This is a genomic window from Paenibacillus bouchesdurhonensis, from assembly GCF_900155685.1.
GTDB lineage: Bacteria > Bacillota > Bacilli > Paenibacillales > Paenibacillaceae > Fontibacillus > Fontibacillus bouchesdurhonensis.
In genome coordinates, this window is sequence record NZ_LT732548.1 from 1,279,474 (window position 1) to 1,337,144 (window position 57,671).

The 57,671-nt window shown below is 45.8% G+C and carries 47 protein-coding genes and 3 pseudogenes (1 of these 50 running past the window's edge); 29 read left to right on the forward strand and 21 right to left on the reverse strand.

Going from position 1 to position 57,671, the window contains the following annotated elements; translation table 11 throughout:
* On the reverse strand, positions 1 to 1,636 hold a 1,636-nt coding region (locus CZ379_RS10340; protein ID WP_110931559.1), incomplete at its 3' end, for a cache domain-containing sensor histidine kinase.
* 124 nt (positions 1,637 to 1,760) lie between these two features.
* Between CZ379_RS10340 and CZ379_RS10345 the strand changes: the two genes are divergently transcribed.
* The 6 genes and pseudogenes from CZ379_RS10345 (at position 1,761) to CZ379_RS10370 (ending at position 9,411) form a co-directional block, all read left to right on the forward strand.
* Entirely contained in the window at positions 1,761 to 2,642 is an 882-nt protein-coding gene (locus CZ379_RS10345) for a carbohydrate ABC transporter permease (RefSeq protein WP_110931560.1), read from the forward strand.
* The gene (locus tag CZ379_RS10350; RefSeq protein ID WP_110931561.1) at positions 2,642 to 3,469 is read left to right on the forward strand and encodes a carbohydrate ABC transporter permease; all 828 of its coding nucleotides are present in this window, start codon (positions 2,642 to 2,644) and stop codon (positions 3,467 to 3,469) included. Before CZ379_RS10345 ends, CZ379_RS10350 begins: the two co-directional genes overlap by 1 nt.
* Before the next feature lie 71 nt (positions 3,470 to 3,540).
* Entirely contained in the window at positions 3,541 to 4,836 is a 1,296-nt protein-coding gene (locus tag CZ379_RS10355) for an ABC transporter substrate-binding protein (RefSeq protein WP_110931562.1), read from the forward strand.
* A 116-nt stretch (positions 4,837 to 4,952) separates the two neighbouring features.
* The gene (locus CZ379_RS10360; RefSeq protein ID WP_110931563.1) at positions 4,953 to 6,959 is read left to right on the forward strand and encodes a beta-galactosidase; all 2,007 of its coding nucleotides are present in this window, start codon (positions 4,953 to 4,955) and stop codon (positions 6,957 to 6,959) included.
* Between the two features lie 31 nt (positions 6,960 to 6,990).
* Positions 6,991 to 7,347: pseudogene (locus CZ379_RS10365) on the forward strand (family 1 glycosylhydrolase); the annotation flags it as partial.
* A 129-nt stretch (positions 7,348 to 7,476) separates the two neighbouring features.
* The gene (locus CZ379_RS10370) at positions 7,477 to 9,411 is read left to right on the forward strand and encodes a DUF2207 domain-containing protein (protein ID WP_110931564.1); all 1,935 of its coding nucleotides are present in this window, start codon (positions 7,477 to 7,479) and stop codon (positions 9,409 to 9,411) included.
* A gap of 78 nt (positions 9,412 to 9,489) precedes the next feature.
* On the opposite strand, the gene CZ379_RS10375 is transcribed toward CZ379_RS10370, so the two are convergent.
* The 3 genes from CZ379_RS10375 to CZ379_RS10385 all read right to left on the reverse strand — a co-directional run bounded on the left by CZ379_RS10375 (position 9,490) and on the right by CZ379_RS10385 (position 11,750).
* A complete protein-coding gene (locus tag CZ379_RS10375) occupies positions 9,490 to 10,209 on the reverse strand; it encodes an HAD family hydrolase (RefSeq protein ID WP_110931565.1) in 720 nt (239 codons plus the stop codon).
* Between the two features lie 75 nt (positions 10,210 to 10,284).
* Complete coding sequence (locus CZ379_RS10380; protein ID WP_110931566.1) at positions 10,285 to 11,094, reverse strand: TPM domain-containing protein; 810 nt, start codon at positions 11,092 to 11,094, stop codon at positions 10,285 to 10,287.
* A gap of 2 nt (positions 11,095 to 11,096) precedes the next feature.
* A complete protein-coding gene (locus tag CZ379_RS10385; protein WP_110931567.1) occupies positions 11,097 to 11,750 on the reverse strand; it encodes a LemA family protein in 654 nt (217 codons plus the stop codon).
* Between the two features lie 367 nt (positions 11,751 to 12,117).
* Here CZ379_RS10385 and CZ379_RS26125 point away from each other — a divergent pair, with 367 nt between their 5' ends.
* Positions 12,118 to 12,291 (forward strand): hypothetical protein, encoded by a 174-nt coding sequence (locus CZ379_RS26125; RefSeq protein WP_199925559.1) that lies wholly within the window; start codon positions 12,118 to 12,120, stop codon positions 12,289 to 12,291.
* Positions 12,292 to 12,459: 168 nt separating this feature from the next.
* Here the strand turns inward: CZ379_RS26125 and CZ379_RS10390 are convergent, their stop codons facing one another.
* The 3 genes from CZ379_RS10390 to CZ379_RS10400 form a co-directional block, all read right to left on the reverse strand.
* Positions 12,460 to 12,933, reverse strand: coding sequence for a threonine/serine exporter family protein (locus CZ379_RS10390; RefSeq protein WP_110931568.1), 474 nt, complete (start codon positions 12,931 to 12,933; stop codon positions 12,460 to 12,462).
* 25 nt (positions 12,934 to 12,958) lie between these two features.
* Positions 12,959 to 13,651 (reverse strand): threonine/serine exporter family protein, encoded by a 693-nt coding sequence (locus CZ379_RS10395; RefSeq protein ID WP_234405031.1) that lies wholly within the window; start codon positions 13,649 to 13,651, stop codon positions 12,959 to 12,961.
* Positions 13,652 to 14,073: 422 nt separating this feature from the next.
* Positions 14,074 to 14,412 carry a L,D-transpeptidase gene (locus tag CZ379_RS10400; RefSeq protein WP_110931569.1) on the reverse strand — a complete coding sequence of 113 codons (339 nt, stop codon included), beginning with the start codon at positions 14,410 to 14,412 and terminating at the stop codon, positions 14,074 to 14,076.
* Positions 14,413 to 14,647: 235 nt separating this feature from the next.
* Between CZ379_RS10400 and CZ379_RS10405 the strand changes: the two genes are divergently transcribed.
* From CZ379_RS10405 to CZ379_RS10425, 5 genes are all read left to right on the forward strand, one after another.
* Positions 14,648 to 14,899 (forward strand): hypothetical protein, encoded by a 252-nt coding sequence (locus tag CZ379_RS10405; RefSeq protein ID WP_324616410.1) that lies wholly within the window; start codon positions 14,648 to 14,650, stop codon positions 14,897 to 14,899.
* 161 nt (positions 14,900 to 15,060) lie between these two features.
* Positions 15,061 to 16,143, forward strand: a complete 1,083-nt coding sequence (locus CZ379_RS10410; RefSeq protein WP_110931570.1) for a diguanylate cyclase — start codon at positions 15,061 to 15,063, stop codon at positions 16,141 to 16,143.
* A 167-nt stretch (positions 16,144 to 16,310) separates the two neighbouring features.
* Positions 16,311 to 17,663 carry a spore germination protein gene (locus tag CZ379_RS10415; RefSeq protein ID WP_110931571.1) on the forward strand — a complete coding sequence of 451 codons (1,353 nt, stop codon included), beginning with the start codon at positions 16,311 to 16,313 and terminating at the stop codon, positions 17,661 to 17,663.
* Positions 17,656 to 18,756 (forward strand): GerAB/ArcD/ProY family transporter, encoded by a 1,101-nt coding sequence (locus CZ379_RS10420; protein WP_110931572.1) that lies wholly within the window; start codon positions 17,656 to 17,658, stop codon positions 18,754 to 18,756. Before CZ379_RS10415 ends, CZ379_RS10420 begins: the two co-directional genes overlap by 8 nt.
* Positions 18,753 to 19,925, forward strand: coding sequence for a Ger(x)C family spore germination protein (locus CZ379_RS10425; protein ID WP_110931573.1), 1,173 nt, complete (start codon positions 18,753 to 18,755; stop codon positions 19,923 to 19,925). The genes CZ379_RS10420 and CZ379_RS10425 overlap by 4 nt, the downstream gene beginning before the upstream one ends.
* Before the next feature lie 107 nt (positions 19,926 to 20,032).
* Here CZ379_RS10425 and CZ379_RS10430 read toward each other — a convergent pair whose 3' ends face one another.
* Positions 20,033 to 20,368 carry a hypothetical protein gene (locus tag CZ379_RS10430; RefSeq protein WP_110931574.1) on the reverse strand — a complete coding sequence of 112 codons (336 nt, stop codon included), beginning with the start codon at positions 20,366 to 20,368 and terminating at the stop codon, positions 20,033 to 20,035.
* 113 nt (positions 20,369 to 20,481) lie between these two features.
* A complete protein-coding gene (locus tag CZ379_RS26130; RefSeq protein WP_199925560.1) occupies positions 20,482 to 20,658 on the reverse strand; it encodes a hypothetical protein in 177 nt (58 codons plus the stop codon).
* Between the two features lie 199 nt (positions 20,659 to 20,857).
* Here CZ379_RS26130 and CZ379_RS10435 point away from each other — a divergent pair, with 199 nt between their 5' ends.
* The 9 genes from CZ379_RS10435 to CZ379_RS10475 all read left to right on the forward strand — a co-directional run bounded on the left by CZ379_RS10435 (position 20,858) and on the right by CZ379_RS10475 (position 37,703).
* Positions 20,858 to 21,862 (forward strand): LacI family DNA-binding transcriptional regulator, encoded by a 1,005-nt coding sequence (locus tag CZ379_RS10435; protein ID WP_110931575.1) that lies wholly within the window; start codon positions 20,858 to 20,860, stop codon positions 21,860 to 21,862.
* A 124-nt stretch (positions 21,863 to 21,986) separates the two neighbouring features.
* Complete coding sequence (locus CZ379_RS10440; protein WP_110931576.1) at positions 21,987 to 25,214, forward strand: cellobiose phosphorylase; 3,228 nt, start codon at positions 21,987 to 21,989, stop codon at positions 25,212 to 25,214.
* 504 nt (positions 25,215 to 25,718) lie between these two features.
* Positions 25,719 to 26,672, forward strand: coding sequence for a DUF1848 domain-containing protein (locus CZ379_RS10445; protein WP_110931577.1), 954 nt, complete (start codon positions 25,719 to 25,721; stop codon positions 26,670 to 26,672).
* A complete protein-coding gene (locus CZ379_RS10450; RefSeq protein WP_110931578.1) occupies positions 26,673 to 27,944 on the forward strand; it encodes an MFS transporter in 1,272 nt (423 codons plus the stop codon).
* A 205-nt stretch (positions 27,945 to 28,149) separates the two neighbouring features.
* The gene (locus CZ379_RS10455) at positions 28,150 to 29,040 is read left to right on the forward strand and encodes a PRD domain-containing protein (RefSeq protein WP_110931579.1); all 891 of its coding nucleotides are present in this window, start codon (positions 28,150 to 28,152) and stop codon (positions 29,038 to 29,040) included.
* Complete coding sequence (locus CZ379_RS10460) at positions 29,041 to 29,538, forward strand: PTS sugar transporter subunit IIA (protein ID WP_110931580.1); 498 nt, start codon at positions 29,041 to 29,043, stop codon at positions 29,536 to 29,538.
* A gap of 294 nt (positions 29,539 to 29,832) precedes the next feature.
* Complete coding sequence (locus CZ379_RS10465; RefSeq protein WP_110931581.1) at positions 29,833 to 31,317, forward strand: PTS transporter subunit EIIC; 1,485 nt, start codon at positions 29,833 to 29,835, stop codon at positions 31,315 to 31,317.
* A gap of 370 nt (positions 31,318 to 31,687) precedes the next feature.
* Entirely contained in the window at positions 31,688 to 35,386 is a 3,699-nt protein-coding gene (locus CZ379_RS27045) for a cellulase family glycosylhydrolase (RefSeq protein WP_199925561.1), read from the forward strand.
* A 427-nt stretch (positions 35,387 to 35,813) separates the two neighbouring features.
* Complete coding sequence (locus tag CZ379_RS10475; protein ID WP_110931582.1) at positions 35,814 to 37,703, forward strand: sensor histidine kinase; 1,890 nt, start codon at positions 35,814 to 35,816, stop codon at positions 37,701 to 37,703.
* A gap of 46 nt (positions 37,704 to 37,749) precedes the next feature.
* On the opposite strand, the gene CZ379_RS10480 is transcribed toward CZ379_RS10475, so the two are convergent.
* The 4 genes from CZ379_RS10480 to CZ379_RS10490 all read right to left on the reverse strand — a co-directional run bounded on the left by CZ379_RS10480 (position 37,750) and on the right by CZ379_RS10490 (position 40,291).
* A complete protein-coding gene (locus CZ379_RS10480) occupies positions 37,750 to 37,995 on the reverse strand; it encodes an NHLP leader peptide family RiPP precursor (RefSeq protein WP_110931583.1) in 246 nt (81 codons plus the stop codon).
* A gap of 69 nt (positions 37,996 to 38,064) precedes the next feature.
* Complete coding sequence (locus CZ379_RS10485) at positions 38,065 to 39,015, reverse strand: class 1 isoprenoid biosynthesis enzyme (protein WP_407668658.1); 951 nt, start codon at positions 39,013 to 39,015, stop codon at positions 38,065 to 38,067.
* A 272-nt stretch (positions 39,016 to 39,287) separates the two neighbouring features.
* The gene (locus tag CZ379_RS26140; protein ID WP_199925562.1) at positions 39,288 to 39,434 is read right to left on the reverse strand and encodes a class I SAM-dependent methyltransferase; all 147 of its coding nucleotides are present in this window, start codon (positions 39,432 to 39,434) and stop codon (positions 39,288 to 39,290) included.
* Between the two features lie 77 nt (positions 39,435 to 39,511).
* Complete coding sequence (locus tag CZ379_RS10490; RefSeq protein ID WP_199925563.1) at positions 39,512 to 40,291, reverse strand: class I SAM-dependent methyltransferase; 780 nt, start codon at positions 40,289 to 40,291, stop codon at positions 39,512 to 39,514.
* A gap of 523 nt (positions 40,292 to 40,814) precedes the next feature.
* On the opposite strand from CZ379_RS10490, the gene CZ379_RS26145 reads away from it, so the two are divergent.
* The 3 genes and pseudogenes from CZ379_RS26145 (at position 40,815) to CZ379_RS10505 (ending at position 42,052) form a co-directional block, all read left to right on the forward strand.
* Positions 40,815 to 40,982, forward strand: a complete 168-nt coding sequence (locus CZ379_RS26145) for a hypothetical protein (RefSeq protein ID WP_199925564.1) — start codon at positions 40,815 to 40,817, stop codon at positions 40,980 to 40,982.
* A 260-nt stretch (positions 40,983 to 41,242) separates the two neighbouring features.
* A pseudogene (locus tag CZ379_RS10500) lies at positions 41,243 to 41,541 on the forward strand (transposase); the annotation flags it as partial.
* Positions 41,542 to 41,668: 127 nt separating this feature from the next.
* Positions 41,669 to 42,052: a hypothetical protein gene (locus CZ379_RS10505; protein WP_110931586.1), complete on the forward strand. Its 384-nt coding sequence runs from the start codon at positions 41,669 to 41,671 to the stop codon at positions 42,050 to 42,052.
* A gap of 99 nt (positions 42,053 to 42,151) precedes the next feature.
* On the opposite strand, the gene CZ379_RS10510 is transcribed toward CZ379_RS10505, so the two are convergent.
* The 5 genes and pseudogenes from CZ379_RS10510 to ytaF all read right to left on the reverse strand — a co-directional run bounded on the left by CZ379_RS10510 (position 42,152) and on the right by ytaF (position 45,282).
* Positions 42,152 to 42,916, reverse strand: a complete 765-nt coding sequence (locus CZ379_RS10510) for a hypothetical protein (RefSeq protein WP_110931587.1) — start codon at positions 42,914 to 42,916, stop codon at positions 42,152 to 42,154.
* A gap of 418 nt (positions 42,917 to 43,334) precedes the next feature.
* Complete coding sequence (locus CZ379_RS10520) at positions 43,335 to 43,550, reverse strand: hypothetical protein (RefSeq protein WP_110931589.1); 216 nt, start codon at positions 43,548 to 43,550, stop codon at positions 43,335 to 43,337.
* 109 nt (positions 43,551 to 43,659) lie between these two features.
* Entirely contained in the window at positions 43,660 to 43,977 is a 318-nt protein-coding gene (locus CZ379_RS27160) for a hypothetical protein (RefSeq protein WP_407668659.1), read from the reverse strand.
* A gap of 104 nt (positions 43,978 to 44,081) precedes the next feature.
* A pseudogene (locus tag CZ379_RS27165) lies at positions 44,082 to 44,324 on the reverse strand (transposase); the annotation flags it as partial.
* 343 nt (positions 44,325 to 44,667) lie between these two features.
* Positions 44,668 to 45,282, reverse strand: a complete 615-nt coding sequence (gene ytaF, locus CZ379_RS10535; RefSeq protein WP_110931591.1) for a sporulation membrane protein YtaF — start codon at positions 45,280 to 45,282, stop codon at positions 44,668 to 44,670.
* 157 nt (positions 45,283 to 45,439) lie between these two features.
* Here ytaF and tatA point away from each other — a divergent pair, with 157 nt between their 5' ends.
* Positions 45,440 to 45,643 carry a twin-arginine translocase TatA/TatE family subunit gene (gene tatA, locus CZ379_RS10540; protein ID WP_199925565.1) on the forward strand — a complete coding sequence of 68 codons (204 nt, stop codon included), beginning with the start codon at positions 45,440 to 45,442 and terminating at the stop codon, positions 45,641 to 45,643.
* A 126-nt stretch (positions 45,644 to 45,769) separates the two neighbouring features.
* Here the strand turns inward: tatA and CZ379_RS10545 are convergent, their stop codons facing one another.
* The 3 genes from CZ379_RS10545 to CZ379_RS10555 form a co-directional block, all read right to left on the reverse strand.
* Positions 45,770 to 48,289, reverse strand: coding sequence for a methyl-accepting chemotaxis protein (locus CZ379_RS10545; RefSeq protein ID WP_110931592.1), 2,520 nt, complete (start codon positions 48,287 to 48,289; stop codon positions 45,770 to 45,772).
* A gap of 819 nt (positions 48,290 to 49,108) precedes the next feature.
* On the reverse strand, positions 49,109 to 50,278 hold the full coding sequence (norA, locus tag CZ379_RS10550) for a multidrug efflux MFS transporter NorA (RefSeq protein ID WP_110931593.1): 1,170 nt from the start codon (positions 50,276 to 50,278) through the stop codon (positions 49,109 to 49,111).
* A 130-nt stretch (positions 50,279 to 50,408) separates the two neighbouring features.
* Positions 50,409 to 52,409 carry a beta-galactosidase gene (locus tag CZ379_RS10555; RefSeq protein ID WP_199925811.1) on the reverse strand — a complete coding sequence of 667 codons (2,001 nt, stop codon included), beginning with the start codon at positions 52,407 to 52,409 and terminating at the stop codon, positions 50,409 to 50,411.
* A 267-nt stretch (positions 52,410 to 52,676) separates the two neighbouring features.
* Here CZ379_RS10555 and CZ379_RS10560 point away from each other — a divergent pair, with 267 nt between their 5' ends.
* The 4 genes from CZ379_RS10560 to CZ379_RS10575 form a co-directional block, all read left to right on the forward strand.
* Positions 52,677 to 53,609 (forward strand): ABC transporter permease, encoded by a 933-nt coding sequence (locus CZ379_RS10560; protein WP_110934316.1) that lies wholly within the window; start codon positions 52,677 to 52,679, stop codon positions 53,607 to 53,609.
* A 32-nt stretch (positions 53,610 to 53,641) separates the two neighbouring features.
* The gene (locus CZ379_RS10565; protein WP_199925566.1) at positions 53,642 to 54,523 is read left to right on the forward strand and encodes a carbohydrate ABC transporter permease; all 882 of its coding nucleotides are present in this window, start codon (positions 53,642 to 53,644) and stop codon (positions 54,521 to 54,523) included.
* A 91-nt stretch (positions 54,524 to 54,614) separates the two neighbouring features.
* Positions 54,615 to 56,213: an extracellular solute-binding protein gene (locus CZ379_RS10570; protein WP_110931594.1), complete on the forward strand. Its 1,599-nt coding sequence runs from the start codon at positions 54,615 to 54,617 to the stop codon at positions 56,211 to 56,213.
* A 203-nt stretch (positions 56,214 to 56,416) separates the two neighbouring features.
* Positions 56,417 to 57,671, forward strand: partial view of a helix-turn-helix domain-containing protein gene (locus CZ379_RS10575; RefSeq protein ID WP_110931595.1) — the 5' portion only. It continues 1,091 nt past the right edge of the window; the window shows 1,255 of its 2,346 coding nt (coding positions 1-1,255); the start codon lies at positions 56,417 to 56,419; its stop codon lies beyond the right edge, outside the window.

A 57,671-nucleotide genomic window follows, 5' to 3' on the forward strand; every position in this document is an offset into this window, starting at 1 on the left:
TTGTGGCGGGGGATAAATCGCTTAGTTCCTCCTGCAGCTGTTTCAATCTGATTTCAGGGATCTGTGCCCCATTGTTCTGTACGACGATCTCCACCTGTCCTTCCCGCCGCAGCCGCTTAGCAAACAGCATGACTTCGCCATTCCAAGCTGTACGATCCAATCCGTGTTTAAAATAGTTTTCGATGATCGGCTGCAAAATCATTTTAGGCATAGGCAGGTCAAGCAGCGAATCATCCACATCATAATGAAATTGGAAGCGATTTTCAAATCGTTCCTTCTGCAGCTCGATATATGCTTTCACATGTTCAAGCTCGTCCCGCAAGGTAACGTTCTTATCCTCGTTATGCATGCTGTAGTGCATCATTTTCGCCAGAGCCGACAGCAGCGCATAAATTCGCGGCATCTTCAATTCCAGCGCCAGCGTGCCTATAATTTGCAGCGTATTATTCAGAAAATGGGGATTGATCTGGGCCTGCATCGCCCGCAATTGATTCGTCTTGTTCGCCAGTTCCAGCTTGTATTCACGCAAAATCAGGTTATTGATCGTATCCATCATACTGCGGAAGCGCAGCATGACCGCACCAATCTCGTCATTGCTGGTCGGCTGGATGTCAACGTTCAAATTACCGGATTGAATTTGATTCATATACCGGTTTAATTGCTTAATAGGTGCAGTAATTCGCAGTGTTATAAATATAGTGGCACCGGCGATGACCATAAGAGAGATAGCGAGAAGCAGCAGATTTATAGTCACTGCCTTGTTGGCTTCTTCGTTTAAATACGATACGGGGATTTGTTTAACGAGCACCCAGTTTGCTCCCGCCTTTTCTAAACGCTGATATATGAAAACATTGTTATCTTGCTCGAAATGTCCGTGAAGCTTGCTCGAAGCCGCGATATGTTCATTATACCAGTCCGATTCCAGCGGCAGTCCAAGCTGACTTTCATCGTCGCTATAAACGATAGCACCGTTCTGGTCAAGAATATATACTTTTTCATGATTGATTTCGTATAAATGCTCCACGATTTCTGTAAGCGCCGACAGCTTTACATCGATTGCCAGATAGCCGATGACTTCGCTTGAAGGCACCTTTTCTATCTTGCGATGCAGCGTAAATACAGGCTCGGGCGGGTAGTTTGGCTGAATGGGAGCAAATCCGTAAATATGACTCATATGCGTCTTCTGCACGGCTAAACTACGATCATTATTAAGCAAAATATCCTCATATGGATCGGTGTCGTAATGTCGTTTAGGCGTGTTCAATGTGAGCAGGGTAGCTCTGCGATTTACATTCTCGTAGAGATACACCTGATAAATATCCGGGATTGATGTTGAAATATAGGACAGAGCGGCATATACCCGCGAACTGCTCTGTGGGTCATCATACCCACCTTCGAGAAGCCGGAATAATTCCGCATTGGAATAGATGGTGGACGAACTACGATTGAGATCACTTAAGAGTTCAGCAAGATTTCGCTGACCTTGGTATAGCAAATTGGCATTCTCCTGAACAGCCCTAGTTCTTAATGACTGAGTGGTGTACAGGTAAGTGACAAACATGGTGGCTACAATGGGAATGATCGTGGCGATCAGCATAAAGACGATTAACTTGGTGCGAATGCTATTCCATTTCACTAGGATATCTCTCCGATCAATAAATTACACCTGAGTGTTCACCTTAGTAGGTGTTCCGAAGGATGAAACACGTTCATAATTAACAATACAACAGTTACTCGGTAGAAAGAAAGGGGGCTGCGGCATGAGCAGCAAGCGACTGTCTTCATGGGGGCTGCAGTTATTTTTTATAGGGCCTGTTCTACTGTTCTTTGCAATCATCATGATCGTTCCATTCTTGCTTGGTATGTATTATTCGTTGACGGACTGGAACGGTGTATCTGGATCAGTGAACTGGGTAGGTTTAGAAAATTTTATCAAAGTATTCAGGAATGACCCGGATTTCTGGTCTTCGTTCTGGTTTACGGTAAGATTTACTCTTGTAGGTGTAATACTTACGAACGTTGTCGGATTTTTCCTGGCCTATTTCCTAACTAAGGCTTTGAAGCTCCGCAACGTTTTGCGAACGATCTTCTTTATGCCGAACGTCATCGGTGGACTGCTTCTCGGGTTTATCTGGCAGTTTATTTTCATTAAAGGATTCTCTACGATGGCGGATCTGACCGGATGGTCATTCTTTGGTCTACCATGGCTAGGGGATGCAGCAACAGGATTCTGGGGAATTACAATTGTGTTCGTATGGCAAACAGCAGGGTATTTGATGGTTGTTTATATATCCTCACTGACGAATGTTCCCTCTGAAGTGATGGAGGCAGCAGAAATCGATGGTGCAAGCCGTTGGCAAATGCTGCGCAGTATTATTATTCCGCTGATTATGCCAGCGATCACCATCTGCTTATTTCTTGCCATATCCTGGGCGTTTAAGATGTTTGACTTGAATCTGTCACTGACAAAGGGTGGGCCATTCAAGTCTACAGAATCCGTAGCTATGAACATTTATGTGGAGGCTTTCCAAAATAACAGATATGGTATGGGGACGGCTAAAGCGATGTTGTTCTTCATCATTGTTGCTGTGATCACTTTGTTCCAGGTTCGCCTGACGAAGAGCAAGGAGGTCGAAGCTTAATGAAGAAATATGGCGTTCGAATGATAGTTACAGAGCTTGTTATGGTATTGGTAGCGTTAGTCTTCTTGGCACCGTTCTACTTCCTGTTTGTTAACTCAGTCAAGCCGTTTGGTGAAATTATGTCTAATTCGGCAAGTTGGCCAGCGGTATTTCATTGGGAGAATTACAGTAAAGCGTGGGAGCTTACTAGATTTCCAGAGGCGTTTACCAACTCATTAATCATAACTGTCATTAGTGTGCTGCTCATGGCGCTGATCAGCTCCATGGGAGCATACCGTATGGTTCGCTCGGATACAATATTCAATAGATTGCTGTTCTTCTTATTCATAGCAGCGATGGTTATTCCGTTCCAATCGATTATGATTCCGCTTATGCGCGTCGTGAACGTGCTTGGCGTGAATAACAGCATGGCAGGCCTTATTCTAACCTATCTCGGTCTGGGCGCGCCGATGTCGTTATTCCTCTTCCATGGTTTCGTCAAATCGATTCCACTGGAAATTGAAGAAGCGGCTACGGTGGATGGATGCACGCCGATTACTGTCTTTTTCCGGATTGTACTGCCTATGCTTAGACCGATGTTGATGACGGTTATTGTACTAAATTGTCTTTGGGTATGGAATGATTATCTGCTTCCATCACTTATTTTGCAAAGACCCGAGATGCGCACGATTCCACTTGCAACCTTCGCATTCTTCGGACAGTACACGAAGCAGTGGGATATTGCTCTTCCAGCCTTAGTGCTCGGGATTGCTCCGATTATTATTTTCTTCCTTTTCCTGCAGCGTTATATTGTTGAGGGAATTGCAGCTGGCTCGGTCAAAGGCTGATAGAAAATGAATATGACCGAATAAGCTGTTCCATAAAAAAATGAAAATACAGCAAGGGGGAAACAAACGAAATGAAGCAAAAAAAATATTCTATTGTATTGTTGTCAGTCATGATGGTAATGTCTCTGCTTCTTGCAGCATGCGGCGGTAAAGACAATGCGTCGGGTAATGCAAACGGGGCAGATGATGCGAAGAAAGAACGAAAAACAGTAACCATTTTTCAGTTTAAAACGGAGATTGTAGAGGGACTTAACGAATTAAAAGTTGAATTTGAGAAGGAGTACCCGGATATCAAGCTTGATATCCAGACGGTCGGCGGCGGCGCGGACTATGCTGCTTCATTGAAGACGAAGTTTGCTTCCGGTGATGCGCCTGACATTTTCTCTAATGGCGGATACACTGAGATGGAAATGTGGCTTGATAAACTGGAGGATTTGTCTGATCAGCCTTGGGTAAAGGATTTGATTCCATTGGCAGCAGAGCCAATGACCAAGGATGGTAAAGTGTATGGTATGCCGATGAACCTGGAAGGCTTCGGATATATTTATAATAAGGAATTATTTGAAAAAGCGGGCATTACCACCCTGCCAAAGACATATTCCGAGTTGGAAGCCGCGGCTAAGCAACTGCAGGAGGCGGGTATTACACCTTTCGCAAACGCTTATCAGGAATGGTGGCTTATGGGGAACCAAGGGATTAGCGTAGCCTTTGCCCAGCAGGATGACGTTGATGGTTTTATTGCAGGACTGAATGACGGAACAGCATCATTCGTCGGCAATGAGAAGTTCGAAAACTGGGCTAAATTGATGCAGCTGACGGTAGACTATGGCAACAAAAATCCATTGACAACCGACTATAACACTCAAGTTACAATGTTCGCCAATGGGGAAGCGGCCATGATGCAAGAAGGCAACTGGGCACAAACGATGATCGATGGCATTAATCCAGATATGAGCATTGGCGTGCTGCCTATGCCGCTCGGCGATGATCCAGAGGAAAATGATAAATTGACGATCGGTATTCCAGCCAACCTAGTGATCAACAAAGAATCTGATGCTAAGGAAGAAGCAAAAATATTCTTGAATTGGCTCGTAACATCGGATCTAGGGAAAGAGTACATTGTAAAGAAATTTAAATTTATCCCTGCATTGTCAACGATTGAAGCAACACCGGAGGATATGGGTGACATCGGTACAGAGCTTTGGAATTACATTGAGGCAGATCAAATTTACGGATTGCAGTCCTCTAAATTTCCAGATGGGGTAGCTCAAGAGTTCGGCAGTGTCATTCAGCAATTTATTGCAGGTAAATCTGATGTGAATGGCTGGGCTGAGAACATGCAGGCAGCATGGGACAAGCTGAAATAACATAATAAATTAGTAACATCGGCTGCTTCTGAGACTTATCAAATTGTGATGAGTGAAAGGAGCAGCCTTTTCCATTCGAAATTTACTTAAATTAGAACGATCGGGAGGCACTGACTATGAACAAATTTGCGAATCAGGTACAAATCGGCGTCGTTTATTATCCGGAGCACTGGGATCCGTCCCTGTGGGAAGAGGATGTTCAACTGATGAAGGTGACGGGCGTACGGGTCGTTCGGTTGGCGGAGTTCGCCTGGAGCCGGATGGAAAGCACTTCAGGGGTGTATCATTTCGAATGGCTGGATCAGGCGATCGATTTGTTCCATAAATACGATATCCGCGTCGTCCTTTGTACGCCGACCAATACGCCTCCCCGCTGGCTGACCGAGCTTAGGCCCGATGTCCTGCCAAGGAATGCGGACGGCACCATCACTTATCCGGGCGTGCGGGGTCATCGGTGCTATAACAGCGAATCGCTGCGGGTCTACGGCTCGCGGATTATCGAAGAGATGACACAGCGCTATGCCCATCATCCTGCGGTCATCGGCTGGCAGACGGATAACGAATACTGGGTAATCGATTGCCATTGCGATGCTTGCGATAATAAATTCCAGGAATGGGTCAAGCGGAAATACGGTACGCTCGAAGTCGTTAACCGTGAATGGGGAACGGTCGTTTGGAGCGGGGAATACAGCGATTGGTCGCAGGTCAGCGTGCCATATGGAGGCTCGAGACATCAGAACCCGTCCTATTTGCTGGATTTTGCCCGGTTTCAGTGGGACTCCATAGAGGAATTCCAGCGGGGTCAGCTGGATATTATACGCAGGAATTGCCCAAGCCATTTCGTGACTCATAATTTTCATACGTATCCGCAGAGGCTGAATTTGTACCAGATCGGTGCTGATTTGGATTTTGCCTCCTTCGATTATTATCCGAACACCGCGCCGGACAAGCAGTCGACCGGTCCGTACAGCGGAGCGCTGGCCCTTGATGTCACCCGCGGAATCAAGCGGCAGAACTTCTGGATTATGGAGCAGCTCAGCGGCTCGCCGGGCTGTTGGTTCCCGACGTGGCGGGCGCCGTATCCGGGCTTCATCCGCGCGTTCTCCTGGCAGGCGATCGCCAAAGGGGCTGATACGGTGGTGCATTTCCGCTGGCGCACGGCGGCCACAGGGGCCGAGCAGTTCTGGCATGGCTTAATTGATCCCAGCAATGTTCCTGGACGCAGGTTCTCTGAATTTGCCGAGCTTTGCGGAGAGGTTAACGCCTTATCCGGTAAGCTTCAGGGAACGGCTCCAAAGCATGAGGCGGCAATACTGCTGTCGCATGAGCAGCTTGAGGCGCTTCGCATCCAGCCTCAGGTGGAAGGTATGGACTATTACGAGAATGTGAAGGACTATCATCGCGCGCTGACGAAGCTGGGGATCGGCTGCGATGTCATCGAATGGACGCAGCCTTTGGACGGCTATAAAATCGTGGTTGCTCCAAGCTTCTATCTGCTAAGCGAGGAGGCTGCAGCCTCGCTGGAGCGTTTTGCAGAGGCAGGGGGCACGGTAATTATCACGAGCCGCTCAGGGGTTAAGCATATGAACAATCAAGCGGTTATGCTGCCGCTGCCTGGACTGCTCGCGGAATGTACCGGAGTCAGGGTAGAGGAGTATGATCCGATCGGTCAGGACAAGCATCGGGTCGTTAATAGCGAAGGACGCTCCTTCACCTGCTCGCAGTGGTGCGATATCCTGAGCCTGCAAGGGGCGGAAGCGATCGCTTGGTATGATGAGGATTTCTACAGCGGTATGCCTGCTGTGACGGTGAATTCATTCGGCGGAGGGCGAGTGTATTATCTTGGTACGCATTTAGAGGAAGCTTATTTGCAGGAACTGTTCGAAAAAGAGGCAAAGGCGCATGGAATGCTGATGTTCCCTGATTTGCCGGAGGGCGTGCAAATTGTGGTGCGCAGCGGGAAATCCGCAGCTTATCTGTTCGTGTTGAACTTGAGTCGTCAGCCCCGTCAAATCATATTGCCGGCGTCTTATCACAGCGTCCTTTATGGCAAAAAGCGACAGGAGACGCTAAGCATGGAGCCTTATGGTGTCGATGTACTGGAGCTTACAGCATTACCTTAAAAGAATCATACCCTGATCTTGAATTATTCGCCTTTACGGCGGTCTAGCAAGGCTTCGGCGAAGTCAATCGCCGATCCCGATTTACATTATCGAGAATGGCACCTGCTACAATGACGAAGTGGTGGATGGAAAAGTAAACGATGTGCGCCGTATCAAGTTCCTGGAGAGCCATGTTGCCGAGCTCGGAAGAGCGATCGAATCCGGCGTGAATTTGAAAGGCTATCTCACTTGGTCGCTGATGGACAATTTCGAATGGGCGTTTGGATACTCCTGTCGCTTCGGTTTGATCCATGTGGATTATAGAACGCAGTTGCGGACACCGAAGGAAAGCTATTACTGGTATCAAAAGCTGATCCGCAAAAACTGGCTTGAGTTGGAGAGCCGTTAAATTGGACAAAAAATCTAACTTTACTGGAGCAAGCCCGCACTTCACACGAAGGAGCGGGCTTTTTGTCGGATTTAATTTAAATTTAAATGGTTTATAATAGTTTGAAGATTTGACAACAGAGGTGACGGGATGAGGAGATGGTTATGGATTGCGTTTGCATTCGTCTGCGTTATGCTGGCGGGCTGCGGAGAAAGCAAGAAGTTTACGATGGAGCAGGTGGATGTGTCGGCAAGGATCATGCCGGATGGCGATCTATTTATACAGGAGCTATTTACTTACCGTTTTGAAGGAAGCTGGAATGGAATGACGCGGTATATTGACCCGAAAGGGCATGAGGGAATCGAATTTTTTGAAGCGTATATTCCGCCGGAAGGAAAGCGTTTTGAAGACTATACATACGACGATTTGCAGCGTCTGACTGTTGATTTTAATGAGGAAAATGATACTTACTATATTCACACGCCGTCCTCTGATGAAACTAAGCGTGTATATTACCGTTACCGGGTGAAGGGCGCCGCAGTGCGATACGCGGATACGGGCGATATGTCATGGAGCTTTTTTAGGAATAATAATGATGATATCCATCATGTAACGATCGATCTGCAGCTTCAGGAAGGCTATAACGAGAAGCAAATTCATTATTTCTTGCATGATCGAACTGGCGGCGAGGTGTCGCTAAAAATGGGGGAAGACGGTAAACCCTCCATTCACTATTATAATGAGCTTCTTGACCAGGATGGGACGGCACGCTTAAGAATGCTGTTCCCCGGAGAATGGCTAAGCGAGCAAGCTGCCCGCTCGGAATCCCTGCCACTGGATAAAGCATTGGCTGAAGAGCAGCAACGAGAGCGGCGGCTTGTTCAGCGTCTAGATCATTTAGCGATGATCGATTCTGTGCTGAAGATACTATGCTATGGGGCCTTGCTGTTCCTGCTGCTCCAAATACTGCCGTTAAAAAGAAGTGCAGGGTGGTTCCTGCGTCGAAATCTGCCGCCGGAGAAGCTGGATCAGCTTGATCCGCTGCTTGCGGTATATATTTATCGGAAAGGGCAGCTTAAGAAGCGGGATATCTTTGCGGGGGTATTCTCCATGCGGCATAAAGGTCTCGTGACGATGGAAGAAAAGGCGGCCCCCAGACGCTTTTTGAACGATAGAAAGGCTCCCGACATTATGCCGGAGTTCTCGTTTAGGGGAAGACGATCTTCACTAAACGAAGCGGAGAATTTTTTCTTGAATAAGTTTTTTTACGGCAAGAAGCTGGAGACGGATCGGTTTGCAGGGCCTACGAAAAAGGAGAAGAAAGACCCTTCCGATCAGGGACGTTATCGTCGGCTTTCCGAACGAATTCATGCCGATTTCAAACAATGGCGTGAACATCTTGACCGTACGGAGGAATATCATGAATATGTTTACCCAAACCGCTTCCGCCAGATTTTAAAGCCCGCTTTGATGATCATGCATTTTGTAGTCATAGTTATGCTATTCTTGGCTGATGTTTCAACGCCTGCGGAAATGGGCTGGGGCTTTCTTATTGTTGGAGTAGCAGCTGGCTTTGCCCTTGCCTTACCGAGACGGAGATGGCTTGCAGTATTGTTTTATTTCTGCTGCTTTGCAGCAGCAGGTTTTCTTTATGGTAGCTCTGCTACAGAAACGTATGCATTGCTGGTCGTGGCGACTTTTGTGCTCGACATGATTCTTCGTCCTTACACGTTGACATTAGAGGGATGGAAGCATTATGCGGCACTTCGTCATTGGCGGAGACGGCTTAAACGTGGAAGAGCTCACTCCCGCTCTGGATTTTATGATCCTGAATCAAGTCTCAGACTGGCCGAGTTTGCCCTTGTATTAGATGCAGGCCCGCAGCTTCTCAGGGCGATGAAGCGTCGGTCGGATGACAAGGCATTGCAGTCAATTGTTTCACGTATAAGCCAATCGGCTATTGAAGGGCTTGTCTATTCCCAGAAATCGATTTCTTATATGCCGCCGGATCCATCGTCCAGCAGCGGCGGCGGCGGTTTCTCGGGTGGCGGCGGCGGCGGTGGCGGAGGCACCGGAGCATTTTAGCTGCATAGAGCAGCACAAAGAACCTGACACGCGAGTTGTCAGGTTCTTTGTTTTGAGTGGATTATAAGGACATTGTATTCACTGCAGGAGCAGCTTCGCAATATCTGGATAGGCGGTCACTAGGTGATGCGGCTGATGATCCGATTCCGGCTCGACGTTGCGGTGATTGAACCACAGCACCTTCCAGCCCGCATCCAATGCTCCAACGACATCGTTCCGCCAAGAGTCCCCGATATAGCTGCAGTTCTCGGGGGCTAAGCCGAGCTTGTCAGTTACGTGCCGAAAAAGACGCTCATCCGGCTTAGTGAAGCCAACGGCTCCTGAGATGAAGATGTGGTCTTCCGGGATAAGCTTGGTCAGTGCAAGAGCTCGGACTTTGTTCATTTGGTGATCGGGTGGCCCATTCGTAATTACACCGACTAGGAAGTTTCTGGATTTCAGCTCCGTAATCAGCTCAGCTACGCCATCGAACAGTCGGATAGAATACTGTAAGCTGAGATATTCATCCTGTAGAGCCTGTGCTTGCTCTGGGGCAAGCTGCAGGTCAAACTCGGCTAATGCCAGCTGAAAGCGGCTTCTGCGCATGTGATGCAATTCTTCCCCGTGCGTCGGCGTCCCTCCGAGCTCGGCGGACAGGGCGTCACTGTAGTAACGCATCCGATGGTAGGCCTGTTCATATGGGAAATCCTCTTCCGTTGCCATAATATTAGTCAGTGCAGTACGAAAAGGAACGAGATGATCATACAGCGTATCGTCGAGATCGAAGAACACAGCTCGTTGCTGCGATGAAGATGTCATAAATACAGTTCTCTCCCTTGCAGTTGATAGTTAGTATATGTTTCTATTATACCGCCTATCGGATGAGAACTGGGACTAAAATCGGCGGCTTGCCCCTCCGCCTCCGGATGAACCCCCGCCCCCTCCGCGAAAGCCTCCTCCGCCTCCGCCACCACCTCGAAATCCGCCACCTCGGCCGAGGATAGACAGAAGGAGCAGGGTAAACATTCCACGAAAGAAGACGATGTCGATCAGGAGGAATGCCCCAATAAGAATAAGCCAGAGTATGGAGAAGCCTCCACCTTCCCCGGAATTAGCCGAGTTCGGCAGGGTAATTTCTTGGGGGTTCAGTTCTTCTACGCCATATTCTTTGGCGACCTCGTTATAAAGCATTTTGTACGTCTCAACAATGCCTTGCCCTGGCTGCTGATTGACGATGTATGGGATAGTAACCTGGTCGATAATCCGCCCTGTTTTGCCATCAGGCAGCGCGCCCTCCAAACCGTACCCTACCTCTATCCGAACCTGGCGGTTGCCAGGCTGATTGTCACCTAGGGAGACGAGCAGAAGTACGCCGTTATTCAGCTTGGCATCGCCGAGCTCATAGGCTCGCAGAGCCTGGAGCGCATACTCTTCAATGGACTCATCGCCCAAGGAAGGCACGGTTAACACGGCAATCTGGGCTTTGGTTCGGTCTTCGAGCGCTCTGCCGAGAGAAAGGAGGTACCGAGCCTGCTCGGCAGACAGAAGATGCTCGAAGTCTTGAACGTAGATATCCCCTTGGCTCTGCGGGATTTTCGGTTCAGCAGAGCCAACTTGCTCACGGCTCGTAAATAATGCCAGGATTAAGATGAGGAGCCCGAGCAAGCTGCGGATCGTTCGCTTTCGGCAAGTTGTAGGAATCATGCTTATTCACCTTCCGGTGCAAGATAAGCTAACTGAAGACGGGCAGTCGGCAGCACCGGAAGCCATGAAGTATTCTCTGTGCCGAAATCAACCTCCGGATTCGTTCTCGATTCGGGCGTAGTTTCAAAATATTGCTTCTTATCGAACCCCATAATCCGGGCAATCAGCACCCCTGGAAAACGCTGAACGAGCTTGTTGTGATCTGCGACAGCATTGTTATAGTCGCTTCGCGCAACGGCGATACGGTTCTCCGTTCCAGCCAGTTCATCCATCAACTGGGTGAATTGAGCATCCGCCTTCAGCGTCGGATAGTTCTCTACGACAACCAGCAAGCGGCTAAGTGCGCCTTGAAGCTGTTGATCGGCCGCAGCGAGTTCATCCGGGGTACGCGCACCGCCAAGCGCGGCTCGCGCGTCGGATACCGCTTTGATTACTTCCTTTTCATGCTCGGCATATCCCTTTACGGTGTTGACCAGATTTGGAATAAGATCGTATCTCCGCTGTAACTGGACATCAATTTTACTCCATTCTTGGTTGACCGTTTCCTCAGAGGCCATGAATTTGTTGTAGTTTCCCGCAAATAGGGCGACGCCAATAAGAATAACCGCCGCGACGATCACGATGGGAATTAGACAGCCCTTTTTTTTGAAATTCATCTGTGATTCCTCCTATCTTGGTTCATGTTATATTCAGATAACCTGTCTTATCGTTATTACTTATCTTTATACCCTGTGCTTTATTTCTAAAAACTAAACAAATTTTTGCTTGGTGTCTAAATCATTGACAAGCTAAATTAAGAAAGACAGCCCTTAGTGAATCATACAATTTACACGAAATGGGAGAAATATGGATCATAAGTGAGCATTTGTACGAATGTTTACGAGTACTAGGTGCTGAGGTTATGAGCGCTAAGATGACACCTTCTCATGTATGATGAGGCAGTCTTGCTGCGTTTTCACTTTAAGTTGCAACACTCTATAATTAGAGATGTTTTTCAAATAAAACTGAGGAGTTGACTTTAACTTGGCTTATGATGAAGTGTTGGAGCGCCGTAATGAGCTATTGAGAAGACAGGTAGGTGAGATGCTCGCCAAGGAGAACCAATATGGATTGAAAGATCAAGAGAGTCATTTCCTCCGACGGATGATTAAAGAGCTGCATCAGACAGAATTTGAATTAAGCGGCAAATCATTGTAATCATTGACTACAGCATGAAAATGGGGAAGTATGACAACCGTAGAGGATATGCACTCGCTGCATATCCTCTATTGGTTTTTATATAGTTTATGCTTTGGTTGTTTGGTCGGTAGCGGTATTTGGGGAAGCGTTTTTTAATTGAAGGAAAGTTGTACGCTTAAGAAACCGTCATTTTCCGGATTTCGCAGGGCGTTGTATTCTGGAAAGCTTGATGATCATCTGGTTAATAACTTCGGACAGTACCAGTCCGATGGCGATAGAGCCGGAGATCAGGAATGCCTTAGCCGCGAGCTGGACGGCGTTGTTGTATTCGCTCTCTACAAATTGCCGCATGGCATCATAGGCAAGCCCCCCCGGAACGAGCGGGATGATCCCCGACACGCTAAAGAGAATTACCGGCTTCCTGTGCAATCTGGCGAGTAATTGGCTAATGACGCCAACGATGAATGTAGCTATGACTGTGGCGAAAACGACGTCGAGCCGGGGGGCGAGAAGAATATAGGTGATCCAGCCCATCATCCCAGCGAGCCCGCATTGCAAAAGGATTCTCCTCGGAGCATTAAACAGAATACCGAAGGCCGCGGAAGCGATAAAACTGGTAATGAGATGCAGGATAATCGACGCAAGCGACGGTGTTATCATCTTATGGGTTCAACCTCTTTTCCAGCTAAAAAATAGTGACGACCACAGCAATGCCCGCGCCTATGGCGAAGGCGGTCAGAAATGCTTCGGCGCCTCGGGACAAACCCGAGACCAAATGTCCAGCCATCAAATCTCTTACGGCGTTCGTAATAAGCAGGCCGGGAACGAGAGGCATGACAGAGCCGATAATAATTTTATCGAGCTCTTGTCCGATTCCTAGCGCCACGAAAATGACGGCCAACAGTCCAATTATAAATGAGGCGGAAAATTCCGCGAAAAATTTAACCTTAATCAATCGATGCAGAGCGAGAAACGTTGAGAAACCTGCTCCTCCGCATAGAATGGCGGGGAGGATGTCAGGCGCGCCTCCCCTGAACATATAAGTAAAGCAGCCGCTGGCAACCGCGGCAGTAATGACTTGCAGCAGCAAAGAGTATTCATGCCCGGCTCGATCAATATCTATCAGACGAAGATGTGCTTGATGAGGCGTAATCTCTTTGGTTCCCAGTTTGCGCGATACATCGTTTACTTCGGCCACCTTCTGTAAATCGGTCGTCCGTTCGACGATACGGATCAGCTTGGCTGATTGCGATCCACTGGATTGGAATATGATTCCGGTAGGGGTGACATAACTGTGGGAACTTTCAAGCCCCATAGCGTTGCCCATACGGGTCATGGTATCCTCGACACGGTAGGTTTCGGCCCCGCTTTGCAGCATGATTTTTCCAGCGAGAAGACAAAGCTCAGCAGGCTCAGTCGCTTGCTTAGCTGACCGCTCAGCCTGAGGCTCTGCGGTATGCCTGATCCCGAGCCCATCAGAATGCTCGGCCTCATGGTCGCCTGGCGGCATGGCTCCAGCAACCGCCGAGCCCGCGGCCTCATGTCCAGTAGATTCAGCATCTATACGAGCCTCGACTCCAGCCCCAGAACCAGTGCCAGCTCCAATTTCAGCTTGTGCAGCGTCATGAGCGAAATTTTTACTTTGTGAAAACATTGTTCTCCCGCCTGCTTTTGTCATTTCCGTTCACCCCTATCCCCTAGCTAATACTGCGTTCATTATATCACGATTACTCCCATGGATTGGGTGATTCGTATTACTCCTATGGCTGCCAACCAGGCGAAGGCTTGCCGCCCACGCTATTATGATCGGATCGTCACTCTCGTTCCTACAGGCACGAGCGAAGACAGGGTCAGCACATCTTGATTATACATACGTATGCAGCCATGGGACACCTCGTGGCCGATTGACGAAGGATTATTTGTTCCATGGATGCCATAGTGGGGTTTCGACAGTCCCATCCAGAATGCTCCGAACGGGCCGCCGGGATTAGGCTGCTTATTGATGATGGCATATTCCCCGGTTGGGGTCTGTGTAAGCATTTTGCCGATACCAACGGGGAAGGATCTGACGACAGTATCTCCATCCAGCAAATACAATTGCCGATCCGATAAATCAACGATGATTCGATAATTCGGCATAACGGATTCCTCCTGACTCGGTTATAGCATGTAATCAAAAGCCGGCTTTCTAACACACCATATATATATTCCAGTGGAGTTCCGAATGTCCGATGACCTGATCATTTTCTACCCTACAGCTTATGATTATCCCCTTACGGAATGAAAGCGTTGCCACTAAAATGGGATTATACAAATAAGGAGGTCATGGAATGAAGAGAGGTTTTAAGTTTGCGGCTATAGTTCTATCCTAGCGATGGTGCTGGCAGGCTGCGGTGCAAAAGAGACTGCCGATAACGGGCAAGCGGCGCCGGAGAAAGTGAAGCTGACGATCTGGCATAACTGGACAGGACAGGATGCCAAAGCCGCGACAATGAGACAATTGCTGGAGGATTTCAGAGCAGCGCACCCCGAGATTGAACTGGAGGACGAAGGGCTCCCGACGGACGGCCTGAAGACACGGCTAAGAACGGTAGCACAGCGAATGAAATGCCTGACCTGTTCGTAAAGGGCGATTTGCCATTTTTATTTTGTCGAATAATATCGAAAATTAGCGAATTTTAATCGTTCGTACCTTGATTTTATGTTATGCTTACATCAATCTGCGGTACCTCATCCTTTCGAGAAGATGACAACGACAATTATGTATAGTGCAGCGAGGGATCTTCGATGTTTGAAAGTTTGATCCATAATTTTACGACTCTTACGACGTTTCTATTCTTTGGAAATATGCTTCGAACCAAATATTTGATGAATAGCAGCTTGAAAGAAAGAGGCAGGCGTATTGTGCTGGGGCTCGCTTTAGGCTTTTTTGGCGTTGTGCATATGTACTTTACCTTCCCGCTCACAGACAATGTATTCGCTGACTTTCGCCAGCTTCCGATACTAATCTCGGTATATTTAGGCGGGTTTGCCTCGGGGGGAGTAGCGACCCTGATCATCTCGATTTATCGCATGTTTTTCCTCGATGGAGTTAATCAGGTCTCTATCTTCGGAGGAGGCTTAAATGCCGTATTCACGCTGATCATAGCCCTCCTCTTTATTCGTTTTCGCAGACTATCATTCAAAAGATGGCTAGCTGCGCTACTTCTATCTATCTTGGCTTCAGATATCGCTTTTTATTTCACGCTGGAGGGGGAGGCTTGCAGAGAAGCGGTCATGATCTTTAGTATTGTCGTTGCTCTCGGGGGGATATTTACTTATTCGATGCTGCAATATCTAGAGAGGTCGGGAGATTCTCTTCGTATATTGAGCGAGGCTGCTCACCGCGATTTTCTTACGGGATTGTATAATGCGAGGGCATTCGAAGTGCTGCTGCAGCAAAAAATAGATTCCTTTCACCGTTACCAAATTCCATTTACCTTGCTTATGGTCGATATCGATCATTTTAAAAAGGTGAACGATACCTACGGGCATGCAGAGGGCGATGCGGTATTAACGCAAATTGCCAATTTGCTTAGAGATACATTTCGACCCGGGGATGAAATTGCCCGTAAGGGCGGTGAAGAGTTCGTTATTATTGTGGATAGCTGCGATAGGGAGCAGATCGTTAATATAGCCGAGCGCTTGCGGCGAAATGTCGAAAGCGAGCCGTTCTTGCTGCCGCAGGGATTGGTGATTCATTTGACTATTTCGGCAGGAAGCGCAACATATCCTGACATCGACAAGGAGCAACTGCTCGATATGGCGGATCAAGCATTATATAAAGCGAAAGAATCGGGAAGGAACCAGGTCTGGCGTGCTGAACGCTAGGCCTTTTTTTAATTCCAAGACAAGGCTGCTCTTGCATATTTAAGGGGGCAGCTTTTTTGAAAAGTAGGTGAACCCAGGGATAAAACGAGTCAAATGAATAGAGTGTATGATTTTACCGTTGTATTGGCAAACTAACCGGACGTAGAACAGGTGAAAGGATATTTATTATGCCAACGAAAAGCACAGTACAGCGGGTGGAGGAATGGTTGTCTGAGCAATTGTCCGGCTTGATGGACTTTGAAGAACGATCTTTAGGGAATTCCCATAACATAAAAATTGCATTCTTGAGAAGTTTAAGCGATTCGGAAACGGTGAAACGCTTCATTGTCGTACCCAGCTATGAGATGGACTTGCCAGCATATGAAAACTATATATCTACATTCCCGGGCTGCGAAACCTCTCGGGATAAGCAGCAAATATTGGAGTTCATTCTGAAGGGCTATATTTATATCCGAATTGACGGCAGCATTTATCTGTTTGATGCGATGAAGATCGAGTTCAGCGGCATCTCTTCAAGCATTACCGAAGCAATTGTTCAGGGGCCGAATGATGCTTTGACAGAGAATATCGAAATTAATATGAATTTGATCCGCCGGCGCTACCAGTCGAAGGATTTGAAGATAGAGCCATTAACGATTGGCAATGTGTCCAAAACTACGGTGACCATCATGTATGATGATTCCCGCGTGGACAGCGAAGTGCTGGAGGAAATGCGGAAGAGACTGTCCGAAATTTCAGTTGATATTCTTCAATCCGCCGGCGAACTGGAGAAGTATGTCAGCGAGCATAAGTATCGTCTTTTTCCGACTACGATTGTAACGGAGAGGCCCGACCGGGTCGTATTTAATTTGGCTGAAGGCAAGGTGGCCGTGCTCATGAATACCGTGGGTTACGCTATTATAGCCCCCAGCGTGTTCAATGATTTCTTCACGGCTATGGATGATAAAATCCAGCTTCCTTTAGTTGGTTGGTTCATGAAAATGATTCGCTATATCGGTTTAATCATTACAGTTGCTCTTCCTGCCTTCTACGTGGCCTTTACCTCCTATAACCCGGAAATATTGAAAGTACAGATTACCCTTCTCATTGCGGGAAGCCGTGCTGCAGTCCCTTACCCATCTTTCGTGGAGGTTGTCTTGATGCTGCTGATGATGGAGTTCCTAATTGAGGCCAGTTTACGGCTTCCGAAAGCGATTGGGCCTACGGCAACAACAGTCGGGGGGCTCATTTTGGGTCAAGCGGCAACGCAAGCCGGGCTGGTCAGCAATATTATGATCATTATCGTATCTGCGGTTGCCATCTCCAATTTTGTGATCCCGCTGAATATGATGGCTTTTACCGTCAGGGTGCTTAAGTATTTCCTTATTTTTTTTGCGGCCACCTTCGGATTAATTGGCATCGTGGTGAGTACGGTCGGAATCGTCATGTATTTGTCCGGCATGCGCAGCTTTGGGAAGCCGTATCTGAAGATTTTTGCTCTAGAAGGTGGACGAGGCAAGGGAGATAAGGTTAATGGTTAAGGAAAAATATTTCTACTATTTGTATTTGATCAATGCGCTAATTAATATTATTAACTTTGTTCCGAGAGTCCTCATTGAGCATCGATTTGAGGGGGCCTTGATGTCCATACTGATTTCGGTCGCCATTGGAACAACATTGCTTGTCACCTTTACAAAACTAATCGGCCACTTCCCAGGGGAAGGCCTGCCCGAGCTTGTCCATGGCTGCTTCCCTAGGATGCTTGGCATACCTTTGCTTACTGTTTTTGCGCTCCTATGGTATGAATCCGGGGCTATTACTTTAGTATCCTTTGTGGATATTACACTGCGCTACATCAGTCCCGACGTTTCTCCGTTAATTGCCCTCATTGTCTTCTTGCTATTGGTCACCCTGTCCAGTCGTCTTAGAACAGAATCGATTTTGTATGCCCTTGAGACGACTATTATTCTCAACGTTCCACTCGTGGCATATATGCTGATCAAGTCTCTGGTAAATCCGCACTTTAGTTGGGATGCGGTCATGCAGGTCATTACTCATCTATGGACGGCGCCGAATTACAGTTCTATTGCAGGGGCAACGTTTATTTTTACGGGCTATGTTAATTTGGCGATTTTCAATCGTGCTTTTCAAAGCTTGAAGCCTAGACAATTGTGGATGATCCCGATATCGGGATTATTGATTCTGCTCATTACCCTGCTTGTACCGATCGGGTATCACGGAACGATCGGCGTGGAGGATCAAGTCTTTACATGGTTCTCGACAGCGGACTCTATTCGCAGCGAATTTTTCCTTGTTGAGCGAGTGTTGTTCATATTCTACTTCACCTATTTATCCTTATCGCTGGTCACTGCTGTCATTCATTGGCATATTGCATTGGAAATTGTGAAAACCTTCGCTCTCAAGAAGAAGACAAAGGGTTCAAAAGCTGCTTCCAATCAGGATTGGTGGATTCTCGCCCCGATGGTTATAGCTACGATCGGAATGGGATATTTTTTTGATCAAGAAAGATTGGGCATATTCGGACAGTGGTTTCTTAATGTTCGCCTGATCGGAGAGATGCTGCTTATAGCCACGATGCTTGTCGTGTACTTGAGGAGGAAGAAGAGGGCATGAGAACAAGAATGTGTATGCTGCTGTTGGTGCTGTGCACTTCGGGAATGCTGCTTGCAGGCTGCCAGTTAAAGGATGTGGATCGGCGGTCGTTCGTCCTGGCTTTCGGCATAGATTCTGCAGCGGATAAGGAGGGAGGCGGGCAGGAAGGGAAAGGAGGGGGGGAAGAGAATGGACAGAGCGATAGAAATCAGAAAAATTTAATTGAGGTGACGCTGAAGCTGGCTATCCCGGAGGGAGACCCGTCAAAGAGAAGCCAGGAAGCAGTAATCATCTCGCAAGTATCCAACAGCATACCGGAGGCTATCCGTTTGTTGAAATCAAAAGTAGACAAAGAAATAGATTTCAGCCATTGCAAAACGTTGTTATTCGGCGAAAGCTATGCTAAGAACAATATATCCGAAATCAGCGACTGGATGGTTAGACGGAGGGATATTCAGTTGATCGCCTATAATGGAGTGGCCAGGCCTAGTGCGAAGGAAGTGCTGTCTTTGCATCCCAAGAGCGAGCGTGTTCCTGCGTACTCCCTTATTTTAAGCTTGGGAAAGGAAGGGACGGAGTCCCCTTTTATCATAGGGATGTACTCTTATAACCTTAGACGCCATTTGTCGGAACGAGGATTAGATCCGATTTTACCTTTGGTTGAAAAGGCCGGGGAAGATATGCTCCTTATTGATAAATCAGTTCTGCTGGATAAAAAGAAGGTGCGCGCCGAATTGACATCCGACGAGACGCGATTGTATAACCTGCTTACCACTCGAAACTTGCGAACCAGCTTTTTTGTCGAAAAGGATGGCATTATTTACAGTTACAATATGGAGACGACACATTCAAAGTTTAAATTAATCACATCCAAAGAGAGCAAAACAATTTTGCAATATGATGTCGGAGGCCGGGCTCTGCTAGAGGATAACAGCAGTGATGTAGAAACGACAGCTTCGACTCTTGAAGAGGTTTCCAAAGCGGCTAGTGAAAAGTGGGAGAAGGATATCAAGCAGTTTCTCGTTAAAGTCCATCAAACCGGGTTGGATCCGCTGGGGTGGGGATTAAGATACACTGCTATGAATTGGAATAACGCTACGGAAATAGAGGACTGGGAGAGAATATACCCTCAACTTGAATTCAGGGTCAATGCTAACGTTAAAGTCGAATACTCCGGTATGATCCGATAACTAGCTGCTCATTGTAGTGTAGAAGTGAGAAAAGGCTAGTTATGCATAGCAAAACGCTCCCCATCATAGAACTCTGACGGAGAGGGTTTTGCGCCATTCGTTAGCAATCAGGAGTGGGAAGATTCCTCTTCTTCCCCACTGTAGCCGTTCAACACGTCAATGCCGGGCATCGCATTTGGGTCGGGAGCTGCGGGGTCGACTGGACTGTTTTTCGCAATTTCATCGGCATCAGGGACATCTGGAAAGCCGATGTTTTCCCTAGCTGCATCTAAATTGCCACGCCCGGAATCATCCTCACTAAGAGCTTGAGTAATACGGGTATCATGCGGCAGCAAATCGTCACCGGGAATGTCATTTTCAGGGCGATAATCTCTCAATATCTGATATCGTTCATACTCATGATCAGCGGCTTCTGTCTTCGGAAATTCTGATTTGTCGGCCAAGGGAGTCCCTCCTCATTTTAGGTTGTGCAGGCTTAAAGCCGAGGTCTTAATTTGAGTTTGCCCCAGATCGGAGTATTCAAACGGTATATAAAAAATAGCTATATTTGATTGAACTAAAATTTAGGAAACACATACTTTACGAGGAAATACAAAAATCCGAAGAACAGAATAATATATGCCGCATACTTAATGAAGGTCGAAGCGACCATACTGGGCTCGGATTTTTGCTGAATGTCTCTTCTTTCTACATCAACATTACTGACTTCGTTACGTTCACGAGGCTCATACATGAACATTACCTCCTCATTTTCTCAAAGTCGAATACAGGGATACTAATGCTGCTTGTGTAATTTTTAAACGGGATGGCTTTGGTTGAAACAATGGCATTCTCATAATTGTAGTTGACTTGATGCGGTAGGGACGACTACAATTTGCTTGACCCCGTATGAGAACTTGCTCGGATGAATGTATCAGGAGATGAGTGAACGATTGACTACGATTTATGATATTGCCAAGTTAACGGGCTTTTCGCCGACCACGGTGTCCAAGGTTTTTAACGGGTATTCGGACGTTAGCGAGAAGACGCGCCGCAAAATTCAGGAGGCCGCACAGCAACTGGGCTATGTTCCGAATGCACATGCCCGATCGCTGACGACCAAGCGTTCCTGGACGATCGGCGTATTGTTCAATGAATCGTCAGGGGCTGGAATTTTGCATCCTTATTTCGGCGGCGTCATTGAAGGGTTCAAGAAGGTGGCTACCTCCAAGGGCTATGATCTGATGTTCATAACGAAGGATATCGGAGGCAAGCCGAGCGGATATTTGGAGCATTGTAAAATCCGCGGTGTGGACGGAATTGTCGTAATTCTGCCGGATTATACAGATCCTTATTTTCATGAGCTGGTAGCGGCAGACATCCCTTGCGTTTTGCTGGACTCCGATTTGGAGCACGCCAGCACGATCTATTCCGACAACATTTTAGGGAGCGAGCTGGCCGTTGACCATTTATATTCTCTTGGGCACCGTTCCATCGCCCATATTGGCGGCGGACACTCCTTTGCCGGAGAACAGCGGATGCAAGGTTTCAATGAAGCAATGCAGCGTCGCGGATTATCGGCTCGGCCTGAATTCATCGTCCAAGGCAGCTATGATTTTACCGTGGAGAGCGGACGCAAGGCGATGGAACAGCTGCTGCAATTGTCGGAAAGACCGACAGCCGTATTTGCTGCAGGGGATAATCTGGCCGTCGGCGCGATGGTTGCGATGAGAGAGCATGGGTTAGCCGTTCCCGAAGACATCTCAGTGATCGGCTTTGACGACATTGAGATGGCAAAATACTTAACGCCCGCCCTGACGACGATCCGCCAGAACACATATGGACTTGGCAGCAGGGCTGCCGACATGTTAATCTATTCGATAGAAGGACATAAAGAGTTACAGCGAGATATGCTTCCAGTGGAACTGGTTATACGCGATTCATGCCGCCCATTGTAATAAGCCTGCTTGATGGGCCGGCTTGTTTTTTGAAGTAAATCGAAACCGGTTTCGGGCCTTGCTAGGCGTGGAAATATCTTGAACAGCGGATGGGGCGAAAACAAAAAATATTGGAGGTAACAGCATGTCTAACTATTCATTTGATCAGAATGCATTCGTCATCAGTCAGTTTGATAAGGCAAAGCCATTTTCAAGCTTCCTTCCCGGCTTGGCAGGTTTAAAGGGGATTCCGATGTGGACGTTCTACGTTAACCGGGGGCAAGCGGTTTGCAGCTTCGGTATTCGTGATAAGAACAGCCCGATTATGGAATTCTCTCCAGCGAGCATCACTTACCAATCGGTGTCATCCAAGGGCTTCAGGACTTTTATTAAACGGGAAGGCGCTACCGGAATCTATGAGCCGTTCCAAAGTGGGGCGCCAGATGCTGCAGCGAAGCGGAAGATGGTGATTCTGCAGAATGAGATCGGGATCGAGGAAGTGAACGAGGAGCAGGGGATTACAGTTAAGGTTACCTATTTTCAAATGCCGAATGATGATTATGCTGCTTTGGTGCGAAAAGTGGAGATTACGAATATTTCAGGGCAGCCTATGAAGTTGGAAATGCTGGACGGCTTGCCGGAAATTCTACCTTACGGCGTGGAGAACGCAGGATACAAGGAAGTCGGGAACCTGCTGCGCAGCTGGATGGAAGTATACAATTTGGACAATAACATCCCTTATTATCGCGTACGCTCCAGTACGAGCGACAGTGCCGAGGTCAGCGAGATTCAGAGCGGTCACTTCTATCTTTCATTTGATCAGGAAGGCAGAATCGCAAAGCCGATCGTCGACTTCCAGGTTATCTTTGGCGATAACACCTCCTTGGCCTATCCAGATCGTTTTGCGGAGCATTCCTTGGCTGAGTTAATGGCGGAGCCGGAATACTGCACGAATAAGGTGCCGTGCGGATTTACAGGGGTATCCGTGCAGTTAGCGCCCGATGAGACGACCACGCTGCATACGATCATCGGGCATATCGATAGCGTCGATCGCTTGAACGAGAAAGCTCCATCGATCGCTAACCTTGCTTACATTGCCGCAAAGCAGGCGGAAGCCGCGCAATTGACGGAGGAACTAACCGAAGATATCGCGACCCGTACGTCTTCTCCGCTATTTGATGCGTACTGCCGTCAAAGTTATATGGATAACTTCCTGCGCGGCGGCTATCCGTTCCTATTTGAGAACGGCCGGGAAGGGTTCGTCATTCACCTGTATTCCCGCAAGCATGGGGATTTGGAGCGCGATTACAATTTCTTCTCGATCGCGCCGGAATACTATTCCCAAGGGAACGGGAACTTCCGCGACGCCAACCAAAATCGCAGGAACGACATCTACTTCAATCCGCGCGTTGGCACGTTTAACATCGTGACATTCTTCAGCTTGATTCAAGCTGACGGCTACAACCCGCTTGGCGTGGAAGGAACGAGCTTTACCGTGCCGGCAGAGCAGGCTGCCAAGCTGCAGGAGCTGCTGGAGACTTCGGTAGCGAATCCGCGAATTGCAGAAAAGTTGCAAGCTCTTTGCCAAGGTAAATTTACGCCGGGTAAAGTCATTTCTCTATTGGCGGACAAGAGCGCAGGTTTAAAACGGGGCGAGGAAGAGATTCTGACGGGCATTCTGACCCTGTCGGAGCAGAATATCGAAGCAGCATTTGGAGAAGGTTACTGGTCAGACCACTGGACGTACAATATGGATCTCGTCGATGGTTATTTGAATATTTTCCCGGATCGTAAAGAGGAATTGCTGCTTGGGGAAGAGGTATATACGTTCTTCGACAGCCCGGCTCGGGTACTTCCTCGGAGCGAGAAATATGTGATCAACGGAGATAAAGTGCGCCAATACGGTGCGATGGAGCATGATGAGGAAAAAATGCAGAAATTCGGCCTGTCTCTTAATGATACGAACTGGCTGAAGACGAAGCATGGAGAGGGCGAGATATTCCGCACGAACTTGCTCGTTAAGCTAGTCTCGTTGTCATTGAACAAATTCGCGACCCTCGATCCTTATGGCATGGGCGTGGAAATGGAAGGCGACAAACCGGGCTGGAACGATGCGATGAACGGCTTGCCAGGATTGTTCGGCTCCGGCATGAGCGAGACATTCGAGCTGAAGCGCATCGTAAATTTGGTGATTGAGGCGAGCGAGGCTTACGGCGATAAGAAGATCGGACTTCCTGAAGAAATGCATCAGCTGCTCACGCAGGTAAGCCAGCTGCTGCAGCGTAATTTGGACGGTCAGCTTGAGCAGTTCGATTACTGGGATCTAGCAGCCTCCGCACGCGAACAGTATCGGGATGAAATCCGATTCGGGATTAGCGGCGAGCTGAAGCAAATTTCATTAGTAGAACTCGGACAAATTTACGAGCAAATGCTGAACAAGCTCGATCAGGGCATCGAACGGGCGATCCAACTGGGTGACGGACTGACCCCGACTTATTTCGTCTTTGATGCGGTAGAATATGAGCCGGTTTCCGATGCGCAGGGCAAGCCAGTCATTAGCGGCTATGGTCTGCCAAAGGTCATCGTGAAGAAGTTCGAGGCGAAGCCTTTGCCGCATTTCCTCGAAGGGCCGACACGGTGGCTGAAGACGATTGACGACAAAGCGCAAGCCCAAGAGGTGTACGACCTGATCCGGCAAAGCGATCTGTACGACAAGGAAATCCAAATGTACAAAACCTCGGTAAGCCTCGACGGCGAATCCCAAGAAATCGGCCGGATTCGGGCATTTACCCCGGGCTGGCTGGAGCGGGAATCCGTGTTCCTTCACATGAGCTATAAGTATTTGCTGGCGCTGCTGAAGAGCGGGCTATATGAGCAGTTCTTCGCCGAAATGAAGACATCCCTGATTCCGTTCCTTGATCCTGCGGTATACGGCCGCAGCACGCTGGAGAACTCGTCATTTATCGCCACGAGCGTCAATCCCGATCCTCATGTGCACGGACGAGGCTTTGTTGCCCGCTTAAGCGGATCGACTGCAGAATTTATCAGCATGTGGATCAAAATGATGATAGGCAGCAAGGCGTTTACCGTTAAAGATGGCCAACTGCAGCTTGCCTTCGAGCCTACATTGCCGGGCTGGCTGTTCGATGAGCAAGGAGAAGTTGGATTTACGTTCCTCGGCAGTACGAAGGTGACCTACCATAATCCGCGCAAGGCGGATACGTTCGGCGCGGATCAGGCCGTTGTTGAGCGAGTGCAGCTTGTGAAGAAGGATGGCGGAGCAGCCGACATCGCTGGCAGTGTCATAAGCGGAGAACTGGCGCATGAAGTCCGGAATGGGGCAGTGGAGGCTATCCATGTTTATTTGAAATAAAATGTAATCATTTTAGGAAAGGTACCGGTCACGAGTACGGTATCTTTCCAATCATTTTTTTCGTCCAATCACAATTCGAAGAATCCAGCATCTTAATTTCAAGTTCGAGTAAAAGTTTACAAATTAGTGAAATTCGCACTTGGTTTATTGAGTTTAAAAACAAATATGGTAATGTATGTATTATAACAAAGCTAGTGCTTATAGTTTTTTATCACTACATGTTAATTCCCTTATACACTCATGAAAGCGCTTCCCCTCTCTGTTTACATTCATTTACCGATCATGTTGTTGATCACTTTTGTTATGACCTCGCAGTTTCGGCAAGAAATTTAGGCATGGCTTCTTCAAAAGGAAAATATGTTGCCTTCCTGGATTCTGATGATGAAAACTGGATTTTACGTGGCCTAAGTTTGTCTATTTAGGGAGAATTATATTTCCAGGTTTGTTTAACAAAATTAAAGTTAATACCCCTGAGTTAAATTTATGGTAGCAAGGAGTAGTCGTATGATTATCAGTGCCAGCAGAAGAACAGATATTCCGGCCTTTTTTGGAGAATGGTTTATGAAACGGATCGAGGGGGGGTACTTCTACAGGATTAATCCATTCAACCCAAATCAAGTCAGCGGATTTAGCCTGAAGCCCGAAGATGTGGACGTCTTTGTCTTCTGGACGAAAAATCCAAAGCCGTTTATAAAACACCTAAAAGCGTTGGATGAAAAAGGTTATCGATATTACTTTCAATTTACATTAAACGATTATCCCAAAGCTCTTGAGCCTTACGTTCCATCCATTGGACAAAGAATCGATACCTTTCAAACCTTAAGCCGTCAGATTGGAGCAGATAAGCTGGTTTGGCGTTACGATCCAATTCTCATTAGCAGCATTACGCCAATTTCCTACCATTTGGATAAATTGCAGCACTTATCCAGCCAGTTCAAAGGATATACGCAAAAATTAGTGATCAGCTTCATGGATTTTTACAATAAAACGGAGAAAAAAGTAGAAAGGCTTGAAAAAGAACACCAGATCAGGGTTTCAGATATCACCTTGCCTGAGCATAAAGAGGAACTGGAGAAATTCGCAGATGCCATTCGTGAAATAGCGGCCAGAAACCAAATTCAGGTTGAAACTTGTGCTGAAGCATTGGATCTGGATCATTGCGGAATTTCACATGGGAGCTGTATAGATGCCTCTCTCATATCGTGTCTTTTTGATTTAAATTTAAATTATCGTAAAGATAATAATCAACGTGAGGCTTGCTTATGCACGGAATCCGTGGATATGGGGGTCTATAACACTTGCAAATTCAATTGTGTATACTGTTATGCAGTTCAAAGTGAAAGCGCGGTTAACAAGACGTTAGAAAAGCACAATCCAGACAGCCCTTCGTTGATTCATACGTATGCAGGGCAATTTGAGATTAGGAAAGAGATAAGTCGCAAAAAAAGGGAGTTATAAATGAAAAAATCCTTTTATTATTTATGGGGAAGCCAAACGTTATCCAATATCGCGGATTTATTATATACGCTGGCATTAACTATGATGATTTTAAAGGAGAGCGGTTCAATTATCGTTACGACGCTAATTCCTTTCTTTGTAGTTATATCCCGTTTAATTAGCGGCCTTTTTGCTCCACTTATGATTGAAAGGTTCAGGTTGCCCTCACTAATCTTGTTATCTCAAATGAGTCAGTTTTTTATTTTTATCCTGCTTTATATTTATGTAACTGCCTCGAAGGAAAACCTTAATATATTTATCATTCTTGCATTTGTATTCACTCTAGCATTTCTGGATGGTTGGACAATGCCTTCAAGAAATGCGTTGATCCCGAGATTAGTTGATAATAATGCCTTATTAAAGGCAAATGGGATTATTTCCATTACCGATCAAGTTGTTCAATTTGGGGGGTGGGCATTAGGGGGGATCATGCTTATCATCATTGGCCCTCATTATATGCTCGCGATTATTTCCCTTTGTTATGGCATTACCGCCTTTATTACTTTATTTATTGATGACCCTACTGAGCCTCCGCGAAGGCACTTATGGGATTTGCGAGTTAATCGTAAAGAACAAAGAGAGCTTACTGACTCTCATTGGAAAGAAATGAAGGAGGGCTGGGTCGCCTTATGGAAATCTGCGCGTCTTCGCTCACTCCTGTTTATGGATGCCACAGAACAATTTGGGGGGGCCGTATGGGCTGGCCCATTTATTTTAATGTTTGTGTTAGAAGTATTAGATAAGAATGAACAGTGGTGGGGATATATCAACGCAAGTTATTTTGCAGGTGCAGTAATCGGGGGATTAATACTAATTTCTCTTGTCAAGCAGATTGAGAAGAGAATCGTATTATGCATGCTAGGTGGAACGCTAGGGTATGTCATTGTTACAGTATTGTATGCTGTAAATTCCAATGCATTTCTTACATTGTTTATTGTATTATTTACAGGCCCTCTGACAGAACTGGCAAATATATGCCGAAGGACAATTATGCAGAGGAGTGTTGATAATAGCGTATTGCCTAAAGTTTTTAGTGCCCAATATGTTGTTCTTAGTTTAATTTATGGTTTATCTCTTTTGATGATGAGTATATTAGCTGATTCATTCGGGATAGCGACGGTCTATATCATTGCGGCTGCAATTAGCGGCCTCGCTGTCATTGTAGGGTGGATGAACCGAAAATCCTTCACTCAGACAAATCAGCCGGAACAGAACGCCGCCTCAGTCAAATAATTATACCCGCCGATGAATGAACTCATTGACGCTGATCTTCAATTGCTTTATCATATGCTCTATAACCACTTCGTGGTGGCGTGTTACCGTTTCGGGCATGAGCCAAGGGGAAGCCTTTATTTTCAAAGGTTTCTTCTTGGCTCTTTTATTTTTTGCTAACCCTTTTGCCAAAATCAGTTTAAGCTTATAGAAGGGGGGGATGTAGATGAATGGGTCGGAGACGTTTAAGGTCATTCGGGTCATCGGCAACAATGTCGTTATGGTTCACGGCAGCGGGAAAAAAGAGCTTGAATACGTAATACTTGGCAAAGGAATCGGCTTTGGTACGAAAGTAGCTGGAACAATCACATCGGATGATCCCCGCATCGAGAAACTGTTCAAGCTTGAGGATCGAGAGCAGTGGAACGAGTACCGCCTGCTGGAGGACTTTGAACCGAAGGTGCTGGAAATAACCGATCAAATTCTGAACAGTATCACTAAAGAGTTTCCGGGAAAGCTGAATGATAAGGTATACCTTGCACTTCCCAGTCACATCCAATTTACGATCTATCGGATTCAGAAAGGGATGGACATCATTAATCCATTTCTCGAGGAAACGAAGATCAGCTTTCCCAAGGAATATGAAATTGCATTGAGGGCGGCGGATATGATCGGCAAGGCGTTCGATATTGAAGTGCCCGAGGATGAAGTCGGCTTCCTGACGTATCATGTTTACTCTGCCGTCAGTCACGTTCCAGTGGGACAACTGGTGAAATCCTCCAGTATGGTGGGGCGTCTTATCGAAATTATCGAGCAGGAACGCGGTATCGCATTTGAAAGCGGTAGCATGGATCATGTCCGATTGCTGATGCATTTACGTTTTTCGGTGGATCGAATCTTGAATCACTCGGTGAATGTAGATAATCCGTTCGCGGAACAAATCAAAAACCAGTTTATCAGCGAGTATAAGCTTGCAGGTCGACTAGCCATGGAAATGGAACAGGATTTGGGCAGGCTCGTACCAGAAGCAGAAGTTTGTTTTCTGGCCATGCATCTATACCGTTTATTTCGAGGACGGAAACAAAACAAGCAGCAGCGAACTAAGGAGGAATCATAAATGTTTGAACGCTTTAAAAAGAAATCCAAGAAAGAGGTTGAGGTTCAATCTCCCTTAACCGGTATAGCGGTGCCACTATCCGAAGTGCCGGATGAGGCATTTGCCGGAGGATACATGGGGCAGGGAGTCGCTATTGAACCATCCGAGGGGCGGCTGATCGCTCCTTTTGACGGTACGGTTGCCCATGTCATCAATACCAAGCATGCCGTTATGTTGGAGGACAACGCAACTGGCCTTCAATACCTGTTTCATATCGGCATCAACACCGTAGGTTTAAAAGGAAAGGGCTTCACAAGCCAAGTAGAAGTGGGGGATTCGGTTCAAGCGGGCCAAACGCTTATTGAATTCGATATCGATGTCATTAAGGCAGCCGGCTACCCTGTGGTCACGCCGATTATCGTAACCAATGCCGATGAGCTGGCCTCATCCGTTGAAGGACAAACTGGAAATGTTACTGCAGGCAGGGATTTTGTCCTGAATATCAGTCTAAAACCCTAGAAAGTTATTTTTTGTTATTGACAATACGGTAGGTCTGAATTATTATAACAGCAACAAATGAATACGTTTTAAGGCGTGTTACCATGAATGTGGGCATGAGCCAAGAGGATGCATAACTATTTAGCTGTAGTTGTCGTTCTTCTTGGCTTTTTTTATGCAAGGAGGGGATTCGAAAGGGCTTTTCGTTACTGGTTGGTAGGGGAGAAAGCCGATGTTTACTCGGTACATAATGTAAACGTTTTCAATCCAATGCTAAAGTAATGCTAATTTATTGAAATCGAAAGGATGATAGACATGCTGGCGAAATTGCAAAGGCTAGGGAAGGCTCTCATGCTGCCGGTAGCTACACTGCCTGCGGCAGGTATCTTGCAAGGGCTTGGAATGATCGATTATCAAAATGATATTCCCCTAGGGGCTCTCGGAGGATTCCTGAATCAATTCGTCACCCCCTTTATGACCTCAGGCGCTCTGGCGATCCTTGACAACTTGCCATTTATTTTTGCGATCGGCGTTGCGATCGGATTTGCCGGAGACGCTGTTGCAGCTTTATCGGCGTTTATCGGATATATGGTGCTCACGCGAGTACTTGCTCAAGTGCCGCTGCAAATGCCGTTCATACCGGATGACGTGAAGCTGAATATGGGTGTTCTCGGTGGCTTCTTTGTCGGATTATGGTCAGCTTACCTGTATAACAAATACCACAATATCAAGCTGCCGGATTGGCTCGGTTTCTTTGCCGGCAAACGATTCGTGCCGATTGTCACCGCCGCTTCCACGATGGTGCTCGCAGTTCTGATCGGTATGGTATGGAGTCCGATTCAAAACGTGATCGCCGATTTCGGCAACTGGGTTGTGGGGCTTGGAGGCATTGGATCTTTCGTATTCGGGACAGCCAACCGTCTGTTGATTCCGCTGGGCCTGCATCACGTGCTTAACTCTATCGCCTGGTTTCAGATTGGCGATTATACCAATGCCGCTGGGGAAGTCGTTCATGGTGATCTGTGGCGCTTCTTTGCTGGAGACCCGACGGCAGGAATGTTCATGTCTGGCTTTTTCCCGATCATGATGTTTGCGATGCCTGCGGCGGCCCTGGCGATTATTCACACCGCTAAGCCATCCAAGCGCAAGTTCGTCGGTTCCATCTTTATGGGGTCGGCCCTGGCATCATTTTTAACGGGGATTACCGAGCCGCTCGAATTCGCATTTATGTTCGTTGCTCCGGTATTATATGTAGTTCATGCGCTCTTGACAGGTCTTTCCGGTTTCATCATGTACGTGCTGGACGTGCATCTAGGCTTCGCGTTTTCAGCTGGTTTGATCGACTATCTGGTGAATATGAAGATGTCCACGAACGCTTGGCTGCTCATTCCGGTAGGTTTGGCCTTCGGTGTGGTTTACTACTTCCTCTTCCGGATTCTGATTACAAAGCTGAACCTGAAAACCCCGGGACGCGAGGATGACGACCATGAAGAAGAGGAATCTGCTGATCAGAGTGCAGGGACAGCCGTTGGAGCAGGCGCCGGCACAGCCTCGACAGAATCTAAAGCATCGAAAGCGGTCAAAGTGCTGGAGAATATCGGCGGTGCGGGCAACATCGTAAGCATCGACGCATGTATTACCCGTCTTCGCTTAATCGTGAAGGATGAGAACGAAGTGAAGGACTCCGAATTGAAAAAGCTTGGCGCATCCGGTGTTATGCGCCTCGGCCAAGGCGCAGTTCAAATTGTCTTTGGACCGCAGGCTGAATCGATTAAGGATGAGATTAAAAAGATAATGTAAGAGAAGCAAAAAGCGGGCGCTTGCCCGCAACAGGCTGTCGAGATTTTCTCGACAGCCATTTTTTTATACACAAATTTAAGCAAGTTTTAATAGCATTAATCCGTGGGTCTGAAGAACTATGATGTTATTTTTGTTATGATAACTATTGACAATTATGATAACAAAAAGTAAATTTGACATGACTACTTTTAGTTCTTGTTTCTTTCCCATGTGATGTGCTGGAGCAGGAGGAGAGCGCTATTAAGCATGAGGGATGGAAATTTGGACAGATACGCTATAAAGGAGGAGGGAAGCAGAAAGGCCGTTTTGGACAACTAGATGAATCGTGAGGTGTAATTAATAAATTTATCTGATGACTTGGAGGTAACGAATGAAGAAAATATTAAGTTGTGTGCTATTGTTAGGGATGCTTGTTAGTATGTTGCCGATTAGTGTAAGCGCTTCATCGAATATTGCGTTTAATAAATCCGTGACTGCAAGCTCCGTTGAAGATTCAGAAAAGGCGGCAGCTTTTGCGGTAGATGGCAGCTCATCGACGCGGTGGTCTTCACAATATGCTGATCCGCAGTGGATCACCGTAGATTTGGGCAGTACTACCGCGATAAATGGCGTGATGCTAGATTGGGAAGCAGCTTATGCGAAGTCCTACCAAATCGAGACTTCGACCGACAACAACAATTGGACAACCGTATTTTCCACTTCGAGTGGAGAAGGCGGAATTGACAGCATTTCCTTTAACACAACTGATGCAAGGTATGTAAGGATGTACGGCACAGAAAGAGGGACTGAATATGGATACTCCCTATGGGATTTTGAAATTTATCCGGTAGGCAGTGACAATGGCAATACCGGGGGAATAGTTTCAGGTGAAGTTTACAAAATATCAGCTCAGCATAGCGGGAAAAACCTGGATGTAGAAGGTGGTTCGACTACAGACGGAGCGAACGTGCAGCAGTGGTCGGATAACGGGAATGCCCACCAGCATTGGAAAGCAATTGAGGTTGGCGACGGCTATTATAAGTTGATCGCCCAGTCCAGCGGTAAAGCGCTGGAGGTTGCCGGAGGCTCTACTTCTGATGGAGCAAATGTGCAGCAATGGACTGACAACGGCTCACCGAATCAAAATTGGGAAATTATTGAGGCTGGCGACGGATACTATAAATTAATCTCACAAGCCAGCGGTAAAGCTTTGGATGTAATTGGCGGGCACACCCATGACGGGGCAAATGTTCAACAATGGACGGATAACGGCAATGCCCAGCAAAAGTGGAAATTCACGCAGGTTGATACGGTATCGGATACAACAGCACCAACGGCACCAACGGATCTGCAAAGCTCGTCCAAGACGAGTACATCGGTAAGTCTTACATGGACGGCGTCGACCGATGATGTAGGCGTAACGATCTATGATATTTACAACGGAACTACTCTGGCAGGAACTAGCGCGGAGACGAGCTATACGGTGACGGGTCTCACGGCCGATACAACATACAACTTCACGGTAAGAGCCAAGGATGCCGCAGGCAATGTTTCTGAAACCAGCAATGCGGTCAGCGTTAAGACGGATAATAATTCTGCAACGCCGCATGAAGGATTTTATATCAATGGTACGACTCTTTATGACGCCAACGGAAATCCTTTTGTGATGAGGGGCGTAAATCATGCTTACACATGGTATAAAGGTCAAGAATCTGTTGCGATTCCTGCGATTGCGGCAACGGGAGCTAATACGATTCGAATTGTACTGTCCGATGGTCAGCAATGGACCAAAGACAGTTTGTCCGCTATTCAAAATCTGATTACGTTGTCGGAGCAGAACAAGCTGGTCGTTGTTCTTGAAGTCCATGATGCTACCGGATATGATGATTTTGCGATGCTGGATAAGATCGCAGATTACTGGATTGAAATGAAAAGCGCGTTGATCGGAAAAGAAAAAACAGTCATCCTCAATATTGCCAATGAATGGCACGGTACTTGGGATGGAGCGGGCTGGGCAAATGGTTACAAGTCAGTTATTCCAAAGCTCAGAAACGCTGGCATCAAAAACACCATCATGGTCGATGCCGCTGGCTGGGGGCAATATCCGCAGTCGATTTTTGACTACGGAACTGAGGTGTTCGATGCTGACCCGCTTAAAAATACGATGTTCTCTATTCATATGTATGAATACGCGGGCGGGGACGCTGCCACAGTAAGAAGCAATATCGATAATGTGTTGAACAAAAACCTGGCTCTCGTCATCGGGGAGTTCGGAATCAGACATACGGATGGAGATGTTGACGAGGCCACCATTATGAGCTATTCACAGCAACAAGGCGTAGGGTATCTCGGGTGGTCATGGAAAGGTAACGGATCTGGCCTTGAATACTTGGATATGTCTAACGACTGGGCCGGTACAAGCTTGACAGAACAAGGACGTGCAATTGTTGAAGGGCCGAACGGGATCAGAGCAACATCCCAGCTAAGCACGGTTTATAGCGGCGGTTCAAACGATACTGAAGCACCTTCCGCGCCTGCTGGCCTTACGGGCACATCAACGACTTTTTCATCGGTGGCCTTGAACTGGAATGCATCGACAGATAATGTCGGAGTTACAGGATACAATGTATATCAAGATGGAAAGCTGGTCGCAATTAGTCCGTCGACAAGCCATACAGTCACGGGGCTAAAAGGCAGTACAGCGTATACATTTTCGGTAAAAGCTATCGATGGTGCCGGCAATCTATCTGATGCCAGCAATCCTGTGAATGTGACTACGTTGGAAAGTAATGATAAAACGCCTCCTACGGCTCCAACAGGACTAAAAGTTGTACCAGCAATTACAACTGCATCTCTGTCCTGGACAGCATCTACCGACGACATTGGCGTTGCAGGCTATCATATTTATAAGGATGGCGTATTAGAAGCTACAAGCACCAGAACCAGCTTTATCGTATCTGGTCTGGAGGGCAATACAACCTATACTTTCACGGTAAAAGCGTTTGATGACGCGAACAATTTATCTGCTGACAGCAATGATGTAACCGCTACCACGGGTGATCCTGACCATATTCAAACGATTGACCCGGGTGCTATCGCCGATTATGATACCTGGTACGTTGGCATCAACGGGGCTGACGAGCCAGCGTCCGGAACAGTTGCTACGCTTACAACACTGGACAGCGGCGGACTGGATATGACGTTTAACCTTCAAACAGAAAACTACCCCAGTTTTCAAGTCGATCCAAGTCCATCTGCGAATTGGAGCTCGTACAGTAAAATGAACATCATCGTAACGAATCCGAACGCCAAGGAAATTCAAATGCAACCCATTGTCAAAGACGGCGATTGGGAATGGGTAGAGCTTGGGCAGTATATTAAAATTCCGGCCAAAACGACGATCATGGCTGCTATTCCGTTAGACGGTCTTGCAATTAAAGAAGTAAATCGAATGATCTTGAGAGTGCAGAGCGGCGGTGGCGGCTTTGCTGGAAGCGTACAACTGCACACAATTGATTTTGATCTGGAGCCAAACGCTTATGCGGCCACTATTGCTGAGATGAATCGTCCAAAGACAGCTAGCTACTATCCATGGGATTTCGTGGAGTCTTCCTTCACAGGGAATGTATCCACTGGTTTGGAGGGCGAAACGGTTTTTGTCAATTATAGTTCCTCTTTAAGCGATACTGTAGCGGCTGGCGCTGCAACGGAAACGAAGCCAGGACTCGGAACTGGTGATGACTGGTCCCAATACTCAAGCCTCTCTGCTACTTTAACAAATACGGGCAGTGATGCTATCCGTGTTGCTTTGGTGTTAAAAGCAGGCAGCGGCTGGGTATGGCAAGAGTCGGGCGGTCAAACGGAAACAGATTCAACTACCGAACGCATTATAGCTCCTGGAGAATCGGTTGAAGTGACGTATGAGCTCAATTCCCCGATTTGGAAATCGGCGGCAACAGATTGGGTAAATAACGCGACTGTATCCAACCTGACGGATATTCGAGGGATCTTATTCAAGGTATATTTAGGTGCTGGCGAGACGACATCGGCTGGAACACTGAATATCACGGATTTTAAACTTAATTTCTAGTTAACAAAATACTAAATAAGTGTGAGACTGTCGAGATTTTCTCGGCAGTCTCTTCGTGTTCAGAAAGACTGCCCGGCTTTCTTATTAAGCCGCAAAAATGTGTAAGAGGGATGATCGTATAAGCAAAGCTGAAGCGAGGACACTGCCCGAACAAGCGTTTTCGACAAACATGAAGTTATTTCGGAATGGGTTCTCACTTACCTTTTTATCTATGCTCTGACGCAAAGTCGTGGTATATTAACACTTTGAAGCAATTTAAACCAATATCCATCTGATGTTTGCAAATATAGGAACCTCCTTGTAAATGACAATATATGATAAGATTTTTTTGGATTTTTCCAGAATATTGAAGGTTTAAGAGAGATTATATCGAATAATAAAATGAGGGAATTTGAAATGTCCTTATTTTACTGGCAGGGGTGCTGAAATGAAGGGGTTATTCAAAGGAATAGTCATCTTTTTTGGATTATTGCTCATTGTATATTGTGTTTTTCTATTGGAGAATTCTGGTGACATAAAATCAACTGAACAAACAATAGGTAACTGGGAAATTGCATGGACAAGCGATAGTGATTTAGATCTTAGTGAGCAAAACTTGGATAAACTTGATTGGATTCCGGTTTCTACACAAGCCCCAGCACCTGAAAGGCCTAAGGATGCAGATACTCAATGGATAAAAATTGATTTACCCGAACTTAAGCTAGAATTATCTACGGTTCTTATTAGTAAGATCTACGGAAAACATATTTTGGCAATCTATAATGGGGCTAAGATCTATGAATCTGATCGCAGTTTTAATTATGAGATCAATAGTGTGCTTTTACCCGTGGATAAAATTGATTCCGAGAAAACTCTTTACATTGGGGTATCATCTCAAAGGAGAATAGGAATTCCAAACGAAATTCAAGTTGGTGAATATCAAGAACTACTAAAAAAGTATGTTAAAGGCAATATTTCTGATTTCATTTTGGGAAGCACACTTATATTTATTGCAGTAATTATGTTAGCTTGCACTGTATTTCTGAGATCAGACAATCTTGTAATATGGGTATCTCTCTGTGCTGTATTTTTATCTAGCGGTGTAATTGTAGTTACGTACTCATCCTTTTTATATTGGTTGTTTGAGGATTTGGGTAAGGTATATGTAACTTTGTTTGATGCTGCATTATTTATCTTGCTGCCAGCATTTACATTTTTCTTCGAGAGAGTGTTTGGTTCTGGTTATTACTCAATAATTCGAAAGTTTAGAAATTTTCAAGTAGTTTATTCGGTAATTTGTACATTATTGCTTATTCTTAATGAGCTGACATCAGGCAGAGCATTTCCTATATATAATTTAATATCACAGGAATTTCTCGGTTTTATAATAATTACCCAGTTTGTATTGCTATTAAGCATTGTGACTATTTATACATTTCAAAAGAATAAAGATGCGGTTATTTTTAGTATAGGATTTCTAATCTTAGCAGTGTTAGGAATTGGAGAACTAGTTTGGTTTTATTCTCAAAATTCATATTATGATTTGTATTTGTGGAAATGGGGCGTAGTATGCTTCCTGATTTCTTTAATTATTATTCTTGGAAGAAGATTTGCTGAAAATCATGAACAAGTGGTTGAGTACTCTAAGCAGCTAGAGATGTTCAATAATGAACTGCAGCGTTCTGAGAAAATGGAAATTATCAGTGAAATGGCTGCTTCTGTAGCTCATGAAGTGAGGAATCCATTACAGGTCACCAGAGGATTCATTCAATTATTAGCTGAAAAGCACGAGAATTCTGAGAAGGTATATTTGCATATGGCTCTGGACGAACTTGACCGTGCATCGAATATCATCACTGATTTTCTTACTTTTGCCAAGCCGGAAGTAGGAAAGGTGGCTACGTTAAACTTACTGCAGGAATTCATACATATTGAGGGAATATTAGTGCCGATGGCTAATTTGCAAGGAGGAAAAATCGCGGTAAACATTCCTGACAATCTACTGATCAAAGGAAACTCTTCAAAGTTTAAACAGGCTATTATTAATATCATTAAAAATAGTATCGAATCTCTCCACGGGGAGGGAGATATCCAGGTATGGGGATATAAAGAAGATGAATGGGTATATATCCATATAAAAGATAACGGCGAAGGGATGGATTCTGATGTATTAGCTCGACTTGGTGAACCATACTTCTCAAACAAGACAAAGGGAACAGGACTCGGCTTGATGGTAACGTTTAGAATTATCGAGGTTATGCAAGGGGAGATTACTTTCCTGAGTGAAAAGGGAGTAGGTACCGAAGCAATTATTCGCTTCCCGTCTAGAGAAGATTGACGGGAAGCTTTTTTTATAACCTTTGTATTGCTATGAAAGATATTGGTTAGCTCCACACAGCATTCGGCTTGATGTCGCTCTTAATTACATCCGACGGATTTGGGGGAAGAACAAGATAAAATTCGTCGGAACTTTCTTCAACTGTCTTAACCTTGATGTGATCGGGAATTGTAACCCCGAGCGCCTCCTGGATTGCAGCCTTTGGGTCGGCTAGCAATTTGGCCTTGAAACTAGGGTCTTGCCAAGCTTTCTGAATAATTTGCGTTTGAAGGAGAGCTCCTGATGTTGTCATAAGATCACCCTTTCTCAGAAAAAATGGTTATAAGTGCTTACATATTATAACATTAGTCACAGTTATAATCTAGGAATTAATGATTTTTTTCGACAGCCAGTACTCTAATCCGCCCTTTTCTAACAATTTCCTGTCTGTTTCGATCTGATTTGCGCCTTGTTGAACATTTTGGTAGAGAAACTCATGAAAGTCATAAAGATGGCGAGCGTTAGGCCGGACTGTTTCTAGGGACCGATGATGAGCTTCGACTTGGAGTGCGTATTCTAGTAAAATGTCTTCCGTATAAATCGCGTGCCGAATCTCCTCTGGTGTAGGTCGCTGATTCTCAGGCAGTTGCTTCTTGGTCTGAATTAGAGCGATAAGGCAATTATAGCTGCCTTCCTTCAGATCCTTCTCCCAATCCATCCAATCATCCAACATTTGCAGCGTAATGAGCACGGTATCTACGTTGTCTTCAAGCAAAGGAATCATTTGCTCCTGGCCAGACAGCAAGCAAATAGCAGCTACGGATAACTTCACTGGTGCAGCCTTATGAGCAACTCGTACGGGATGCTCTAGAAAGAAGTTATTGCTGTTCTCGTGAGTGACAGCATCGGCCCATTCGCTGACATATTTACGAAAGTATGACCAGAATGGGGAGCCCGTTGGGAAGTATTCTCTGTAAATGCTCATAAACTCGAAGTGAATAAGGTCGGCTAGAGGCAGTTGATGCTTGAACCTGGCATCGGGATTATCCATCAGATCATCGATCAGATGATAGTACAGCATCCCGAAAATGTTTGCTATCGCTATTTTGCGGCAGTCGGCGCTAGATACTTCTGACTTCTCCTGCAGCCAGAACGGTAGAAGATAGCAAATGTAATTTTTCGAGCGATGCTCCTTCATGACATGGAACTTATCAAGAAAGTCACGGGCTGGTTGGCTAAAGGAGGTAGGGAATGCGGATAACAACTTGTCCGCAACAGCGAACGCTTGCTGCAAATCTTCTTCATAATTGGAAAGCCAGAGCAAATTAAACACCTCTCATCAAAGTTAAAGCCCCGGTATACCTACAATATTATCGTTAGGCAAAGAAGACGAGAGTAGTCCGGTTATTATAATTATAGCGTATATGAAAAGTTTCAAAAATACAAATTTGTGACTTTTGATCTACATTGCAGGGCTAGCGTCATGTAGAGAAACCACCGTAGTTGCGGTGATCTGTGTGTTCTAGCAGTTTTATCATTTAGAAAAATAAAACAAACCCTTTAATCGAAAGGATGGGTAAATAATTTGAGATCCAATCTAGACAATCATATCCACATTGCCTTGCCGCCAAATTCGGCAACGAATCGTCCGCTCTCCGGTAGGATGTTACTTACATAAGCTGCGACATCCTCGGCGTCCTCAATCCAGTGCAAAGCTGCATTGGAGAATACCGCATTCACTTTCTGATCCATTCATTTTTTACAATAAACGGTCTGCTCCAGGGAGACTTACCGAAGGAGCAGATCATATGGCAATTGAAATTATCTATTTAGCACGATACCTGCTTCACGGCCACGATGCGAATTCGTTTGTAATCCGCTAACCAAGTGCCGTCTTTGTATAACACAGGTCTCGCTGCATCGCAAATATGTTGAAACGCCTCAACTTTTTTGCTTTCTGTAAAATCACAAAAGAACTCATCTGCGGCTAACCCGTTAAGCCAATGGAACAGCCCATTGTCGCCATCCTCTAGCGGAGTAGGCCGATCAAAATGCACCGCATAGGTGACACGAAGGCCCTTCGATTCAAGCAAGGAGCTATATTGGCCAATACTTGGGAAGAACCAGGGATTGCGCTTCTTGGCGTCGATGCCGTATTGCTCGGACAACACCTTGTAGATGCTCTGGACAATCATATCCACATTGCCTTTGCCGCCAAATTCGGCAACGAATCGTCCGCCCTCCCGGAGGACGTTACTTATGCAAGCCACCACATCCTCGGCGTCCTTAATCCAGTGCAAAGCTGCATTGGAGAAAACCGCATCTACTTTCTGATCCAAGGAGAAATCGGCAGCATTGCCGACCCTAAAATCAAATTGGGGATACTTCCGCTGGGCTTGCTCAATCATCGAGGGGGAATAGTCCATCCCGAGCACGGAAGCTCCAGTCTTCTGAATCTCATAGCTTAAGTCTCCGGTTCCGCAGCCCAGATCAAGAATAACCTCTCCCGGCTGCGCTTGAAGCTGGCTGACGACATCCTTGCCGAAATTCGATACAAATCCAAGCTTCTGATCGTACAACTCCGGCTTCCAATCATGAATAGATCCCATAAATGTACCTCCTCATAGGTTAATGCGGGTGATAAGACAATTCCTTTTCTTGTTATATCATTGCATAAACTTGTAAATTGATTAAATATATAATTGTAATATCACTGATAGCTTTCACCTATTAAGAGGGGGTTCATCATGTTCGTATTTATTTTCCAAGCTGCAAAGAAGAAGGGTATGCGATTAGCTCAGTTAAGAGGCAAACTCCGACACTAATTGCTTCCTCAGCAACGAAAGAATCAACCGAATCTGAAGATGACGTTATGTTCGATCCCGCCACAAAAACACTTTATACGAAATACGGAAAGAAAATCAAATTGGCGCCTGATCATATTGAGATTTCTTCACAGGATATGTCAATCATACTCCATGATCAGAGTGGCATTCATATTGTAAGCAGTAAAAACATTAATCTTAATGCAAATAAGATTGAATTGTCTGGAAGCGGGAATAGCATAACATTGGATGATAAGAAGGTTTTATCTGGAACAGAAATTAAAATGAATTGAATGGAGGAGCCGTCTTGGATAAACAAGAAGCCTTGTCTCATTTTTATAATGAGTATTTCATTCCTGAATTGGCAGTATCCATAGAAGAGGCGGAAACGAAATTTAAGCAGGATCAAGCTAGGTTAACCTTGCATGTGGCAAACTCATTTAGGAAAATTTGTGTGCTTATTGATGCTATTTGAATGGGATGAGGTTCTTGAACTTGGAGAAGAGGTTTATTGTGATAATAAACTATATATCATTGTTTCCCGCAAGGGATCGATGGTATCAGGAATCATGAATTGTCTTATGAATGCGCGCTGCCCGATGGCATAACCGTAAATAATCGGGAGTGCCGTCGGAGGAAGAACCTTAAAATTCATCGAAATCAGGTTCGAATTCACTTAGATATGGATAAACAGCAGAACTCAAATGAAGCCCGCTGGTTTCCCTACTCAGCTGCAAAAACGCCTTACAGAGCTTCTGTAACAAGTGGAGAGCCGCCTATCCCAAGTTAGTGAAATCGCTTCAGGAGAACCCGCATATCCTCACGTTTTACAGCTATCCTGAGTCCATACGCAATTCAACCAATCTCATTGAATCGTTTAACGAACAAATTGAGCGATACACCAAGCGCAAAGAGCAGTTCCCACATGAAGAGGCGCTTTTGAGAAGTTCCTGGTTGCTCAGTTTGAAAGCTACAATCAACGCTTTGCTATCCACTGTTACGTGGGTTTCGATAAGGCACGATCCGAGCTTTAAGATATGTTCTCCGCCGTCAAAGACTGACTTTATGTTCTATAAGATAAGCAATTAAATCATCCTTTTTTTAGATAAGAATATAATATATAGTTATAATGGTATTAATCACTTTCAACGGAGGGAAATAATGATTAAAAAACTTAAATTTATTCTTACTTTATTTTTTTCACTATTGATTTTAGTTAGTTGTAGCTCTGGAATAAACTATATAGGGGAAGGTAAATATTGGACTGGAAGATATAATGTGACTATAAACACAAAAAGTAATACTCAACAAGGAAAATATATTTTTATTTATAGAGGACAATCGAATTTTAATAACAATATTGATGATTTAATTATTGAAAATGGAAATAAAACAACGAAATTATCTAACTTTGGTTTAATTAATGGTGAGATGAGTATCCCTGTAAATTGCTCTGGATGCGCTCTTCCAAAAAAAGAAGATCCTATTAAAATAACAATTCGTTGGGATAATAATGAAGAATCTTTTGAACTACTGAGTAAATAAATAAAATTACTTCTATTGTTCTATCATTTATTACATTAAAATATTAAAGAATGGCGAACAGCTTTTTAAGCATGTTCGCCACTTTTTTAAATAAATATATTATTGTGTGAGGTTATTTTGATGATGTAATGTCCAAGTAGAACTTGTCCCACGTTCAATTGTTATATATGTGTTTACACCCATCTTAAGATTTGTTTCGAGAGCTGGCCAGGAAGACGGGGCTGTATAAGAAAATGTATTTCCACTTGGATATAAGTTTCCTGATGATCTGGAAACACCAATCCCACTACCTTGGGCATTTCCACTAATTCCATATACAACTTTACGATCAGATAAAATATATCTAGAATCTGATTTATCCCACCCACCACTTACAGAATCTAACTTATAAGCATATACATTATTATTTAATGTACGTGTATAATTTACTTTAGAATACGCTCTTAAACCATAGCCCGAATCCCATTCCTCTTCTTCTTTACTACCGAAAGGTCGAATAAGATTTCCATTTTCAGAACTATTATAATCATTGGTAATAACTAGAAATGAGACTTTGCTAAATGTCTCTACTAGCTCTTCCCCATTCTGAACAGCCAGTAACTTCTGGGTTGTTGTATATTGTTTAATATTATCATTATTATCAGAAGGACTTTGAACAACAAACAAAGCTTGTTCCGAATCGTTGGTTACATCAGAAATGCCATTTTTAGCTCGATCAAAAAGGACATCTAAATCTGTAATTTCTTCGGCCTGATAGATCACGGTTCCTCCCGAATCAGCTTTAGGTTCGGCAAAGCTAATACTTCCGAATGAAGAGAAAAGAACTACGACAAGTGTCAAAATAAACAACTTTTTTGCTTTCATTTACAAATCTCCCTTATGTAGTATTTTCCAATCCCATAAACCTTAATATAAATATTTAGGGAAGTAAACCATATATTGTATTTTAATTCTTTTCACTTACAAAAATAGAACTTAAGGGCCATGTACATTCTCCATGATTCTGAAAGACGCATTAAAACAGTTTTTAGCACATGAAATCTTTGTCTCCCCATCCCTAATTTGGTATATAATGCGTGATAGATTAGTTCCTCTCTAACAAAATACTTTTTTTCAACGATGATCAATTGTTCAGGATCAAGCTGAGCTAGAGATCTTACGACAGGATACATCATTTTTTCGATCTCGCTGAGCTCTTCTTCATTCTTTCAACTTTTTCGAGAGTCCTTATTACTGCACTTTCAGTTGAGGGAGTACCTTGAACGAGTACCCGGTAGTATTGCTATAAGTAGCTGTAACCTTGGGCAGATAAGTTTCCCGCTGCTTCCAGCCAATTTTTTCGTTTCATTCTTTGATAATGATCTTTAAGTCTGTGTTCAACGATAAGCTGATATTGTTCTCTCAACGCGACAGGAATATCTAGCTCAAGTTGTTTAACATCTTCGGAATCAGAATATTTACCGATACCGATTAACTCTAGCTTGTCTTCTGTCTCCAAGTATTGCTCAATAATATGTGCCTTTTCTACTATTTTGAATTATCTTACGTCTTCATCATCTTTTGAATTTTTTGATATCTTATACATAGCCAGTCCGTTGGTATTTGAGTCACGTCATGATTTTGTGCCCGAGCTTCCAATTCTTCAAAATAATCCATGGCTGCTTCCGATAATGATCTAAATTCTCGGCGATCCACGCCCGGCCCGACAATATATCCAAGCTTCTTTGCATAAAAAGAAATGCTTGATCGATATCACGATCCTCAGTTGCTATCTTTAATTGTTGTATCCCTGCACGAATTACCCTGCGGAGTAAAAGTTGTTGGCTTAGTAGACCAACGTAATATTTAAAGCTCTCTGGATTTGAACTGGGTACACTGTCATGTAATCTTTTAAGGAGAGCGTAAAATATTTTGTGTAAACTCATTTTAAGCAATCCCCCGAGGAGAATTTTGCGTTTCTGACGTAAGTAGCTACTGATACGCTCCGGAAAGAAGACGGGGAGCAGGAGCAATATTATCCCCAAGTGCCTGTCCATTTGCGGGTGACATCCATCGTGACTGGGTACAGCATCTTCAGCAGTTCCTCGTCCGTCGGAAAAGATGCTCTTGACCTTGGTTACCTTGCTCAGCTGGCGGTGGTAGCTCTCGATATGTTGCGCGTCGAGTTGCGGATCTGGTGGATGATGCACTTCCAAATCTCGGCCTTCGGATAGCAGGCTGTTATCGCTTCAGAGAAGCCGGTCAGGTTATCGACACACGCGACCAAGATATCCAGATCATGTGTGTCGATACCATCACTCTTCGATAGAATTCGGGAAATTGATCGCCTCCCAAAACCATTTTATTTAACTATCTACTTGATGGATAATGAATAAATTCTTCAAGGCACAGACCTTATGGTGATTTAAATTATTCTATTTAGTACAATAGCTGCGTTACTTACGCAAGCCATCACATCCTCGGGATCCTTAATCCAATGCAAAGCTGTATTGGAGAATACCACATCCACTTACTGATCCAAGGAGAAGTCGGCAGAGCTGTTGTCCATGCGGGTGATAAGATAATTCCTTTTCTTATTATATTATTTTATAAATTAGTAAATTGGTTAAATATTCTCAGAACATTTGCCGAAAACCGATAAAGATCAACAACAATCCCGAAATTACCGTCGCCCGATTCCCTAGCTTCTCGGCTGCAAATTTCTCCCCAAACCCGGCGCAAAGAGCTAATAGAATAAAGCTGAATATCCCAACAGACAGCGAGGTATACCAAATATTCAATTGGGTAATTCCTGCATTGAATCCTCCGGCGAGTGCATTCATAGCTAGAGCAATTCCTAGCAAAATCGACTCGGCTAAACTAATGGATTTTGAACTGTCAATATCCGCTTCTTCTGGATTTTGCAGCAGTCTGGTGAATGAGCTGGTCGGGGATGTCTCCTTGGGAATTGGTTTTTTTTCTACATAAGGCTGAAGCAGCACCCATACGCCGACACCGATGATGACGATGGTTCCAATCAGTTGGCCGATCCAGGGGGAGATCCATGTCGATATTAAATTTCCGAACAAACCGGAGATCAGGGTAGCCAAGAAGGATATGATTGCAATAGCCAGGTTCGAGTACCATGGAATGCGGATTTTTCGGACGCCGTAAGCTATTCCGACTCCTGCATTATCCAGATTGGATGCCAAACCGATCGCTATGATCGCTAACAGACTGTAGGAACTCAAGAGGTTCACTCCTTTGCGTCGCTTTGATCACAGCATATGCCCAGGGGGCTGTTTTGGTTTCTCCCCCATTGATTTGCTGAAAATAAAGAGAAAAACTCCCTTTCTACCGTATAAAGTAGTATAATTTACAATAAGATATATCTGAGGAGTGATAAATGTGCTTGAAAACTTGTTGCGGCCAACACATCTGCTGTTGCTGGTCATTGCCGCGCTCCTGTTGTTCGGTCCCAGCAAACTGCCGGAACTTGGACGCAGTTTTGGCACGATGTTAAGGGAGTTCAAGAAAGGCGCTCGCGGAGATTTCAAAGAAGAGGAAGACAAGCCGCAGGAGATCAAGTCCATCGAAGATACAAGCAAATGATAAGATAGAGATGAGGCGCCGGGAAGGTGCCTTTTTTGTTGCCTGAAAAACGGAATAGATAATATTCGCTTCACTCAAAAAGGGCTGTGCATAAGTCAGCGAAATAACTTATGCACAGCCCGCCAATTATTTTAATTTAAAAGCACTGATATCTTCTTTAATCCTTGTGATGCTTTCCATTAATTCTTCAACTACTTCAAGATTTTGAACTAATGTGTCTGCTAATTCATCAGTGACTGCTGTCGTAATTACTGTTTTATCCAAAATTTCTTGTGAGTCGGTACTAATGAGGTCAACCGCATTCACAATATCTTCTGTGCTTAACATCTGTCTTGTGATTTGATCCATGAGATTTGTAATATAAGCGGTGCTATGTTCTGTTGACTCTTTCATATTGCTAATAATATGAGTGAAATGCGTTGCAATTCTTGTTGTATCCTGGACATGGGATTTAACATCTTCATTGGCAGATTGCACTTGAGCTATTTTATTATTAACGTTATTAATAATCTCGCTAATTTTCTGTGTTTCTAAACTTGTAGCTTCGGACAGCTTCTTCACTTCAACGGCTACCACTGCAAATCCTCTACCTTCCTCGCCAGCTCTGCTTGCTTCAATGGAGGCGTTCAAGGACAACAAGTTAGTCTGGCTGGCAAAATTCTGTATGGTGACCAATACCTCTTCAATCGCTTTCGCATATTCGATCAGTTCATGAATTTCATCGCTGGATCGATCGACACTTTGTGATATCCCTTGAACATTGCTATTCAATGTTTCGATATTATTGACGCCTTCTTGGACACTGGCTAAAGATTTTTCAGAGATGTTCTTCGTAGCGTTAATTTCATTTACGGAGCCTTTGTTAGTTTCCAATATTTCATGCAGGCTCGATAAAGATTCTTCTGTGTTTGCACTTTGATTTGTAACGCTATTTTCGATCAATCTGAAATGTTCCTGTAGCTGCAGTATCCCCTCTTTTTCATCTTTACCGTTCACCACAGACTGAATAACGCCATAAACAGCTATGTTCTTCTCATTTACTTCCAATGTTAGATCTTGTATTTTCTGCAAAGTGTCGCTGAGCTGGTCGCTAAATTGGTTAAGGTAATTAGAAAAAAGTGAAAACTCATCCTTGGAGGTAATTTTAGCACGTGCACTTAGGTTTCCTTTTCCCATTTCTTGCAGCAGATATCGGAATTGATCGACATTCCTTTGGATACTACGAGTTATGATGAATAAAATGACCATAACTATCGCAATCGCCGCAATGCTTAAAATGATAATCATCGCTCGCAAGCTGTTTGCACCGGCTACCATGTCGTCAGAAATTTTCCCATGGATGCTTTCAATGACGCTGCGCACCTCGGCTACTAAATTTATATTCTCATTGATTAATTGAACCAGCGTTGAATTTATTGGCTGCAATTCTTCTAGGATGTTCATTTTCTCATCCATAATATTTATTGCTTCTGTTGGTGTTTCATTACTGCCGAAGTAACTACCAAAGCCCGACTTCATCTCCTTAATAATTGAACTGATCTCTTGATATTGATTTGTAACCTCTTCGCTCCTGCCTTCGATCACAGCTCGATTATATTCATTCAAAAGCTGGTTAATCTGATTGGCGGCATTGCCGAAATCATAGCGTTGATCTAAAGCGACACCTAATGAGATATTCCTGGGATGAACAGCTGCATCGAAGTATATTTCAAAAGAAACCTGATCATATTCATTTAAATGGATGTCTGCAGTATTTATCTCAATGCCGATCTCTTCCCAGGATGCGTTTGCTGCTGTAAAATTGTTAGCGATTTTAAATGCGGGCTCCCCTTGAAAGGTTGTATACTCAATTCCATCGAGCGCAGAACCATAGCTCCGCTGTGTTGTAAATTCTGATACTTTTGCAAAGTCTACTGCAGTTTGGGATGACTCGTTCAGAAGTTGAATTTTGGTTAAATAGGCTGTGCCTTTGTATTCTACAGAATCGCCGCCGATCCGGGCTAATAGCTTGTCGCGATCCCCTTTATCCGGGATGTCATTGATATATCGATATTTACTATAGGTTACTCCGTCGATCGTGTCAGAATCCTGTAATAAAGGAGCAGTATTCAGCATAGGAATATCAATCCAGCTTGGTATCTTGTTCAATAAATCCCTTTGTTCCTGAAGGGAGCCTTCATTTTCAATCAGTTTTTGAAAGATTCCGGTCGATAGATCGAACCCGCGTTCATTGGACAGTTCAATAATTTCTTGCATGTTCGATTTATTTTGAGCTAACAGCGCCCCTAAGTTATCCCATTCTTCTTTGTACTTGCCATTTGGATTGTTCGTATTAATAATGTTAAAAGCTTGGTCGATGTTAGCATAGATCTCGTCTAAATAATTGCTATCTTTAGAGGAAACATACATGACGTCCAAGGTTTCATTCTGTTCCGATAGTCGATTAACTTGGCTCATATGGGTTGTCATTTCATAGCTTTGATTGTTGTTGCCCAGCATAGTAAGCGACATTCCGCCAATGAGTAATATAATGACCAGACATACTGCACTCAGGAACATAAGCTTGAACTTTAGTGAATGAACCAGTTTTGTTTTGATTTCCCCGTGAACTACGGATGTTTTTTCTCTAGATGATTTGTTTTTCATGCATGAATCTCCTCTTTAATTATTGATTGTCCTTAATCGGCCTAAATAATTTTATGAACCTTCCTTGTTAGTCGATCCATAAAAAGAAACCCTAAATAAAATGATATAAAAGTACTGCATTTATACTTATCGGCTTAAGTTTGATATATTTTTAGAAAAAAACTGATATTTGTTATTGTTAAAGTTAGTGAATGAGATAACCAAATAACAAATTGGGTTCGATCTACATAAAGGGGGGCATTGTAGAATAGGTGCCCATACAAAAGCAGCGATCGATTTCCATACAATTCTGGAAATCAATCGCCGCTTATAATATGTCTTTTAATACGCCTTGATTAAATTATATGTCGTAGTTCCGGCAAAAGGTGGAGGAGCTTTGGATCATCCAGCCGGATGGCATGTTGTATGATATTTTATTCAAACTAGTTGCTATATAGGCGGACTATTATAATGGATGTGAGGGCAAGAACGTAAAGTGTTCCTACGATCGATGTTGCTCCTTGGAACACCAAGTATTTGTGCACTAAATGGAAATGATGTATCTAACTATGCTCTAAACGAATGCTTCAGGGGATGAGATGGATTTGATGCACCTAAAATCAAGAATCCAGCTCATGATTATAAAAGCCCCTCTTCTAACGATATGAAACCCATTTAAATCTACTTTTCTTTCTATGTCGCTGAAACTAACTACCATAAATGCATTAATATAAGTGAACTATTGAAATAAATTCGGGGCAGCTTTCCTTCAGAAGGCTGCCCCGAATTTCCAGAAACATTTTATTCTCTTATCATCTGTATCTCATTCCTTAGTTCATCTTACATAGAGTGATCTTGAAGCTCCGGCTTCTTCCAAAATAGTGCGATTACTGTTCCGATCAACAGAACGATGGTAGCGAAATAGTAGGGATAGTTCAAGTTGAGATCGAACAGCGCGCCGCCGATGATCGGGCCGAAAATGTTGCCTATGCTTGTAAAAGTGGAGTTCATGCCGCCCACGAAGCCTTGCTCATTCCCGGCAATCTTTGATAAATAAGATGTGATGGCCGGTCGCATTAAATCGAATCCAGTAAAAAGGACGAAGGTCGTCAGCAAAATAATGAAATAGGTGCTTACGAAGGTCATTAGAAGCACGAGAACGGCCGAGATCCCAAGACAATAGCGGATGACATTGATTTCGCCGATGCGTTTGGTCAGGCGGTCAAATAGCAGGATCTGGGCTACCGCGCCGACTAGCGCACCGCCGGTAATGACGATAGCGATGTCCTTTGGCGTGAAGCCGAACTTATGGTCGACGAACAGACTGAAGAGCGACTCGAATGCAGCAAGACCGAATGATGACACGAAGATCAATATGAAAGCGATGAAGTACATCGGAATGAAAATACGACGCAGTCCGCTTTTTTGACTTGACTTCGATGTTCCTTTATCTGTACGTTCTGGTTCCTTCAGCAGGACAAAAGAAAGAATCGCGGCGATGCCGCCGAGCACACCGGCGGAATAAAACGGGATACGCGTGCCGATTTCAGCCAAAATCCCGCCAAATCCCGGCCCGATGATGAAGCCGGTGCTAATCGCCGCCGACATATAGCCAAGCGCTTTGGATCTGGTGTCGCTCGTTGTAATATCCGCGATAAAGGCAGTTACCGCAGGCATAATGAATGCCGCGCTGATCCCGCCTAGCATGCGGGAGATAAATAAAACCTCCACCGACCTCCCGATCCCGAACAGGAACTCCGAGAAGCCGAAGATAAACAGGCCGAGCACAATCATGATTTTACGTCCGTACTTATCCACCCAACGGCCGGCAAACGGAGAGATGATGAGCTGAGTTATCGCAAAGGCCGCCACCATATAACCAACGACGGCTCCGGTAATATTTAGCTCATTCATAATTGTCGGCAGTACCGGAATAACGAGTCCGATCCCGAGAAAGGCGATAAATAAATTCATTAGCAGGATAGCTAGTGTGATTTTTGGGCTTCTCATACATAAAACTCCTCTAAAAATTCATGCTGTAAGAACAATCAAACAAGTGGAAACTTAATTTAAGGTTTCATCCATAGACCTAATATTATACAGCAAAAAACCCTATATCCGCTATAGGGTTTTTTTGTACTTATCCCAAACTAATCGCCCTGTATCCAAACGCCTCCACAGTCACCATTCCCGCTGAAAGCTCATCTCCAGTCACGGCATCCTTACCTGGAGACGTCAGCGTAACGCTTCCTCCACAGCCGTCCAAATTGACGACGATCCACACGGTTTGGCCATCTGCTCCAAGCCTTGGCGCAACGATGGTGCCGGGCGTCACGTCCGTTTGTAGCGCCACCTGCGCTTTATCGGCGTAATGCCGGATGAGCTGGTGAAGCAGCCGATCGCCATCCTCGCCGCTTGGCATTGAGCCAAGCATGACGATTGTCCCCTGCCCATACTGCTGCTCGGTTATAAACGCCAAGCCAGGTGTCAGCCCTTCGCTGATCTCGCCCACCACGGACGCGCCGCCTTCCAGCGGCTGAAATACCGCGCTCCATAGCGAGAGCGAAGTCGATATGCCAAAGGCGCGACCGATTGATCCCGTCCCATCCATGGGATACGTAAATACCGTCTTGACGCCCGCTAACTTCTCTAGTTCACCTAGTCCCGCATCCGTATGAATCGTGTGCTCCTCCGTACGCCCTCCGGTTAGCGGCCCAACGACCCAGATGCCGCCCCGGGCGGTGAATTCCAGTGCCCGCTGCAAATAATCGGTGGATACGTAGGGGAGAAAAGGAGTGAATAACAGCTTGTATCCGCTAAGATCGCCTCCTTCGGGAAGGACATCGCGATGGATGCCGAGCGAAAGTATTCGATGATAGAAATCATTCACCAGCCCCCGATGATCCAGCTTCCGGTGCGGCTCTGTCTTCAGGTAAGCTTTTGCTGTATCCGAGTATGTCATTGCCACTTCCGCTTGAACGGGAGTTGTCTCCAAGAGAATCGCCTCAAGCTCCCTCTTGGCGGCCTCTACTTCCAGCACCTGGCGATGGCCGATCGTCGGCTCGCCCCAGGCGCTAACGACAGAGCCGTGCGGCTGTTCGCTGCCCGTGCGCTGCTGCCGCCACAGCCAATAGCAAAAAGCCCCGGCACCTAAGGCATAGGCCGCTACGGCTTCTGCCTTCACATACCCGCTCGGATGCGGCGTGGCATAGCTCTCCAACGAAGCCGCATAGGACGGGCTTGTCTCCATGATCCAAAAATCCGTACCCGGCTTGAAATTGCGCCACAAATCACAATTGAACAAGTATGCGTGGGCATTTTCCTTAGACGCATAGGTATCGAAGGAGGCAAAATCGAGATATTTGAACAATCGTTCATTGTCGACGTGAAAGGCAACGCTGCTATTATGCGTAATCGGTGCGGCGGAATAGCGCCGAATGATCGCCGCCTGTTCATCCGCGAATTCCGCGATCTTCTCCATCGAGAAGCGCTGATACATCGTCCTAAGAGACGAATTGTGCAGGAAGGGGGCCGGCCCCGGCTGCGGCACCTGGTCAAACCGCTGGTAAGTCTGGCTCCAGACGTTCGTGCCCCAGGCTTCATTCAGTCTCTCAACTGTACCGTATCGCTCCTCCAGCCAGTGATACCACAAGTCTTTGCATGTACTGCACATGCACTCCGCCACATGAGCCTTGAACTCATTATCGAGCTGCCAGGCAATGACGCCCGGCAAGGAACCGACAGCCTGGGCGATATGCTCGGTAATGATAGCGGCCCGTTCCCGGAAATATGGATGATTGGTGCAGGCATGCTGCCGAGCACCGTGATTCATCACGATGCCGTGCTCATTCACGTACATTCGTTCCGGGTGGCCATGGCTCAGCCAGATTGGCGGCGTCGGCGTCGGGGTGCACATGACCGTATCGATGCCATGCTCGTGCAGCAGCTTAATCACATCGGCAAACGAGCTGATATCGATGCGTCCCTCCTCCGGCTCAAACACAGACCAGGCAAATTCCCCGATTCGCACGACATTGATTCCCGCCTGCTTCATAGTAGCGATATCCTGCAGCAGCACGTCCCGGCTCCATAGCTCGGGATACAAGCAGGCGCCATGGTAAAGCTTCTTATTCAACAACATCGCCGCCTCTCTCATAGAAATATGCTTCCCTTGTTCACCACCAGTCTGTCTTAGCCGTCATCTCCCGGCAATAGCAATGTTTTGCGGCATTTGCACTTTTTTGAATGAGGGGCGCTGCATCGATGTTTTCAAAGCCTTCAAGAAAGTCTAATTGCTGGAAAATAAGGGCTGCCCCATAATGAGGCTAAATCGAATTACAAGCTGCAAACTTCACGACTCAATTTGGAGGTGAACGGGGTGAAACCATCGGCTGCGCCGGATATTCTTATGACGAAACAAGCCTTAAGTGGCAACCGACAGACCCGCTGGAAGCGCCTGAAGCGCGATAAGTGGCTGTATATTCTGCTGCTGCCGGGCTTGCTGTATTTTCTAATTTTTAAATATGTGCCCATGTGGGGAATATTGCTCGCATTTAAAAACTACCAGCCTTTTATCGGATTTTGGAAAAGCGAGTGGGTAGGCGTCGAGCATTTCAAGGTCTTTTTCCAGAATCCTGATTTCTTTATGCTGTTGCGCAACACGCTGGTGCTGTCCCTGTACAATTTGATCTTCTTCTTTCCGGCACCGATTATACTAGCTTTGCTTCTCAATGAAATACGCCGGGCCTTGTTCAAAAGAACGGTTCAAACGCTGATCTATGTACCTCACTTTATATCCATGGTCATTGTGGCGAGCCTGACGTATGTGTTTTTGACGACCGAAGGCGGAATGATCAATGAATTCCTGTATGCGTTTACAGGTAGAAAAATCGACTTTCTAGCCAGTCCGGACTGGTTCCGTCCGCTCATTATTCTGCAGACGATCTGGAAGGAATGCGGCTGGGGGACGATCATTTTTCTGGCAGCACTGGCGGGCGTAGACGTAGAGCAATATGAGGCAGCTATCGTTGATGGAGCCAGCCGCTGGAGGCAGCTGTGGCATATTACCCTGCCTTCAATTCGCAGCACGATCGTAATTCTGCTGATTTTACGGATGGGAACGATTTTGGATAACGGGTTCGAGCAAATTTATTTGATGATGAATGCCTTGAATCGCGAGGTTGCCGAGGTGTTTGATACGTATGTGTATGCGCTCGGGATCACGCAAGGGGCATTTAGCTATAGTACGGCTGTTGGATTGTTCAAATCGGTCATCGGTGTAATACTGGTGCTTGGCTCCAACTGGCTGGCTAAGAAATCCGGTGAATCCGGCCTTTATTGACCATGTCTTGACCTAAGAAAGGAGAAGATGCTGTGGGCAAGCAATACAGAAGCATGGGCGAGAAGATATTCGACATGTTCAACTATGTGTTCCTCGCAATGTTCGGATTAATGGCCATTCTGCCTTTTATATTTGTCATCTCGGGTTCATTCGCGACAGACGCGGAAATTACCAAACGAGCCGTATTTCTAATCCCGAAGACGTTCTCTTTGGATGCTTATAAATTCATATTTTCCACCGATACCATTATGCGCAGCATCGGCGTTTCGATTTATGTGACCGTTATCGGCACCATCGTCAATCTATTCTTTACGGTGACGATGGCTTACCCGATGGCCCGGCGCAACCTGATGGGGCGCAACATGATTTTGAACCTCGTTATTTTCACGATGCTGTTCGGCGGGGGCATGATTCCGACGTATCTTGTCATACGCGAGCTGCATCTGCTCGACACCTTGAACTCACTTATTCTACCCGGCGCTATCAGCGCATTTAATTTGATCATTGTTAAAAACTTCTTCCAGGAGCTGCCGCCGGGGCTGGAGGAAGCGGCTAAAATCGACGGCTGTAACGAGCTCAGTCTGCTCTGGAAGATCGTGCTTCCGCTTTCGAAGCCGGTGCTAGCCACATTTACGCTGTTTTACGCCGTCGGACATTGGAATAATTTCTTCTCGGCCTTGCTCTACATCAATGATCCCAGCAAATGGCCGCTCCAGGTCATGCTGCGGCAAATCGTAATGCTCTCGCAGTCGGCGGGGGATATGAGCTCTATGGATCCGACCTTCGTGCAGCCACCAGAGCAATCCATCAAGATGGCAGTCATCGTGGTTGGCACGATTCCGATCCTGTGCGTCTACCCGTTTCTGCAGGGGCATTTTGCCAAAGGGGTGCTCTTAGGCTCGATCAAGGGTTAAATTCGTCCGATTCCTTTAGGGCTTTGGAGTCTGATGATTTTACCATATAGAATATGGAAAGCTTACGAACTTTAAGGGAGGTTATAAGTGGATGAACAGGCAAACAAGTATGGGAAGTATGAAGCGCTGGTTATCTTTATGGTTAATTGTTGCCATCATGGTGGTTATCGCTGGCTGTGGCAGTAATTCCAGTGAACCAACTGCCAATTCGGCTTCCGCAGGCAAAAGCAACGGCAATGAGGGGGGAGAGCAGGCGGAGCAATCCCCACTTGACCTGACGATTATGCTGCCGATTTTCAAGACGAATTATCCGAAGGACGATGGGCCGGTCGTAGAGGAAATAGAGAAAAGAACGAACAGCAACATTCATCTTGAATGGGTGCCGAATGCCTCTTATGCAGATAAGTTTAATATCACACTAGCATCCGGCAAGCTGCCAAGCATCATTTACGTCGGGGACGTGAAGGCGCCAAGCTTTGTCAGTGCGGCTAAATCCGGCGCGTTCTGGGAGGTCGGGCCTTATTTGCAGCATTTTCCGAATCTGAGCGGCGCCAATCCCGTCATTATGGAGAACTCCGCCATAGAAGGGAAAAACTACGGGATTTACCGCGGTCGGGTACTTGGCCGAAATGGGGTTGCCTTTCGCAAGGATTGGTTGGACAATGTTGGGCTGGAAACGCCGCAGACGGTGGATGATTTCTACAATATGCTCAAGGCGTTCAAAGAGCAGGATCCCGATCGAAATGGGCAGAACGATACGTATGGAATGGTACTTGTAAAATGGACGGGACAGTGGGCTAGCGGTTTCGACACGATCAAGCTGTGGTTCGGCGCGCCGAATAAGTGGGGGGTGGCCGATGGGAAGCTGGTGCCGGAGCATGAATATCCAGAATATGTGGAAGCGCTTAAATTCATGAAGAAATTATACGATGAAAAGCTGATCAACTCCGATTTTGCCGTTATGGACAGCGCGAAATGGGTAGACCCGATTGTCAACAATAAAGCCGGAGTTATCGTGGACGTGGTTGACGTCGGGGCACGAATCGACGATAAAATACACGCCGCTCTGGCGAAGGACGGCAAAGATGAGCCGGATCGTCATTATATCGACGTCATCGGCGGGGTAACTGGAACCGATGGCAAGCTGCGGACATTACCGACATCCGGTTTTTCAGGAATATTGGCTATTCCTAAATCCTCTGTGAAGACCGAGGAGGAGCTGATGCGGGTGCTCGGCTTCCTGGATCAGTTGAATGAACCGGATATGCAGACGCTGCTCGGTTTCGGCCAGGAGGGTGTACATTACAATGCAGTCGGCGAGTTCATCGAGCCGATCAAAGATACCGTGAAGCTGGAGTCCGAGGTGGAGGGCTTGAACCAAATGCTTGGCTTTATTCCGGAGGATCGTTCGAAGAAGGTCAATCAGACACCGCTGCGCATCAAGCAGACTGAAGTACAGAAGGCCAACGAGGAATTCATTGTAACCAATCCTGCCGAAGCGTTTATTTCCACCGTTTATTCACAAAAGGGCCAGCAGCTTGATAACGTCATCAACGATGCGCGCATCAAGTTTATTGTGGGACAAATTGATGAAGCAGGCCTAAAGTCGGCTTTCGACGTATGGAAAAAAACCGGTGGGGATGATCTGGTCGCAGAAATGAATGACCTATACAGCCAAGTGAAACGCTAGAGACAATCCCGAGAGAAGCATCGGCATAGGCAGCATTCATTCGAGCGTTAGCTGCCGCGTAAGATCTTAAAAATAGATTTTACGCGGGCAGCTTCTTTGCTTACAAAGCGCTAAGACAATTGCCCCATTTTCTGTAAGCGGGCTTGTAATTTGGTATGAATGCGTTTACATTTTGTATATACCTTGATTCGGTTGGTGAGGAAATGAAGACGGGGATTTTAGCAAAATGGTGGTCGCGTGCAGTAGGGGGCTTTGGCTGCAAGGGGAAATATTATCGCAACAATTTAATTATGATGCTCGTAGTGTCTGCGATTCCTGGCATTATAACCGGAGGGATCGTCTATTGGATGGTCGGCGGGCGTCTGGAGAGCGAACTGCTGCAGATGCATCACCAGCAAATCGAGCAGCGGGCCAGGAATATCGATGAGCAGCTGTCCAATTTGGAGCTAATGCTGTCGCATTGGGCGTTCGATCCCCAATTCGACTATAGCTTGAACGGACTGGATTTCAAACGGGACTTCGAACGGTCGCGGGATATTACGAAGACGCTGGTCGTCATGCAGGGCTCGAATACGATGGTGAAGCAGGTCGAGCTTTATTTGGCAGGGCAGGAATCGGAGCCGCTATTGTTTAATCCTGAATATGGCGAAATTCATTCTTCGGCGGTGTCAGTGCTGTATGACAAGCTGATCGGAACGAAACGAAGCACCTATTGGACGGATTGGGCTTTTGATCCAACCATGCCGGAGGTGAGGGAGCTCACGCTGGTGCATCATATTCCGGGCGGCAGCCAGCAGCCCTTTGGGGCATTGCTCATTCGGATGGATACTCAGAAGGTGGCAAATATGCTTAAGACAATGACTCCTTATAATAGGGGAGAGACCTTTCTTGTGCAGAACACGGGAGATTTATTTGCCTCTGCCGGCGGCAGCAGCTCGAACTCGCCCTTCGTCTCTGAGCTGCGTGCGAAGATTAGGGAACGGGAACCAAGCCAGAGATCCTCCTTTTTCTTCGAGTGGGATGGAGCGACTTACACGGTTACATATGGGGAATTCTCGCGGATTTCCACGGAGTGGACGTATGTATCCGCTTCGCCGATTACAAGCATTACTTCACCGGTCATGCTTATTTCCAAGCTCATCCTCATCATCAGCTTTAGTGCATTGCTGTTAGCGGCATTGTTATCCTGGCTCGCTTCCAGGAGGATGTATTCCCCAATTAAGCGGTTGTTCAAGACACTGCTGCCGGAGGAATTCAAGACGGAGGGCCAGGAGGACGAGTTTACGCTCATTGAACGGCAATGGCGGAACCTGCACTGGGAGAGCCATGATCTGCAGCGCAAGCTGGCGGAGCAGCTTCCTCATGTGAAGGAGAGCTTCCTAAACCAGCTCCTGCAAGGGCATTTATACGCTTATTCCGAACAAGATCTGCGACGCAGAATGGAGCGATTTAGGTGGG

Coding starts and splice junctions, on each gene's coding strand:
- CZ379_RS27160 (WP_407668659.1), bottom strand. CDS start 43,977: ATGAGTTTACACAAAATATTTTACGCTCTCCTTAAAAGATTACATGAC.
- CZ379_RS10505 (WP_110931586.1), top strand. CDS start 41,669: ATGATTAAAAAACTTAAATTTATTCTTACTTTATTTTTTTCACTATTG.
- CZ379_RS10545 (WP_110931592.1), bottom strand. CDS start 48,289: ATGAAAAACAAATCATCTAGAGAAAAAACATCCGTAGTTCACGGGGAA.
- CZ379_RS10460 (WP_110931580.1), top strand. CDS start 29,041: ATGTTTGAACGCTTTAAAAAGAAATCCAAGAAAGAGGTTGAGGTTCAA.
- CZ379_RS10360 (WP_110931563.1), top strand. CDS start 4,953: ATGAACAAATTTGCGAATCAGGTACAAATCGGCGTCGTTTATTATCCG.
- CZ379_RS10560 (WP_110934316.1), top strand. CDS start 52,677: ATGACGAAACAAGCCTTAAGTGGCAACCGACAGACCCGCTGGAAGCGC.
- CZ379_RS10570 (WP_110931594.1), top strand. CDS start 54,615: ATGAACAGGCAAACAAGTATGGGAAGTATGAAGCGCTGGTTATCTTTA.
- CZ379_RS10510 (WP_110931587.1), bottom strand. CDS start 42,916: ATGAAAGCAAAAAAGTTGTTTATTTTGACACTTGTCGTAGTTCTTTTC.
- CZ379_RS27045 (WP_199925561.1), top strand. CDS start 31,688: ATGAAGAAAATATTAAGTTGTGTGCTATTGTTAGGGATGCTTGTTAGT.
- CZ379_RS10380 (WP_110931566.1), bottom strand. CDS start 11,094: ATGATTCCTACAACTTGCCGAAAGCGAACGATCCGCAGCTTGCTCGGG.
- CZ379_RS10355 (WP_110931562.1), top strand. CDS start 3,541: ATGAAGCAAAAAAAATATTCTATTGTATTGTTGTCAGTCATGATGGTA.
- CZ379_RS10390 (WP_110931568.1), bottom strand. CDS start 12,933: ATGATAACACCGTCGCTTGCGTCGATTATCCTGCATCTCATTACCAGT.
- CZ379_RS10370 (WP_110931564.1), top strand. CDS start 7,477: ATGAGGAGATGGTTATGGATTGCGTTTGCATTCGTCTGCGTTATGCTG.
- CZ379_RS10420 (WP_110931572.1), top strand. CDS start 17,656: ATGGTTAAGGAAAAATATTTCTACTATTTGTATTTGATCAATGCGCTA.
- CZ379_RS10395 (WP_234405031.1), bottom strand. CDS start 13,651: ATGCTGCAAAGCGGGGCCGAAACCTACCGTGTCGAGGATACCATGACC.
- CZ379_RS10480 (WP_110931583.1), bottom strand. CDS start 37,995: ATGACAACATCAGGAGCTCTCCTTCAAACGCAAATTATTCAGAAAGCT.
- CZ379_RS10400 (WP_110931569.1), bottom strand. CDS start 14,412: ATGCCGAATTATCGAATCATCGTTGATTTATCGGATCGGCAATTGTAT.
- CZ379_RS10465 (WP_110931581.1), top strand. CDS start 29,833: ATGCTGGCGAAATTGCAAAGGCTAGGGAAGGCTCTCATGCTGCCGGTA.
- CZ379_RS10415 (WP_110931571.1), top strand. CDS start 16,311: ATGCCAACGAAAAGCACAGTACAGCGGGTGGAGGAATGGTTGTCTGAG.
- CZ379_RS10445 (WP_110931577.1), top strand. CDS start 25,719: ATGATTATCAGTGCCAGCAGAAGAACAGATATTCCGGCCTTTTTTGGA.
- CZ379_RS10375 (WP_110931565.1), bottom strand. CDS start 10,209: ATGACATCTTCATCGCAGCAACGAGCTGTGTTCTTCGATCTCGACGAT.
- CZ379_RS10555 (WP_199925811.1), bottom strand. CDS start 52,409: ATGTTGTTGAATAAGAAGCTTTACCATGGCGCCTGCTTGTATCCCGAG.
- CZ379_RS26140 (WP_199925562.1), bottom strand. CDS start 39,434: ATGGATCAGAAAGTGAATGCGGTATTCTCCAATGCAGCTTTGCACTGG.
- CZ379_RS10410 (WP_110931570.1), top strand. CDS start 15,061: ATGTTTGAAAGTTTGATCCATAATTTTACGACTCTTACGACGTTTCTA.
- CZ379_RS10385 (WP_110931567.1), bottom strand. CDS start 11,750: ATGAATTTCAAAAAAAAGGGCTGTCTAATTCCCATCGTGATCGTCGCG.
- CZ379_RS26130 (WP_199925560.1), bottom strand. CDS start 20,658: ATGTATGAGCCTCGTGAACGTAACGAAGTCAGTAATGTTGATGTAGAA.
- CZ379_RS10490 (WP_199925563.1), bottom strand. CDS start 40,291: ATGGGATCTATTCATGATTGGAAGCCGGAGTTGTACGATCAGAAGCTT.
- CZ379_RS10455 (WP_110931579.1), top strand. CDS start 28,150: ATGAATGGGTCGGAGACGTTTAAGGTCATTCGGGTCATCGGCAACAAT.
- CZ379_RS10405 (WP_324616410.1), top strand. CDS start 14,648: ATGGTGCTGGCAGGCTGCGGTGCAAAAGAGACTGCCGATAACGGGCAA.
- CZ379_RS10345 (WP_110931560.1), top strand. CDS start 1,761: ATGAGCAGCAAGCGACTGTCTTCATGGGGGCTGCAGTTATTTTTTATA.
- CZ379_RS10450 (WP_110931578.1), top strand. CDS start 26,673: ATGAAAAAATCCTTTTATTATTTATGGGGAAGCCAAACGTTATCCAAT.
- CZ379_RS10475 (WP_110931582.1), top strand. CDS start 35,814: ATGAAGGGGTTATTCAAAGGAATAGTCATCTTTTTTGGATTATTGCTC.
- CZ379_RS10350 (WP_110931561.1), top strand. CDS start 2,642: ATGAAGAAATATGGCGTTCGAATGATAGTTACAGAGCTTGTTATGGTA.
- CZ379_RS10425 (WP_110931573.1), top strand. CDS start 18,753: ATGAGAACAAGAATGTGTATGCTGCTGTTGGTGCTGTGCACTTCGGGA.
- norA (WP_110931593.1), bottom strand. CDS start 50,278: ATGAGAAGCCCAAAAATCACACTAGCTATCCTGCTAATGAATTTATTT.
- CZ379_RS10440 (WP_110931576.1), top strand. CDS start 21,987: ATGTCTAACTATTCATTTGATCAGAATGCATTCGTCATCAGTCAGTTT.